The following is a 57671-nucleotide window of genomic DNA, read 5'->3' on the forward strand; positions in this document are numbered from 1 at the left end:
GTGGAGTGCACACCGAACAGGCCCATGGACCGGCTGTCAGTGGGGTGGGGCGACCCTGGGGGCCGCGAGGGGGCGGCGACACTTCGGGTCCGCACCACCGAGGACCGGGGGCGTGGGGCGCCCCGCCGGCCGCGAGGCGCCCTCCGGACCCCGCGAACCCGAAGACCTAGCGGTCGCCGTAGTTGTAGAGGGTTTCGTTCACCGGTTCCGCGGTCGCGGTCGACTCGGTGGCGAGGTTGGTGGCCACCACGGTGGCACCGCCCGCCAGAGCCGCGCCGATCACACAGGCGGCGATTACCTTGATCACTTGGGGATCTCCTTCCGCACGCCCCGGCCCGTTCTGGGTCGGGACGCTGGAACCCGAGACTAGAACCTGATCTAGCCATAGACCAGATGATTGCCCCAACTGTAACTAACCCTCCAGTAACTTCCAACCCCGCAATGCGCCCTTTGACCGCATTGATGTGCTGGTCAGCGCCGATCGAACCCCTGGGACCTCCTACTGGGACGAGGATCGGACACAAGATCAGAACCGGTTACAAAGTTCCGCCCGCAGGCGAGGCTCCCGGCCGCGCCACGCCCCCGCACGCGGGCCCGCCGCCGTTCCCGCAGGTCGGGACCCGCGTCGGGAGGCGACGCCGCACGGCCACGGCACGGGGCGGGGTACGACGCTCGCCCCCTCGGGCCCGGAGGGTGCCGGAAACGCCGGAGACGACGAGGGACGGGACCGTGAGGCACGCCGAACGGAAGGCGGGGTCGAACGGAGGCGGGAGCGACGCGCGCCGCCGGCACGCGGCGGGCACCGGAGCCACCGGAATCAGCGGCCCTGGTCGCGGTCGGGGCGAAGCACACCGCGGGCGCGGGCGATGACGGCCCAGACGAGTGTTCCGAGGGTGAGCGCACCACTGGCGACCACGACCCCGGCGACCCGCTCCGACTCCGCGTCGACGTGCCGGTCGTCGACCTCGAACAGCTCGATGTCGGCCCCCTCCACCACCGGGGACAGTTCGTCGACGTCGGAGAGGTCAAGGTCCACCGGCGCGGACACCACGACGTACCGCACACCGAGCGCCCCCAGCAGCCCGGGCAGCGCGTCCGGTGCGACGGTGGGCATCCCGGTGTCGGGATCAGGGTCGAGCAGCGCGGCGGCCTCACGCGCCCGCGTGTCCTCACCGGTCACCGACACGGTCTCGCCGTCGGGGGTCCCCACGCGCAGGTCGTCGTTCCACAGCGTGCGGCGGTCGAACAGTTTCGTCGCCGGATCCAGTACCACCACGGGCTCGCCGGACCAGTCCGGCCCGCGATACGCGCTCCACGGCAGCACCAGCACCGCGCCCGGACGCTCGTCGGCGGCGACCGCCGCCCGCGTCTCCCGCCAGTCCGGTGGGTAGGCGACCGGGGCCAGACCACCGCGCGCACCCCACAGCAACCCCGGCAGCACCACCACCGGCAGCAGTCCGAGGAACACCACCGCCCCCACACGACCCATCGCGGGGACCGCGGGCCTCGGTGGTCCCTCGGTGTCCACCGGGGCGTTCCGACCCCCGGTCGACCCACCACCGGAGGCGGGTGTCGGTGGAAGCGCGCCCAGCAACCACAGGACGGCCGCGCCGAGCCCCAGAGACTGGAGCAGAGCGAAGGGTGCCACGTAGAGCTGTCCGTCCCGCAGCGGACCGAAGCCGGGCCACAGGTCGATCAGGGCCACCAGGAACCCCGGGGCGACCACACCGGTCAGGGCCACCGCCAGACCCAGCAGCGCCGACACCGACAACCCCACGGCCACGGTGGAGCGCGCGCGCCACGACCACCACGCCCAGCCCGCGAGCGCCACCAGAACGAGCAGCACCCGTAGGGCGACGGTCACCGGCTCGCCGTACCCGGGCGGCACCGCCCCCGCGTTCCACACGCCGCCGAGCAACAGCAGGGAACCCACCGTGCCGGCGGGGGTGTCGGCACGGGCGGCGAAGGCCGCCACCCCCGCCGGGTCGGTGGTGGCGCCGCCGGTGAGCGAGGGCACCAGCCAGGGCAGTGACACGAGGACGAGCGCCGCGAGCACCCAACCCGCGTCCCGCCATCGGCGCAGCGCGGTCGGCCCCACCGTCAGAGCGCTCAGGATCACGGAGGAGAACCCGCCCACGGCGGCGGGCAACAAGGCGCACACCACCCCGGCGCGCCCCCGGCCGGTCGGGAGCGACGCCAGGCGGGCCACCGCCGCGAGCAGCCAGGGCGACCCGGCGTACCCCAGAAGGAGCGCCCACTGGCCCAGGAGCAGGCGCTCGGCCACGAACGGGTTCCACACATAGGCCAGCCCGGCGGCCGCGCCCGCGGCCAGGCCCGCCGCGGGGACGTCGCCCCACCCGTACAGCAGGCCGGTCGACAACCGGAACGCACCGGCCACGCCCAGGACGAACACGGTGCCCAGGGCCAGGCTCTGCACCACGTCCCCGGGCAACACCGCGGACAGCGCGGCCACCACCGCGTCGCTGGGGAGGGCGCGGGGAAACCCGTCCGCGCCGACCAGCACGGCCCGCAGGGACGGCTCGGGCACGAACACCATGTCGTACCGGAGCACGTAGCCGGAGCCCAGGGCGGGGCCCAGGGCCAGAACCGCGACGAGGACCCCGAGCGCCCAGGGCGCCCAGCGCACGGCCATCAGCTCTCCACCAGGGGAAGGCTCGCGGAGTGACCCCCCGCCACGTAGTCGCGGTAGGAGCGCACCACGACCTCGTAGGGCCCCGACACCGTGACCCGCCAACGCGGTCGGTCACCCGCGGAACCGAGCGTGTGCCACCCGTCGCCGTCCTCCGGACCACGGTCGTCGACCGGCGCACAGGTCGTGCCGGGTTCGGGCCGCGGGCTCTGCGGGGTCTCGGAGGGGCTCGGCCGCGGTTCCTCCGGCAGCGCTCCCCCACCGGGTGGATCGTCGTCGATGGTCGAGCCGGAGTCCCTGCCCGTGAACGCGGTGTCCCGAGGCCGCTGGAAACGGTCGCCCGGGGTGCACTCCAGGACACGGACCCACACCTCGTAGTGGCTCGCGTCGGCGACCTCGTCCCAGACGAGCCGGGCACCCTCCTCCTGGAGCCGCAGACCGGTCGGGGCCGACGGGGGATCGTCGGCCCACACCACCTGGAGCGGTGCGGACTCCTCCCCCTCGTCCCGTCCCTTGAACGGGTGGACGACGAACTCGTAGCGCGCACCGGCGAGCAGCGACTCGACGGTGACGGACCGTCGGGTGCCGTCGGCCTCCACCTCGCCGGGAAGCACGAAGGGCTCGTCCGGCTGCGGATCGACCCGGCGCTGCACCACCCGGTAGTCGGTCGCCCCGGGGACCTTCGGCCAGGACAGCAGCAGCCCGTCCTCGGTCTCCTCGTACTCGGGTTCGGGGGCGCCGAGCGGGCCGACGGGGAGTTCGGGATAGGGGCGGGGGAAGGCCTCCCCCACACCGAGGGGTGCGGCGAGCGCGTCCGCGAAGGCCGCCGCGATCTTGAGTTCGCCCCGCGTGTTGGGGTGGGTGGCGTCCCAGTTGTCGAAGGCGGGCGCGTAGTCCCGGGCGGTCCGGGCGACGATCATCGGGGAGGTGCCGGAGGTGAGCTGTTCGGCCAGGTCGACCAGGCCCATGTTGAACAGCCCGATCTCCCGGTTGACCCGGGCGTCGTCATCGGTGCCGTCCACCTCCGGCAGTTCACCGACCACGAAGCGGGCGTCGTCGACGACCACCCGGACGGTCGAGACGATCTCGGCGACGCCGTCCAGGGCGTGGTCGGCGCCGCCGCCGTTGAGGATGTCCTCGGTCCCGGCGAGCAGCATGAGGTACTGGGGGTCGTGCTCGGCCGCGATCCGGGCGATGTCGGTGGACAACTCCTGTGCCGTGGCTCCCGAGCGCGCCGCGTGGTCGGTGTCGAAGTCGGGTTCGGCGTAGTCGTGGTCCCCGGCGTCCTCGTCGTGCAGGGAGTGGAGGTCGTCGTGGGGACCGACGAAGTCGAACTCGACCTCCTGCTCGGTCAGGTGGGACCACAGGTGGTAGCGCCAGGTGTGGTCGCCGCTGCTGCCCTGCGTGGCGGCGTCGCCCACGGGCATGATCCGCAGTTCGCCGTCGGGGGGTCCGGGCACGGGGTCCGGTGGCTCGGTCGGGCCCGCGCCGTCGGCTCCGAGCCCGCCCGAACCGGACTGCAGGATCAGCAGAGTGATCGCCATCGCGGCGAGCATGACGCCGAGGAGCCCGAGCGGGCCGGGTTCGAAGCGCGAGCCCTCCCGTCCCCGGGGGACGCGGAACCATCCGCTCCAGGGACCGGGGCGCAGGAGGTCGCGCCAGGTGGACCCCTGCCGGAACCCGGCGCCGGTCCACGCCGGGAGTCGATCGCGCAGGGTACTGCGGCGTGGGGGCCCGGGACGGGGCACCGAAGCCCGCTCGGCTCCACGCTCGACCGCGGGGTCGGTCTCGTTCGCGGGGTCCGCCTCGGGGTCGGGACCCTCCACGGGTGCGCGGCCCTCGGGGGCCTCGGCCGTGTCGGGAACGTCCTCTGATCGGGGGGTGGCGTCCTCGCCCGGGTCCTGCACCGTGCCCCATCTCTCGCTGCGGCGCCTTGCGGTAGTTACACGTTCTCTTTGGGCAGTCGAGTGCTATCGCCCCTGTTGGATCCGGGTTGATACCTTCACTCGCCAGACCAGACTAGAACTGGTTATATGGAGGCCGTCAACCTCCGGTCCCGCCTGGGTCGCGGAGTGCCGACCCGAAAGGCCTCCCCCTCGTGATCGGACTCCTGATCGCGCTGTTCTCAGCGGTGGTCTACACGATCGGCCTGACCGTGGAGCAGCGCGCGTTGCACGGCTCGGAGTCGATCTCGATCAACCGTCCGCTTCACCTCGCCAGAGTACTGCTGGGTAACCCGCGATGGGTGCTCGGCTGCGTGTTCGCGGCCCTGGGGAGTGTCGGCCTCATCGTCTCCCTCGGGCTGGCCCCGGTGTCGGTGGCGCAGCCGGCCTTCGCCGCGGGCGTGGCCACGATGCTGTTGGTCATCACCCTGGTGCGCGGAGAGCGGATCACCCGCGGCGAGTACCTGGCGCTCGGCCTGATGCCGGTGGCCCTGGGACTGCTCGGCCTGTCCACGGTGGACGGTGGGGAGACGGGCACGACCGCGGACACCCCTCTGCTGGTCATGGTGAGCGTGGGCACCGTGCTGGGCTGTGTGGCCGTGATGAGCGTGGTCGGCGGGCGGGGCAAGTACGTGTCGGCCGCCGCCATGGGCGCCGCCGCCGGGCTCGCGCAGGGCAGTGCCGGACTCCAGGGCAAGGGGCTCGGCGGCCTTCTCGCCGACCACGGGCTGTGGGCCGCGATCGGCCCGGCGCTGCTCTCCCCCTACCCCTACCTGTACGCGCTGGGGTGGGCCGTGGGCATCGTGCTCTTCCAGACCTCACTGCAGCGCTCCCGCGCCTCCATCACCGCTCCGGTGGCCAACGTGGTCGGCAACGTGTTCACGGTCGTGGCGGGCACGCTGCTGTTCGGGGAGAGCCTGCCGGAGGACCCGTTCACCCTGGCGCTGCGCGTGGGGGGATTCGCCCTGACCCTGGTCGTGGTGGTGCTGGTGCGCGGCAACGTCGCCCAGGCCGAGGCCGACACGAGCCGGCTCCGCGGCGAACCGACCCGCGGCGAACGGGCGGCCGGCGGCTAGGTCGGGTTCCTCGGGCCCCGCCTGCGCGGAACCGTCCCGCGGCCACCACGGGCGTCCGGTCGGCCACCGTGCGGGTCCGGTCGGCACGCGCGGCCGAAGGGTCCGGGCCCGGCACCAGCAGCGCCTTCGGCGCCGGGCCTCGGTGGGAGCGTCGGCGCCATGGCGCACGGAGGCCGCCCTCGGCCGGAAGTGGGGACGGAACGGCCCTGTGCTCGTGTCAGGTCCGGTCGGAGCCGCCGGCACCCCCGGGGCGCGGCCCGCCCAGCGCTCCGATGAGGCTCGTGACCAGCAGCCGGACCCGCGCGCCCACATCCTCGGCCGGCGCGGTGTCGGCTCCGGACAACACGGGTGCGTGCGCGTCCAGTTCATGGACCTCGTGCAGGAGCGCGAGGTAGACCATGCGGCACCAGACCGGGTCGTCGACGGCGATCTCGCCGGCCGCGTACAGCCTGCCGAAGAGCCGTTCCAGCCCCTCACGGATCGTCGGGTCGGACGCCGGGGCGCCCTGACTCCGGGCGGTCGGCGTGAGGCCGATGACGAAGGGGTGGGCGGTCTTGAGTTCGAAGGCCCCCTCGGTGAGGCGGTACAGCGCGACCAACGGCGGCACCGACTCGACCCGCGCCTGCTGGAACGCCTCCCGGTAGCGCGCGTTGAGGTCGCTCACCAGCGCGTCGAGCAGCGCCCGGCGGGACGAGAAGTGGCGGTGCACGGTCGCCCGTCCCACTCCGGCGGCTTCGGCCACCTGCTCCAGCGAGGCCTGCGGATCGTCGGTGAACACCGCGTTCGCGGCGTCGAGGATCCGGGTGATGCTCTGTCGCGCGTCGGCGCGCACCTGTCGGCGCCTGGTGCCTTCGGTCATCGGAACCGCCTCATGCGCCCATCGTAGCCGGCTCGCGGGTGTCTCCGCATCGTCATCAAATGAGACATAAATGAATCACTTATTGACAGAAGCAAGACTTGGTTGTTTTATTTGAGCGGTCGGCACACGCTCTCACGACTGGAGGACCACGACATGGAACTCGACCTTGCAGGCAAGCGCGTCCTGGTGACCGGAGCGAGCAGAGGGATCGGGCTCGCCACGGTCCGGGCGTTCCTCGCGGAGGGCGCCGAGGTCACGGCCGTCTCCCGCACGAGCACGCCCGACCTGGACGCCACAGGAGCGGCCTTCCTGCCCGCGGACCTGTCCACGCCCGACGGCCCCGGGCGCATGATCGAGGCGGCGTTGGCCGACGATCCCCGCCTGGACGTGCTCGTCAACAACGCCGGTGGAGGCGTGGTGTCCGACGGGGTGCTCGCCGACCCCTTCGGGGGACGGGACGAGGACTGGGAGGAGGCGCTGGCACTGAACCTCTTCGCCGCGGTGCGCGCCACGCGTGCCGCGCTTCCCGCACTGACCCGGGCCCGGGGGGCGGTCGTCACCGTGGGGTCGGACTCCACCGTGAAACCGCACACGGTGCCGTTGTCCTACGCGGCGGCCAAGGCGGCGCTCAACGCCTTCTCCCGCGGCCTGGCCGAGCACGTCGGCGGCTCGGGCGTGCGGATCAACGTCGTCACCCCGTCCGCGACCCGCACGCCCCTCATCACGGGCGAGGACGGCATGGCCGCGAAGATGGCGGCCGCCACGGGGTCGGAACGGTCCGCCGTCGTGGAGGGCTTCGCGAGACAGGGCGGCCTGCTCACCGGACGGTTGATCGACCCCTCCGAGATCGCCCGGGCCATCGTGCTCCTGGCCTCCCCCGAGATGCCGAGCGCTGTGGGGTCGAACTGGGCCGTCCACGCCGGGGCCGTGAAGTCGCCCGCCTGACGACGGTCGCCCGTCCGGGCACCGCGGGACCGCGGAGCACGCCTCTGTCGACAGGGAGCCGGGAGCCCGGGGCGGCGGGTCTGGGGCCCCTCGGGCACACGGGCCGCGACCGCCGGCGCGTACGCGCCTCGGCGCACAGGCCCGGCGGACGACCGCGTGCGCGCCGCTCGGCCCCACCCCGGGGCCTCGCACTCACTCCGTCGAGGACCGACCACCCCGGACGCGCCGTGCTCGGGTGCGCGAGGCCGTCCGTGGGATCGCGACGGACGGCCTCGCGTGCCCGAGCACGCGGACAGGACCTCGGGGCCCGGTCGGATGGGTTCCTAGGCGGCGACGGAGACGGCCTGACGCAGACCCGGTGCGGCCACGTCGGCCCAGGCACGCAGGACGCGCTCGGGCTCGCCGATCTCGTCGGAGGACAGGATGAGGCCGGGCTCGGCGACCCAGGCGCCCAGGTCGGCCAGGAGGATACGCAGGTCCTCCTCGATGCCGTGGCTGTTGCGCAGGTCGTCGACGACGGCGAGCGGCACGGCGACGGTGTGGCCGAGTCCGAGTTCGGGCAGCCGGTCGAGGAAGACCTTGAGCAGACCGGTGTAGGTGCCGTGGGCCTGGGGCGAGGCCACCAACAGCACGTCGCTGTCCCGGACCTTGGCCAGCGCGTCGGTGACCGACGCGGCGGAGTCGTCGAGCAGGGCGGCGCCCAGGTCGGCGAGGTCGATGACGTCGGGCGTGGTGGTGACACCGGCGCGGGCGGCGAGCTCGGTGGCGGCGCGCTGGGCGGCCGAGCGCACGGCGGAACGGGACTGGGGAGCGGCGACGAGCACGGTGAAGCGAGTCATGCGGAGAACTCCTGGGTTCGGTCTGAGCGAGCCGGGATCGACCGGAGGGAACGCGGGGGGCGGTGATCGGGAAGCGGGACACCGGAGAAGAACCGTGTTCCTCGCGAGTCGGCGCTCGGCGCGGGACCTCGTCGTCCGGCGTCGGTGAACAGCGTCGCTTCGCGCGGGGGTGCTCATTCGGACCGAGAAGGTCCGTCGACCCTGGAGTGGGAGCTGAGCGTCCGGTGTCTGCGTAGGGGCACTGAGGACACGGGGTTCACCCGTGGCGCGGGGCACGGCCCCGCAAAGGCGCTAGCTACGACAGAGCGCGCTCGCCTGCTGTCTGAGGTCGACATGCAGGCGCTGGACAAGCAGCTCACCGGCGGACATGTCTCCATCATGAAGCGCCCCGGCCACTATCGTCAATGCGTGCCGACACCCCTCCTGAGGGGGTGTCGGACCCGCGGGGCCCGGTCCACCTCGCGGACAAGCGTCCCAGAGTTCGGAATCACCCTGTCTTCCCTGGGAATACGTGACCGGGAGGGGGCGCGCACGACCCCCGGCCGACCGCCCGGTCACACGTATGTAATTTACGACACACAAGGCCCGCCACCCCTGACACGGCGGACCCCACACGCGAGGAGAGGCCCGACCCATGGCCCACGTACCCCTGACCCTCACCGGCGCGCGCGTAGTGACGGCCGACGGCACCCACGACGGTTGGGTCCGCATCGAGAACGGCCGGGTGGCGGAGCTCGGCACCGGCGACCCCGGTCCGGGTGAGCGCCACGACGTCGGCGGACGTCTGGTCGCACCCGGCCTGGTCGACACGCACATCCACGGCGGTGCCGGTCGGTCCTTTCCCGAGGCCGACCCGGAGGGGGTCCGCGAGATCGTGGCGTTCAACCGCCGGTCGGGGGTGACCTCGCTCGTGGGCGGTCTGGTGGCGGCCTCGCCGGAGGACACGCTGCGGCAAGTGTCGGTGCTGGCCGAACTGTGCGAGGAGGGCGCGCTGTCCGGGATCTACCTGGAGGGTCCGTTCATCGCGACGTCGCGGTGCGGCGCGCACGACCCCGCGCTGTTGCGCGACCCCGACACCGCGGAGTTCGACGCCTGGCTGAGGGCGGGGCGCGGCCACGTCCGGATGGTCACGGTCGCCCCGGAGCTCCCCGGGGCCCTGGACCTGATCCGCGCGGCGGTGTCGTCGGGCGTGGTGGCGGCGGTGGGCCACACCGAGGCCACCTACGAGCAGACGCGGGCGGCGATCGACGCGGGCGCGACGGTGGCCACGCACGTCTACAACGCGATGCGGCCGCTCAACCACCGCGACCCGGGGCCGATCGCGGCCGTTCTGGGCGACGACCGGGTGACGGTGGAGCTGATCCTGGACAACGTGCACGTCCACCCGGGCGCCGCCCGACTGGTGTTCGACGCGGCCGGTCCGGGCCGGGTGTCCCTGGTGACGGACGCGATGTCGGCGACCGGGCTGGGCGACGGCGAGTACACCCTGGGCGATCTGCGAGTGCGGGTGCGGGACGGCCGCGCGCACGTGATCGAGACGGGGGCGATCGCCTCCAGCACCATCGTGCTGCCCCAGGCGGTGAGCAACACCGTGGCCCTGGGGGTATCGGTGGAGGACGCGGTGCGCTCGGCGTCCTCGGTGCCGGCCGCCGCCCTGGGGCTGACGGGGGTCGGCAGGATCGAGGTCGGTGGACACGCCGACCTCGCGGTGATCAATAAGGACCTTTCGGTCGCCGACGTGATGTATCAGGGCAGGTGGGTGGCCTAACGGCGTGTCGTGGGCACGGTACGGATCAGTAACATCTCTCTGCGCAACAATCGTGATCAGGGCATCGAGGAAAGCACCGTGCTCGTCACGAAAGGATCCGTCATGGCCCAGTCGAGACAGGCGAACGACCAGCCGCCGACCCACGTGCCCTCCGAGGAACAGGGGCACCTCGGCAAGCTCGCCGGCGAACTGTCCCGCTACGACGTCCGGGCGGAGGTGGTGGAGGAGCCTGGGCTGTGCCTGCGTGTCAGGAACCCGGACTCCGTCCACGCGGTCGAGGACGTGATCTGCGAGCGTCGCGAACACGACTACGCGTTCATCGCCTCGTTCGGGGTCCACTTGGGCAACAGCGGCAGCCTGTCACTCACGGCCCACAAGGTCGCGTGGCTGGTGGGAGCCACCGAGCAATAACGAACCCGCGTACGACGGGGGCGGCGCCGGCGGCACCGCCCCCGTCGGGTCGTCCACGGAGCCTTGGTACCTTCGCCGGAGGAACCCCGGACGAAGAAGGATGCCCCGTGAGCGCCTTGCGTTACGAGCTCGAACCCGTCGACGAGAGCTACTTCGACACCGCCCCGATGCACTGGCGGGTCGGACTGGAGCTGGCCGCGGGGCCCGACGAGGTCTGGGCCGAGCTCACCTCGCCGCGCCCTCTGTCCTGGTGTCGCGCCTTGGGAGACGTGCACTTCACCTCCGAGGCCCCCTACGGCGTGGGCGCCACCCGTGAGGCCCGCGTGCTCGGCGCGTACCGGATGCGCGCGCACTTCTTCCGTTGGGAGGAGGACGAGCGCCGCATGTCCTTCCACGTCACCGAGGGCACGCTTCCGCTCTTCAGCTCCTTCGCCGAGGACTACCACGTGCTCCCCTTCGCCGGCGGCAGCAAGCTCGTGTGGTCGTTCGCCTTCACCCCCTGGCAGGGGTTGGACAGCGCCCTGCAGTTGGGCCGCCCGCTCACCGAGAGCATGCTCGCCTCACTGGTCAAGGACACCCGCGCGCACTTCGGCCCGCTCACCGAGGTGCACTGAGCGGCCCTCACCCCTCGACCGTCCGTCACCCGAGGGGCTAGGGTCGGTCCCGGTCGGTCGACCCCTCGGCGAAGGCGGGACGCATGGAGTACGTGAAGCTGGGCCGGACCGGGCTGGACGTCTCGCGCGTCACCCTGGGATGCATGAGCTACGGCGCCCCGGACCGGGGACGCCACGACTGGACCCTGGACGAGGAGTCCGCCCGGCCGTTCATCCGCCAGGCGCTGGAGGCGGGCGTCACCTTCTTCGACACCGCCAACACGTACTCCGACGGGCACAGCGAGGAGATCATCGGCCGTGCCCTGGCCGACCACGCCGACCGCGACGCGATCGTGCTGGCCACCAAGGTCTTCTCCCCGATGCGCCCGGGGCCCAACGGCGGCGGGCTGTCCCGCAAGAACATCCTCGCCGAGATCGACCACAGTCTGCGGCGCCTGGGCACCGACTACGTCGACCTCTACCAGATCCACCGCTTCGACCCGCGCACCCCGTTGGAGGAGACGGTCGAGGCCCTGCACGACGTGGTCAAGGCGGGTAAGGCCCGCTACGTGGGCGCCTCCTCCATGTACGCCTGGCAGTTCGCCAAGGCACTGCGGGTCGCCGACGTCCACGGATGGACCCGGTTCACCACCATGCAGAACCACTACAACCTCCTCTACCGCGAGGAGGAACGGGAGATGCTCCCGCTGTGCGCCGACGAGGGCATCGGTGTGATCCCGTGGAGTCCGCTCGCCCGCGGCTTCCTGACCCGGGACTGGGGCACCGACACCGCCCGGTCGCGCGGCGACCGGGTCACCGGCGCCCTGTACCGGGAGGAGGACCGGGCGATCGTCGACGCGGTCGGCCGGGTCGCGGAGCGCCGCGGAGTGCCGCGCGCCCGCATCGCCCTCGCGTGGGTGTCCCGCCACCCGGCGGTGACCTCGCCCATCGTCGGCGCGACCAAGCCCCACCACCTGACGGACGCGGTGGCGTCGTTGGACATCGAGCTGACCGACGCGGAGGTCGACGAGCTGGAGCGGTACTACACGCCGCGCCCCGTCGTCGGATTGTGAGGCCCGCCGGAACGTCGCCCCCGAAGGACGACCTGGGGCATCCACTGCCGTCGGACGGGCTGCCCCGGCGGGTCGTGTCGCTGGTGCCGTCGCTCACCGAGGCCATCGCCCACACCGCCCCCGAGGTCCTGGTCGGCGCCACGGTGTGGTGCACCCACCCGGCCGACCTCACGGTGGAACGGCTGCGCGGCACCAAGAACCCGCACGTGCGGCGGATCATCGAGCTGGCCCCCGACCTCGTCGTGGCCAACCGGGAGGAGAACCGGGAACGGCACGTCCTCCGACTCCGGGAGGCGGGGATCCCGGTCTGGGTGACCGACATCCGTACCGTGTCCGGAGCCCTGGCCTCACTGCGCCGGCTGGTGGACCTGGTGGCCCCGGGCACCTCCCCCGCGTGGTTGGGTGAGGCGGAGTCGGTGTGGGCCGCTCCTCCCCCGGCGGAGCGTCTGCGGGTGGCGGTGCCGATCTGGCGGGACCCGTGGATGTTCGTGGGCGCCGACACCTTCGCCCACGACCTGCTCTCGCGGTCGGGCGCGGACAACGTGTGCGCCGACCGCCCGGGGCGCTACCCGGCCATCGGCCCGGAGGAGACCACCGGCGCGGACCTGGTCGTCCTGCCCGACGAGCCCTACGCGTTCGGCCCCGAGGACGGCCCGGAGGCCTTCGACGCCCCCACGGTGTGCGTGTCCGGCCGCGACCTGACCTGGTACGGACCCTCCCTGGTGGAGGCCCGCGCCCGCCTGTCCACGGCGCTGGACGCGCACCGACCGCGGCGATCCGGCGACCGGTAGGTCACCGGGCGCGCAGCCGAGCGACCACCCAGAACAGGCCCAAGACCACCCCCACGCTCAGGAGTCCTCCGACCACGGCGCCCGCCAGAGTGGACACCCGATCGGCGGCATCGCCCTCCCACAGCGTTCCCGCCAGGCTGTACAGAGCCATCGTCAGGACGACCAGGGAGACACCCATCAGCACCAGCCCCCGCAGGCTCCAGAAGTAGCGTCGCGGCCCGGGTTCACGCCGTTCTTCCCCCAACTCCGCGGCCGGACCGACCACGGCCGCCCGAGCGCGTTTGAAGTAGGCGAAGGTGAAGTAGTGGCCGCAGGGCTCCCAGCCCTCCGGCGCGATGCGGTCGGCCAGGCGTGCACGCTCGCGTCGGCCCGGGGCGATCTCCTGGCGGTACTCCCAGCTCTGCGGGTCCTCGGCGCGATGTCCGACGAAGCGGCCGAGACGGTCCACCCGGTCGATCTCCCACCCCTCGGCGCCCTTCTCGTTGAGCCGATCCGTCGCGACGAAGGAGTCCGCCGCCCAGACCAGGCTCTCCGGTTCGGGCTCGGGCCCCTCCTCGCCCACGAGCTCGTCGGCGAACCGGTCCACCGGGCCGAACTCCTCCTCCGGGTCGAGGTCGCCCTCCGCGAGGAAGGCCGCCAGATCATCGGTGGTACCGCGCACCCTCTCCTCGGGAACACCGTGCTCACGCAACAGCCCCGCCAAGGCGTCGAGATAGTTCATCGGACCCCTCCCTTCCTCAGTACCTCGCGTACCGACGCGTCGAATTCCAGCCAGGCGCCGCCCTGCTCGGCCAGGACCTCACGGCCCTGGTCGGTGAGGTGGTAGTAACGCCTCCCGGGCCCCTTGGCCGCCGCGCGGAACTCCGCCGCGACCAGACCCGCCTCCTCCAACCGGTTGAGCACCGGGTAGAGGGTGCCGCCCTTGATCCGCCCGAACCCGGCCTCGTCCAGGCGTGCGGCCAGGGCGTAGCCGTAGCTCTCGCCCTCGGTCAGTCCGGACAGGACCAGAAGGTCGAGGACCCCCTTCAACCAGCTCGATCGTCGATCCATCCGGCTCTCCTTCGGTCGATGGGGGTCGCGCGCCCCGTGGTGTCGGCGCCGGACCAGGGTGGCGACCGCGGGTCGGCGCCGCGGCGGAGGCCGCCCGGCGGCCCCTCGGCCGCGCGCGGGCACTGCGGGGATCCGGCCGGGTGTGGGCGCACGGCGATCGGCGCGCCGACCGCGGAGGGCGTGTCGAGCCGCGTCGGGACGGGGCACGTGGGGTGTCATACGTGTCACCTCACGAGGTCGGGCTTCTCGTTAGACCGTAATGCAACCTAGTTAGGAATACAACCTAGATCGCGAAGCGACTATCCCGCCACGAGGCGCCTCGCCGGTTGCGAACGGCAGCGGTGCGCCGGTTGTGGGCATGACGAAGGCCCCCGGTCCGCGCGGTGTACGCGGCCCGGGGGCCTGAGATGAGACAGGGTCCCTCCGTCGGGGACGACGGGGAGACAACGAAACGACCCCGCCCGTGAGCTGGGCTCACGCGCCGGGTCGTTTCGGAGAGGAGTGGAGGTGGCGGGAATCGAACCCGCGTCCTTCAGCAACGAGCCAGGGCTTCTCCGGGTGCAGTCCGTGGTGTCGTTCTACTCGGCCCCAGCGCTTGCACAGACACATCGCTGACGGGCCCAGCCACGAAAATGTCCCACTCAGGCCCCGTGGCCTGATCTGAGCGGTGAGTCATCTAGCTGGTGCCGGATCCCGAGCCGATGACGAGCCCGGGCCGACAGAGTCACTAACGCTTAAGCAGCGAGAGCGAACTCAGTGCGCTTAGAATTGGCACTTGAATTTATGCGAATGCAGGATTTACGAGGTCACAGACGCAACCCTCGACCCGCTTCCCCTGGAACGACTACCGAAGTCGAAACCGATCACCCCCTGTGAAATTGTCAAAGCCATCCGCACCCGTGGGTGCCGCGACGGCCGACAGGCGAGCGGCGCACCACTCGCGTGTTCGCCACTCTACCGGGTCAACGCCGAAGGAACCAAGCTGATTCCCGGCCGGGGCGAAGATGTGTCCGAACAGGGAGAAACCCCCGTGAGGCGGACTCAAGATCTGGTCGACGCGGCTCACGGGGGCGGTCGGCAGGGTCGGGCCGACCTGTGGAACCGGCAGGGTCTCCCCCGAGATGAGGTCCTGCCGTATCGAGCTGGTCCGCTACCCCCTGTGGCGGTCCCAGCTACCCATGAAGACGCCGCCGGAGCACCCTGGGGTTGCTCCGGCGGCGCCGGCGATTCGTGACCGGGATGCGACCGCCCGCACGGGGGCCACGGCCGCGCCCTAGTTGTTGTTGAGGTCGGCCTCGGCGTCCGGCACGGCCTCGGTGAGCGGCTGGTCGTCGACGAGCGGCTGCTCGGGCTGCTCGCCGGGGAACCCCTCCCCGAGCGGCTGCTGACCGTCCGCGGGGACGCCGTTGGCCACACCCGAGAGGAAGCTCGTCGCGGCGGTGACCGCGTACTGCTGCCACATGCTCATCTCGGGGTCGACCTCGGCGAGCACGGCGAAGGCGACGTCGCCCTGGTAACCGACGAACCAGTGCAGCGAGGTGTCGCCCTGCTCGGCACGGGCGGCCTGGCCGTGCACCGGCTCCTCACCACTGTCGACCTCGGGGAACCGGTTGACGACCGCTTCGCGCATGCCCTCGCGGATCGCCTCCAGGTGCGCCTCGTCGAGGTCACCGGAACCGGCCGGGTTCGGTCCCTCCTCCCGGACCAGGGTGGGAGGGTTCCACGTGCCGTCGGCGACCGCGGCGGCGGCGAGGGCCATGGAGAGCGGGCTCACCTCGACCCCGTGCTCACCGACCATGGCGGCGGCCAGGTCGCCCTCGTCCTCACCGATCTCGACGGTGCCGGAGGTGGCGGGCAGCGACAGCTGCCAGTCGGCCCCCAGACCCAGACGGGCCGCGGAGGCGGTGAGTTCGTCGGCGCCGACCTCCGACGCGATGTCGACGAAGCCGACGTTGCACAGGAAGGCCAGGTTGCGGGTCACGTCCGGTTCGCCGGCGAGGAAACCGCCACTGGGGTTGGTGAAGGTGCGGTCACCGATCTCGGACTGGTAGCCACAGGGCATCGGGCTACCGGGGCCGACCGCGCCGGACTCCATGGCCGCCAGGGACGACACCATCGTGAAGGCGCCACCGGGCGTGTAGGAACCGGTGAACGCGCCGTCGTCGGAGGCCTGCCCGGAGGCGTTGGCCGCGGCCAGGACCTCACCGCTGCCGGTGTCGACGGCCACGATGTAGCCGTCCCCCGGCAGGTTCTCCAGGGACGCCTCGGCGGCGTTCTGCACGTCCAGGTCCAGGGTGGTCTCGACGCCGCCGCTGCGCACGCCCTCCCAGGACTCCAGGACGGCGGTCTGCTGCCCGTCCGAGCCGAGCGTGACCACCTGCGTGGTGGCGCTCCCGGCGAGTTCGTTCTGGAAGATGTTCTGCAGCCCGCTCAGGCCCACGGTGTCACCGGCCTGGTAGGCGCCGGCGACCCGCGAGGAGACCCGGTGCTCGGCGGTTCCGGCGACCTCTCCCAGCAGGAACGGCGCCACCCGCGGCGACAGGTTGATCTCGACCTCTTCGGTCTGCACCCCGGAGATCCGTCCGGCCTCGCTCAGCAGAGCGCTGTCCACGCTGCCGTCGCGCATCAGCACCAGCGGCTGGAACTGCTCGGGCGGGGCGGAGCGCACCCGGTTGAGCAGGGGGTCGGGGTCCTCGTCGAGGAGTTCGGCGAGTTCGGTGACCCCGGCCTCCTTGTCGTCCATCTCGGCCGGCAGGACACCGAAGGCGGTGACGCTGTCCCCCGAGACCAGGGGCTCGCCCTCGCGGTCGAGGATCTGCCCCCGTTCCTGGATCTCGTAGCTGACGGCGAGCCGCTCGTCCTCTTCGAGTTCGGGGTGGATGACACCGGGAGACCAGTCGATCTGCCAACCCTGAGGGCCATCCGTGAGCGGCATGCGCCCGGTGTAGGTCCACACCGGGTCACCGATACCGAGGTCGGCGGAGGCCTCGAACTCGGCCACGGCCTGGTCACCGTCCTGGGAGATGGCCCCCAGGTTGAACCGGACCGAGGCCAGGTCGAGTTGGTCGTGCACGTCGGCGAGCGCCGCCTCCACCTCGGCCGGGTCACCGGTGGTGAACCTTGCGGCCTCGGCGTGGTTCCCGTCCTGCCACGAGAGCAGGAAGGATCTGACGGCCACCTCCGGGCTGGGGTGGGTCGTACACGCCGCGAGGGTCAGGGCGACGACCATGCCGCTACTGGCGGCCGCGATCCTGCGGCCCAGGGGACGGGGGGACACCTTGTGTGTTCCTTTCAGGCGCCTCAACGGAAAAGTCCGCTACCGCCGACGGCGAAGCGCGCGCTCCATGTCGCGCTTGGCCTCACGTTCGGCGATGGCGTGGCGCTTGTCGTACTCACGCTTACCGCGCGCCAGAGCGATCTCGACCTTGGCCCGACCGTCGCTGAAGTACAGGGACAGCGGGACCAGCGTGCGCCCGGGCTCCCGGGTCTTGCCGATCAGTCGGGAGATCTGCTCGCGGTGCAGGAGTAGCTTACGTGATCTGCGGGCAGAGTGGTTGGTCCAGGTCCCTTGGGAGTACTCCGGGATGTGCACGGCCTCGAGCCACACCTCGTTGTCGTGGATGTGCGCGAAGCCGTCCACGAGTGAGGCGCGCCCCTCACGGAGGGACTTGACCTCGGTCCCGGTGAGGACCAGACCCGCCTCGTAGGTCTCATCGATGTGGTAGTCGTGTCGCGCCCGACGGTTCTGGGCGATCATCTTCTGGCCGGTTTCCTTGGCCACGGATGTATCCCTTCATGAGTCCGGGGGGCCAGTGGCCCCCCGGTGTCCCGCGCCCGCCCGTCCGGCGGTGGAGCCGTCAGACCTTCAGGTAACGGCGCAGGGTGAGGAACGAGGTCACGGTGCACAAGAGCACACCGAGGATCATCGAGACTCCGATGACGTACAACAGTGAACCGGTACCCAGCGCCACGTCGAACTGGAACCATTCCTCGATCTGGGTGAGCAGCGTGAACCTGGTGGCCACGATGAACCCGGAGGCGATCACACCACCGATGAAACCGGCGATGGCGCCCTCCAAGAGGAACGGCAACTGAATGTAGAAGTTCGACGCACCGACCAGACGCATGATCCCGGTCTCCCGACGCCGGCTGTAGGCCGACAACCGGATCGTGTTACCGATCAGCAGCGCGGCCGCGGCCAACTGCACACCCGCGACGACCAGGGCCGCCCACTTGAGACCGTCGAGCAGCCCGAAGAACTGCTCGAGGACGCGCTGGTCGTTGGAGACGGAGTCGACGCCGTCGGCCCCGTCGACGGCCGCGCGCACCGTGTCGTAGTTGTCAGGGTTGGTCAGCTGCACCCGGTAGTTGTCCGGGATGTCACCTTCCTGGGCCGCCTCGGCGAGCGCCTCGTTGGAGGAGCCGATGCGTTCCTGGAAGTCCTGCCAGGCCTCCGCGGCGGTCAGGTACCGGAAGCTTTCCACCTCGGAGAGCGAGTCCAACTGCTGCTCCAGGGCTGCGCGGTCCTCCTCGGTCGCGGCGCCGTTCTCCTGACACGCCGTGGTCGGCGAGATGTCGTTGCACATGTAGATGGTCAGCGTGATCCGCTGGTCCCAGTAATTGCGCATCTCGGAGACCTGCTGGTTGACCAGCAGACCGGCACCGAACAAGGCGAGGGAGATGGCCACCGTCGTGATGACGGCGATGGTCATCGTCAGGTTGCGACGCAGGCCGATCCACGTCTCGGAGAGAACGAATTGTGCTCGCATGATCTGTTAAAGGTCCATCCTTCGGGGCTTCGCCGTGCCGGTGGTCTCGCGGTCGTCGACCGAGGCCCGGCGACGAACGTGCCAGGGGTCAGTACGCCTGGCCGTAGACGCCACTCATCTGGTCGCGCACTACCAAGCCCTCTTCAAGCTCGATCACACGCTTGCGCATCGAGTCGACGATGGCGGCGTCGTGCGTCGCCATGACGACGGTCGTGCCCGTGCGGTTGATTCGGTCCAGCACCTTCATGATGCCGATGGAGGTCGCCGGGTCGATGTTTCCGGTGGGCTCGTCGGCCAGCAGGATCTGCGGGCGGTTGACGAAGGCGCGGGCGATGGCCACACGCTGCTGCTCACCACCGGAGAGTTCACCGGGCATCCGGCCGGCCTTGCCCTCGAGGCCGACGAGCTCGACGACCTCCGGCACGACCTTCTTGATGAACCGCCGAGGCTTACCGATGACCTCCAGGGCGAAGGCGACGTTCTCGAAGACGTTCTTGTTCGGCAGCAGACGGAAGTCCTGGAAGACACAGCCGATACGGCGGCGCAGGTGCGGGACCTTCCAGTTGGACAGGCGGGCCAGGTCCTTGCCGGCCACGTGCACGCGCCCCTTGTCGGGCTTCTCTTCCTTGAGCACCAGGCGCAAGAACGTCGACTTACCCGAGCCGGAGGGCCCGACCAGGAAGACGAACTCGCTCTTGTCCACGTCGATGGAAACACCGTCGAGCGCGGGGCGCTTCTGAGTCGGGTACTGCTTGGTGACGTTATCGAAGTGGATCACAGGCGCATCACAAGGCTCTCGAAGGTATGGGCACCCGGCGGAGGTGCTCCGCGTGGGATCGTACCGGCCGCATGGCCAACCGACAGTTTAGAGGGGACAGGGGCCCGGATTGTCCAGGTCCCGTCACGCCCAGGAGATCTGTGGAGATCAGTGCACTATCGGACAACAGCCATGATCATATCGGAGGTGTCAACCGATGATAACGTTCACATATAGCAGTTTCGGTAAAACTGCGGAGACGTGGACATCACCTTTGGGATACAACACCCGGTCTCGCCCGCTTCGGCGACCCGCGGTGAGGGTTGCGCGACCGGGCGTGTCACCGGACAGTATGCGGCACCGCGGGGCGTGGATCCAGTCCGTGTGCTCCGGGGCCTCCACCGCGCTTCGGCCCGTCTCCGAGGGCCCGACCGCCGGGCGGGCGCCGTCGGCGCCTTCGGTGGGACGGCTCGTACGCCGCGGTCCCACCTCCGGCACCTCCCCGGGATCCGGCGGGCCGTGCCCGCCGGTGCCCGAACCGCGGACTCCCGCGGTTCGGTGACCGGGCTCTAGTCCTGCTTCTCCTGGCTGCGCATCCAGCGGATCTCCGCGTCGATGAACCCGTCGATCTCGCCGTCCAGCACGGCCGTGGGGTTACCGGTCTCCATGCCGGTGCGCACGTCCTTGACGTTCTGGTACGGGTGCAGGACGTAGTTGCGCATCTGGGTGCCCCAGCTGCTCACCGAGTCACCGCGGATCTCGTCCAGGGCCGCCTGCTCCTCCGCGCGCTTGCGGGCCAACAGCTTGGCCTGGAGCATCGACATCGCGGTCGCCTTGTTCTGGAGCTGCGAACGCTCGTTCTGACAGGAGACGACGATCCCGGACGGCATGTGGGTGATGCGCACCGCCGAGTCGGTGGTGTTGACGCCCTGACCGCCGGGGCCGCTGGAGCGGTACACGTCGATGCGCAGCTCGGTCTCGTCGATCTCGATGTGGTCGCTCTGCTCCACCATCGGGACCACGTCCACACCCGCGAACGACGTCTGTCGCCGGTTCTGGTTGTCGAACGGCGAGATCCGCACCAGACGGTGGGTGCCGTGCTCCCCGCGCAGCGTGCCGTAGGCGAAGGACGCCTTCACCGCGAACGAGGTGGACTTGATGCCGGCCTCCTCCGCGTAGGAGGTCTCGTAGACCTCCGTGGGGTAGCCGTGCCGCTCCGCCCAGCGCAGGTACATGCGCTGGAGCATCTGCGCCCAGTCGGCGGCGTCGACACCACCGGCCTGGGAGTTGATGGTGACGATGGCCTCGCTCTCGTCGTGCGGGCCGTTGAGGAGTGTGCGCACCTCCAGCTCACCGATCTCCTTGCGGAGCTGTTCGAGCTCACGGTCCGCCTCGGCTCGGGTGTCGACGTCGTCCTCGGCCTCGGCGAGCTCGTAGAGCACACCGACGTCGTCGAGACGCTGTCCGATGCCGTTGACCTTGTTGACCATGGACTCCAGGGTGGAGAGCCGACGCGTCACCTTCTGCGCGTTGTCCTGGTCCGACCACAACTCGGGGTCGGCGGACTGCTCGCGCAGTTCGGCGATCTGCGTCTGCATCGCCTCCAGGTCCAACACGGCGGTCACACTCGCCAGGGTCGCCGCGAGTTCCTTGATCTTCTCTGCTGGGTCCAGTTCTGCCACGCCCCCAGTGTAGGACCCCACAGAGTGCGGGCCCCACACCGGACGGTGCGGGGCCCGTCATCGACCGTTCGATCGCAGGGCGTGTTCCGTTCGTGGGACGGTGGCCCGCCGGGGCGCGGGCACCGCCCGCCCCGACCGGCGCTCGGAGCGCGGCCGGGGCCAGGACCACGAACACCGCTCGTGGTCCGACGCACGGGACCTAGTCGATCAGGGCCCGGATCGACCGCAGCGCGACGGACAACGTGGCGAGGTCGAAACGCTCGTTCTCCTGGATCTCGGACAACGTGATCCCGGCCCGTTGCACGGCGGCCTCGTTGTCCTCGGCCCACCCGGCGATGAGTTCGCTGTGCGAGTCGGAGTCGCCCGACTCCAGGACCCGACCGGTCAGGTCGGCGTGCGCGGCGTACAGGTCGTCGCGCAGGGCCGCACGGGCCATGGTCCCCCACCGGTCGTCCCGGGGAAGGTCGATGATCCGCTCACGCCACCAGCTGATGTTGAACCGGTCGGCCAGCTCGAAGTAGAGCGCGGCCACCTCCCCCACCGGACGACCGGTGCGGTGGGCGATCTCCACCAGGTCCAACGTGGAGTAGGCGGGCACCATGACCGCGATGCGCTCGGCGAGCGCGGCGGGCACCCCCAGGGAGACGTACCGGTCGCGGCGCTCCTCGAACGCCTCCCGGTCCCGGCCGCGCAGCAGGTCGACGAGCTGCGGCAGCACCTCTCCCACCCCCTGCGCGAAGAAGCCGATCTCGGTGCTGAGGTCGAACGGGAAGCTGCGGTTGCGCAGCAGCCACCGCGCGGAACGCTCGGCGAGCTTGCGGATCTCCAGCAACAGCACGAGCTGGCTGTCGACGGAGATCTTGTGGTCGAGCTCCTCGATCTCGCCCCACAGACCGCGCAACCCGAGGACCTCCTGGACCACCAGGTAGGCGCGGGCGATGTCGGCGGCGCTGGAACCCAGCTCCTCGTTGAGGCGGAACGCGAAGGTGATGCCGGACCGGTTGACCATCTGGTTGGTCACCTGGTTGACGACGACCTCACGACGCAGCGGGTGCGAGGCCACCTCGGAGGCGAAGCGGTCCGAGCGCAGCGGCGTCGGGAAGTAGTCGGTCAGGGTCGAGGCCAGGTAGGGGTCGTCGGCGAGGTCGGACAGGCCGATCTGGTCCTTGAGGCTGATCTTGGTGTAGGAGAGCAGCGTGGCGAACTCGGGGCCGGTGAGGCCCTTGCCCGCCGCCCGACGCTCGGCGATGGTCTTGTCGGAGGGCAGGTCCTCCTGCTTGCGCTTGAGGACCTTGGTGCGCTCCAGGTGGCGCATGTAGCGACCGTGGACGTGCAGCATCGAGTGGGACTGCCGACGGGCCGCGGCCAGCACCGTGTTCTGGGCGTAGTTGTTGTCCAGGACCAGCGAGGCGACCTCGTCGGTCATGTCGATGAACAGCTGGTCGCGGTCGTCCTGGTCGAGCTTGCCGGCGCGGACCTCGCGATCCAGCATGATCTTGATGTTGACCTCGTGGTCGGAGGTGTCCACACCGGCGGAGTTGTCGATGAAGTCACTGTTGACCCGGCCGCCCTCGCGGGCGAACTCGATCCGGGCGGGCTGGGTCAGACCCAGGTTGCCGCCCTCGCCCACGACCTGGACGCGCAGGTCGGTGGCGTCGACGCGCACCTGGTCGTTGGCCTTGTCCCCGACGTCGGCGTGCGTCTGGGAGCTCGCCTTGACGTAGGTGCCGATGCCGCCGTTCCAGAGCAGGTCCACCGGGGCGGTGAGCACGCGGCGGATGAGTTCGTCCGGCGTGAGCGCGGTGACCTCGGGGTCGATGCCCAGGGCCTCCCGGACCTGCGGGGTGATCGGGACCGACTTGGCCGAGCGCGGGTGGACGCCGCCGCCCTCCGAGATCAGGTCGGTGGAGTAGTCCTCCCAGGTGCTGCGCGGCAGCCGGAACACGCGCTCGCGCTCGACCCAGGAGGTGTGCGGGTCGGGGTCGGGGTCGAGGAACACGTGCCGGTGGTCGAAGGCGGCCACCAGCCTGGTCTGCTTCGACAACAGCATGCCGTTGCCGAACACGTCACCGGACATGTCGCCGACGCCGACGGCGGTGAACGGCTCCTCCTGGACGTTCACGCCCATCTCGCGGAAGTGGTACTTGACCGACTCCCAGGCGCCGCGGGCGGTGATGCCCATGGCCTTGTGGTCGTAGCCGACCGAGCCACCGCTGGCGAAGGCGTCGCCGAGCCAGAAGCCGCGCTCCTTGGAGATGCCGTTGGCGATGTCGGAGAAGGTCGCCGTGCCCTTGTCGGCCGCCACCACCAGGTAGTAGTCGTCGGCGTCGTGCAGAACGGTGCGCTCGGGGTGCACGACCCGTCCGTCGACGAGGTTGTCGGTGACGTCCAGCAGGGCGCTGATGAACTGCTTGTAGCAGGAGACGACCTCGGCCATCACCTCCTCGCGACCGCCGCCGGCGGGCAGGCGCTTGCAGACGAACCCGCCCTTGGCGCCGCTGGGCACGATGACGGAGTTCTTCACCATCTGCGCCTTGACCAGGCCGAGGATCTCGGTGCGGAAGTCCTCGAACCGGTCGGACCAGCGCAGGCCGCCGCGGGCCACGGAGCCGAAGCGCAGGTGGACGCCCTCCACGCGCGGCGAGTAGACGTACATCTCGAACCGGGGCCGCGGGTGGGGCAGGTCCGGGATCTCCTGCGGGTTGAGCTTGAGCGCCAGCCGACCGTCGGATTCGTGCTGGTAGTGGTTGGTGCGCAGGGTGGCGTTGATGACGGCCAGGAACGACCGCAGGATGCGGTCGTGGTCCAGGCTGGCCACGCCCTCCAGCTCGCCCTCGATCTTGCCGACGACGGTGGCGGCGCGCTCGTCGCGTCCCTCGTCGGGCAGGTCGGGGTCGAAGCGGGTCTCGAAGAGCTCCACCAGCAGGTTGGCGATGCCGACGTTGGCGACGAGGACGTCGGCGAAGTAGTCGGGTGTGAAGGTCGAGCCGGTCTGGCGCAGGTACTTGGCGTAGGCCCGCAGGACCGTGAGCTGGCGCCAGTCGAGGCCGGCGCGGACCACGAGCGCGTTGAACCGGTCGGACTCGGCCAGGTGACGCCAGGAGGCGTCGAAGGCCTCCTCGAAGAGCGCGCGCAGGCGGGGGGCCGGCAGTTCGGAGGCCGGGATCTCCCCGAGACCGAACTCGTACACCCAGACCCGTCCCACGTCCTCGGGGTCGAGGGAGTAGGGGCGTTCGTCGACGACCTCGACGCCCAGGTGCTCCAGCACCGGCAGGACCCGGGAGAGCGAGATGGGCTCGCCGATGCTGACCAGGCGGAACCGCCAGCCGGCGTCGTCACCGCCGACCTGACGGAGCGAGGCGGAGAACGCGCCGCCGCGTGCCTCGACCGGGGTGCGCTGGACGAGCTCCTCGATGCGGGCGATGTCCTTGGCGGCGGTGGCGGGGCTGTTGTCGACCTTGTAGGCCTCCGGCAGGCCGACGCCGTACCGCTCCTTGAGCGTGGTGGCCCGGGTCGGGCCGAACTCGTCGACGAGCGCGTCGTCGAAGTCGACGTCCCAGGAGCGGGCCGCCCGGCGGACCTTCTCCTCCAGGGCGACCTGGTCGATGTCGGCGAGGGTGTGCCCGTGTCGGGCGCGGGCGACCAGGTACAGACGGGCCAGCGGGGCGGCGCCGATCATCACGTTGTGGTCCATCGTGGCGCCCTGGAAGGCGTCGGCGAGGACGTCCTGGATGTCGAGACGCACCCGGGTGCTGTACTGGTCGCGCGGCATGTACACGAAGCAGGACATGTACCGGCCGCCGTAGGGGTCGCGGCGCATGAACAGCTTGGTGCCGCGGCGTTCCCGCAGGCGCAGGACGCCCCGCACGATGCTGTAGAGCTCACCGACGGGGATCTGCAGGAGCTCCTCGCGCGGGAAGGTCTCCAGGAGCTCGATGAGGTCCTTGCCGTCGTAGCTGTCGACTTCGAACCCGGCGTGGGCGAGCACCTCGGCCTGCTTGCGGCGCAGGATCGGGATCTGGCCGATGCTGGTGGTGTTGGCCTGGGAGGTGAACAGACCGAGGAAGCGGCGCTCGCCGACGATGTTGCCCTGGTCGTCGAACTTCTTGACGCCGATGTAGTCGAGGTACTTCGGGCGGTGCACGGTGGCCCGGGAGTTGGCCTTGGTGAGCACGAGGATGTACGGCTCGCGGGCCTTGGCGCGGATCTCCGGGGGCAGGGCCGAGAAGCTGGTGGAGGCCGGCGAGTCCATGCGCAGGATGCCCAGACCGGTGCCGGGGTCGGGGCGCAGGGAGTCGTCGCCGTTCTCGTCGGTGACCAGGCTGTACTCGCGGTACCCCATGAAGGTGAAGTGACGGCCGGCGATCCAGCGCAGGAAGTCGATGCTCTCCCCGACCTCGCGGGGGTCGACGCCGCCGGCGACCAGGCGGTCCGGGTGGGCGGAGAGTTCGTCGGCGATCCGGACGACCCGGTCGCTCATCTTGGCGGAGTCCTCGTCCACGTGGCGCACGTCGCCGAGGACGGACTCCAGGACGGTGGTGATCTCCTTGACCCGCTCGGGGTCGCTCTGCCGGTCGATCTCGATGTGCATCCAGGACTCGTCGATGGGCAGCAGGCCCTCGCCGCCGATCTCCGGGTCGATGGCGATCAGGCGGCCGGAGAGGTCACGGCCGACGGTCATCTGGGGGTGGATGATGACGCGCACGCCCGCGCCGAGCTCGGCCAGGGCCATGGTCACGGACGACACGAGGAAGGGCGCGTTGTCGGTGACGATCTCGACGACGCTGGTCTGCTGTTCCCATCCGTCGCGTTCGAGTTCGGGGGTGTGGACGCGGACCTTGGCCCGACCGGGGGCGCGCTCGGAACCGAAGGTCCGGTGGGACTCGGCGGCACCGCAGATCTGGTCGGGGCTGCGGCCGCTGATCTCCTCCGGGTCCGTGTGACGGTAGTAGAGGGGCAGGAAGCGCCGGACGGCGTCGGCGGCCTCGGGACCGAGTCGGTCCCCGGGGTTCCATCGCGAGGCCGCGCTGTCGAGAAGCTTGTGGAGAATGACGTCGGATTGCCCGGACATAGGGATCTCTCACTCCTTTGTGAGCAACGTCGTGCGTACACCGTGAAGAACACCCGGTCATATGACGTGTCCGCCGGACGGACGGCCGGCACGTCGCGGACGTGAACTTCCGTGCTGGGTTGTGACTTCTCGTGAACCCCTCGGACCGCAAGGGATCCACGATCGTGGGTGGTCGGATCGGTACCTGTGCGCACAGGCGAGGTGACGCGAGGCCAGGGAACTCCGTTGTTCCCACCTCAAGGGCACACCGCGGACGGGGCCCGGCCCCACCGTGGTGGGAACCCTGACCAGGCTACTGGTTTTCGTACCTGAGAACAGAACCGACACCGTTACACGGTGGTTACCGCTCATGTGGATCGTATTGCGGGGGTTCGTACCGGCACACGGACAGGGCAAGATCCTTCCGCAGACGGTACCCGCTGTCGTTATGGGGACGTGACACCGGGTCGGCCTCGGAGCGTTCCGAACACGGGCCGAAGCCGAGCGGAGGTTCGAAGAAGCACGGCGGAGCCCCCGAGCGAGCACTCCTAGCCCGTCGTCGCCCGGTGGACGGCGGTCATCACGGCGCGGGGGTCGCTCAGGTCGGGCAGGATGATCTGCGCGCCCGCGTCCCGCAGACGGCTCTCGGTGGCGGAGTCGTTGAGCACCGCGATGGGGGTCGCCCCACCGATCAGCGCGGCGCGCACGTCCGGTTCGGAGCCGGTGATGAACACCGTCTCCTCCTCCGTGTAGGCACGCCCGCCCTCGCCGGCGGCGTGCAGCCGGATGGACTGGATCAGGCTCGCCTTGGGGTAGTTCACCGAGCCGAACCCGCCGACGGCCAGGTTGAGGTAGGTGTCCAGACCGAAGGCCACCAGCTTGGCCGTGGCGTTGGCCCGGGTGCTGCCGCTGACCACCGACTGCACGGTGTCGGGCATGGAGGCCACCGCCGCCAGGGAGGCCGAGGCCCCCGGCATGACCCGCCCCTTGGCCAGCAACTGGTCGCCGCGCGCGGCGAACGTCGCCTCCAGGGTCGCCAGGAAGTCGGCGAGGGTCTCGTTGTCGGGGTCGAAGTCGACGTAGTTGCGGGCGCAGAACTCGAAGAACATCTCCGAGTCGGTGCGGCCCGCCGCCGACGTCAGGTAGACCAGCGGCTCACCGGTGACCTTCTCGAAGGCCTCCGCGTAGGCGGCCCGCATGACCTGACCGACGTCGAGGAGGGTGAGGTCGATGTTCCATAGCACCAGGCGGCTGATGGCTGACTCCTCGGCGTTCGGGGGTTCGGGACGCCTCTATTGTGCCGGATGCGCCGTTCGCGGTGGAAACCGCCGTCCACGGGACCGGCCGGTGCCCGGCGCGCCACCGTGCGGGGGTCGGCCGGGGCCGGGACGGCCGCGACGCCCCCGTGGCCGGCCCTCCTCCCGTCCCGACGGGAGGACGGCACCGCCGGGCCCCGCCCTCACGGGCGGGCGTCCTCGATCAGGTAGCGGATCTCCTGGACGGCGAACCACAGCAGTTCGTGGTCCCCGGCGGCCTCGGACGCGGGGTCGTCCGCCGCCTCGGCGATGTCGGCCGCGGCCCCCTCGTCGTCCACGTGCGCCGACTTCAGCTTCTTGTACGGGATGGCCGCCCGAACGCTCACCCGGGCCACACCGTCACCCTGACGGGCCTCGTGGTCGACGACGTGATCGGGCATCTCCGCGGTCAGGACCACACGCCGACGCGGGGCCCCGGGGTCGGTCCTCAACAGACGCAGGGACTCCTCCGCGGCCGCGTACATGGCGTCGTACTCGGCCTCCTCGGCGTCGTCGCCGGGCCCCGGGTCGGCCGTGAACGCGATCAGGGGTTCGCCCTCCAGGCGCCCCTCGTCGAGGAGGGTCGCGAGTGCGGGGACGGTACTGGGCAGGAAGACGTACATCGAGGCTCCAGGGCGCGGTCGGTTTCCCTACGAGTCTGGCAAAGAACCCGAGGTGACCGGACCCGCGCCCCGTCGGGGTCAGACCGGCTGGCGTTCCTGGTCGGTCTCCGGGGCCCCCAGGAAGTGCGCGAGCGCCGCGCGGGTGCTCGCCACGTCCCGGTGCAGGATGCCCGTCATACCCAGGGATTCCGCCGTGGTGACGTTGTGTTCGAGGTCGTCGATGAAGACGCACTCCTCGGGGGCCAGCCCGAGTCGTTCACAGGTGTGCAGGTAGATGCGTTCCTCGGGTTTGCGCATCCCCACCTCGCCGGAGATGACCACGGTGTCGAAGGTGGCCGCGAAGCGCTCGCGCGGGTAGCCGTTGCCCCAGGAGTTGGACAGAAGCGCGGTGGCGTGCCCGCCCGCGCGCGCGGAGCCGAGCGCGTCGTACATGTCGTGGATCGGCTCGAAACGGGAGAACATCCGCTGGATCAGTCCGACGGCCTCGATCGGTCCACCGTGTGTGGAGCGCAACAGGGCGGCCAGGTCGCGTTCGAACTCGGCCGTGTCGAGTTCGCCGCGTTCCAGGGCGTGCACCGGGTTGTCGACCAGGCGCCCGTCGAAGAAGCCGCTCATGACCTCGTAATAGTGGTCGACGTCGATCCTGTCGTGGCGGAGCCACGCCTGGATGCCGTCGACGAGGGGCGGCGTGAGCACACCGCCCCAGTCGGAGATGACCCCTCGTCGGGTGCCGTTCATCCGATCGCCTCCTCAGGTGAGCCATGGGGTGCACACCCACCCGGTTCCTCGGCGGCCCGAGAGGTCGGGCGGGGAACGGTTCTTCCCGTTCCCCGCCCGCTTCAATCCCGGGCCGGGGAGGAATCACCCGACCGCGTCGCACCGTGGACTCAGTAGCCCAGACCCGTTCCCGATCGGACGTCGGCACCGGGGATGTCCACCGGAAGCTCACCCGACGGGGAGACCTCGCCGGCGATGACCCTGGCCGCGGCCGTACGGGAGACCTCCACGGCCGAGTACAGGGCGAGGTAACCCTCGACCTCGGGGAAGGCCTCCAGGTCGTAGGGGCCGCCCTGGGCCACCACCACGACCGGGGTGCCGGCGCTCTCCCCCGCGTCGACCAGCCCCTGCTGTTCGGTGGAGCCACGGGCCCCCTCGGTGCCCACGACGAGGACCTCCTCGCCGTCGTCCACGACCTCCAGGCCCGCGTCCGTGAGGGCCGGGGCCAGGCCGTCGGCGCCCACCCCCACGACCCGCACCCGGGTGCCCTCGGCGAGCGGCAGGAGTTCGCCCACGTTCTGCACGAGGGTCACCGACGCCTCGGCCACCCTCCGGGCGGCCTCGGCGTGCTCGGGGTCGTCCATGACCGCCGCGGCCGCCGTCGAGTCGACCGGTTCGGCCTCCAGGACACCGCGCTTCTCCTTGAGCGTCAGCACCCGGAGCACCGACGCGTCGATGCGCTCCTCACTGATGCGCCCGTCCTCGACCGCCGCGCGGATCGCGGAGACCGCCGCGCCCGGGTCCGGGGGCATGAGCAACTGGTCGACGCCCGCCTCGATCACGCGGACCGCGATCTCCCCGTCGTCGTGGCGCTGGCGCACGCCCTCCATGTTGAGGGCGTCGGTGGTGACCACACCGTCGTAGCCGAGCTCGTCCCGCAGGATCCCGTCGATGATCACCGGGGAGAGCGTGGCCGGGTCCTCGGAGTCGTCCAGCTGCGGCATGAGCACGTGAGCGGTCATGATCGCGTCGACCCCGGCCTCCACCGCCGCGCGGAACGGCGGCAGGTGCTCGGCCTCCCAGCGGTCCCGCGGCAGGTCGATGACGGGCAGCCCGGTGTGGCTGTCCACGTCGGTGTCGCCGTGTCCGGGGAAGTGTTTGGCCACCGGCACGACACCGTTCTCGGCGTAGGCCGCGGCCTCGGCCAGCACCATGTCCGACACACGGTCCGGATCGGATCCGAAGGAGCGGATACCGATCACCGGGTTGTTCGGATCGGTGTTGACGTCGGCGTCGGGCGCGTAGTTCAGGTTGACGCCCACGGCGGCCAGTTCCGTGGCGGTGGTGGCCGCGCGCAGGGCCGCGAGGTCGGTGTCACCGGTGGCTCCGACCGCCATCGCGTCGGGGAAGTGCGTGCCCACCGGCATGCGCACGACCCGGCCCTGCTCCTGGTCGATACCGAGGAACAGCGGCACCCCCTGGGCCTGTTCGCCCGCCAGTTCCTGGACACCCGCCGACAGCTCGGCGATCTGTTCGGCGTCCTCCAGGTTCGCGTCGAAGTAGATGAGCCCGCCGGGGTGGTAGGCCTCGATCTGGGCGGCGTTGTCCGCCGCCGTGGTGCCCTGGGCCGTGAGCACCATGAGCTGACCGATCTTGTCGTCCAGGTCCATCCCGGCCAGGAGCTCGGGTGCCAGGACGGGCTCGAAGGGCTCGGCCGAGGCGTCCGGTCGCTGTTCGTTCTCTCCGGGCGAGGTACCCACCTCCTCGGGGTTCGTGGTGCATGCGGTGATCACCAGGGCGAGGCCTACGCAGACCGGGGCCAGGGCGTGCGGTTTCATGTGGGGCCTCATCTCCGGCCGATCGCTGGGTGCGGCCGGAGAATACCCTGTCCCGGGGGGTGAGCGTCCTCACCCCACCGTGCGGTGGGCGGGATCGGGCACCGTCGGAACGCGAGGCGAGGTCAGGAACCGACCGGGGCCCAGACGAAGAGCTCGTCCCCGACGGTGACCGCACCGGCGGCGCGGGTGCCCAGGTCGCCGGCGGCCGCGTCGAGCGCCACGACCGGCACCACGGAGGGTTTGCCGAGGGCGGCGACCGACCCCGGCGACCAGTCGATCACCGGGGTGCCCGCCGTGACCTCGGACCCCTCCGCGACGAGGAGGACGAACCCCTCCCCCGCGAGCTGCACGGTGTCGATGCCCAGGTGGACCAGGACACCGCGCCGCTCGTCCGGGGCCATGACCACGAAGGCGTGGGGGTGCAGCTTCACCAGGGTCCCGTCGATGGGGGCGACCGCCTCCTGCCGGGACTCCTGGCCGCCCTCCTGACCGGGCTCGGGGTGCACGGCGACCCCGGGGCCGACCATGCTCTGGGAGAAGACCGGATCGGGCACGGTCTCCAGAGACATCGCCGTTCCGGGGACGGGGGAGAGCACGCGCAGCGCACTGGTGAGGACTGACATGCAGGAGATCTTCCCTGAGGGCGGCACTTAATCCGGAATCACGCCGACCAAAAGGGCCGAAGGGCCCGACTTTCTCGCCGGTCCTCTCGGATCCGCCCTACTCCAGGAGATCCTGGATGTCGTCGGTGAGACTGTCGGCCTCGGGTCCGACCACGACCTGCACGACACGGCCCGAGACCAGTACCCCGTGCGCGCCGGCCGCCTTGAGCGCGTCCTCCCGGACGAGCCCCGGGTCGGCCACCTCCGTGCGCAACCGGGTGATGCACGCCTCGATGTCCTCGATGTTGGCCGCGCCGCCCAATCCGGCGACGATCGCCTCTGCCTTGTCGGCCATGTGCCCTCCGCGCTCTGTTCTCGCGTGCCTCACTGGCACGTCCACGAATCTCAGCCGAGCTTAGAAGGTGGCGCACCGCACACGCCAGGGTCGGAGCCGGGCCGGTGTCTCCGGATGATCCGGGGCACCGGCCCGCGTGGGTCAGTCCGCCGGGTCACGGTCCCTCACGGTGGTCCCGTCGCCCCTGCCCACACCGTCGGAGCGGTCCTCCGCCCCCGCGGCGGCGGGTTCGGCGGCGGGGACGTTCTCCTCGGGATCGCTCTCGCGGCCCGGCGTGGGGAGGTTCAGCCTCGTGATGAGCAGGTAGAAGATCGCGAAGTAGACCACGAAGTACATCAGGCCGAACAACAGCAGGATTCCCAGACCCTGGGTGTTGTCCTTGGTGGCGTTGAGCAACAGGTCGATGAGGCCCGCGGAGAATCCGAAGCCCAATTGCACGTCCAGCGCGTTCAACACCGCCATGGACACACCCGTGAGCACGATGTGCACACCGAACAGCAGCGGGGCCACGAAGATGAACGCGAACTCCACCGGTTCGGTGATACCCGTGACGAACGCGGTCAGCGCCGCCGGGATCATGATGGAACCGATCTGCGCGCGGCGCGCCGGGGAGGCGGCCAGCCACATGGCCAGGGCGGCGCCGGGGAGGCCGAACATCAGCACGGGGAAGAAGCCGGACAGCATGCCCCCGGCGTCGGGGTCCCCGGCGAAGTAGCGGGTGATCTCACCGTTCGAGACGGTACCGTCGTCCGCGGTGTAACCGCCGGAGACGAACCAGATGAACGAGTTGACCACGTGGTGCAGACCCAGCGGCAGCAGGATGCGGTTGATGAGCCCGTAGAGTCCGGCCCCGAGCGCACCGGCACCGATGATGGCCTCGCCGAGGTTCTGGATCCACATGCCGACGATCGGCCAGATCAGACCGAGGGCCACACCCATGACCAGGCCGGCCAGCGCGGTGACGATCGGCACGAAACGACGCCCGCCGAAGAAGCCGAGCCAGGTGGGCAGCTTGATCCGGTGGTAGCGCTGCCACAGCAACGCCGCGATCAGACCCATGGCGATGCCGCCGAGGACGTCGGTGGGGTTCTTGATCGCGTGGTCGATGGCCGGGGCCACCGCGTTGACCGTCGCGGGGTCGGTGAGGGGCTCCCGGGTCACCGGATCGACCGCGAGCGGATAGGACGTGATCTGCGATCCCAGATCGCCCTGGGGGCCGTCGAACGTGAACATCGTCCACGTGGCGACCCGGTCGAAGACCAGGTAGCCGACGACCGCCGCCAGCGCGGTGGAACCGTCGGCGCGTTTGGCGAAGCCGATCGCCACACCGATCGCGAAGAGCAACGGCAGTGCCTGGAAGATCGCGTCGCCAGCGGTGCCCACGGCCCCGGAGACGGGATCCATCCAGGCCATGCCCGGCAACCCGGCCAGACCGTCGGCGCCGAGCAGGTCCGGCTGTCCCAGACGGAGCAGGATCGCGGCGGCCGGCAGGACCGCGATCGGCATCATCAGACTGCGGCCGAGTCGCTGCAGCACGGCCAGCGTGGCGGAACCGCGACCACCCCCGCCGGCGCTGCCGCCGGACGGTGTCGGTGTGGTGCGGGCGGCTGTGGGGTCCGACATGGCGGGGGGCCTTCCTTTACGGACGCGCGCCGAGCGGGCGCGGGACGTCAGTCGCCGTGCCGGCGCGGATCCAACCGGGAGTGCAGCTGGTAGCGGTCGGCACGGTAGGTGGACAGCGCCAGTTCCACGCACTGTCCCTTGGCGAAGCTGCGGCGCTGCATCACCAGCACCGGGCTCCCGGCGGGCAGACCGAGGAGACGGGAGTCGGCCGAGTCGCAGATCCCGGCCTCGATGGTCTGCTCCCCGGAATCCAACAGGATGTCGTACTCGTTTTCCAGGACCTCATAGAGAGATCTCTCGGCGAGGTCGTAGTCCTCCAGGCCCGGCACCATCGCGGCCGGGATGTTGGACCGCTCCACCGCCATCGGTTCGTCGTCGGCGGTGCGCATGCGTTCGATGTGGTGGACGAGGGTGCCGGGGGCGATGTCGAGCATGCGCGCGGTGTGGCCACTGGCCGGGATGACCTGACGGATGAGCTCGCGGGCGCCCGGTTCGAACCCGCGGGCGCGCATGTCCTCGCTGTAGGAGGCCAGGACCAGGGACATCTCGATCTTGGGGCGCGCCACGAAGGTGCCCTTGCCGGGCACACGATAGAGCTTGCCCTCGGCCACCAGCAGATCGATGGTCTGCCGCACCGTCATCCGGGACAACCCGTAGTCGGTGCTGAGCTCACGCTCGGAGGCGATCATGTCGTCCACACTCAGCCCGGTCGAGGTGATCCGGTCCAGCAGCAGGTCACGGAGTTGGACGTACTTGGGGAGCGGGTTGGTGGGGTCGATCGACATGGACGGCCTTCTGTTGGGCGGACGGATCGGCGTGGGAAGACCCTAGCGCGCGGCCGGCCTCGCCATTCGGATTTCTCCTGGCATATCGGATTCCAACTGGTATAGTCCGGACTAGACCACAGCATCGATCCCCTGTCAACGCCCCGCCGGCGATGTCGTGACCGGCGCGGAACCACCGTTTCCCCGGTCTTCGGCGCGGCGCCCGGTGCCCGTTCGGGGCCGCCCGTGCACACCCTGGGAAGGTTGCCCATGACCACCACGACGAGCGTGATGCGAGCGGAGATCGCCGAGCAGCCCGAGGCTCTGCGCCGCACCTTCGCCGAACTCCTCCCCCTGCGCGGGGAGATCGAGGCGCTGGGCCGCAGCACCAGACACGTCCTGTTCATCGCGCGCGGATCCTCCGACAACGCGGCCGTCTACGGCTCCTACCTGCTCCAGGCGCACGCGGGTCGCCTGGCCACCCTCGGTTCGCCGTCCATCGCGACCGCCTACGGCGCCAGGATGGACCTGTCCGACGTGCTGGCGGTGGCCATCTCCCAGTCCGGCAGGACCGAGGAGATCGTCGAGACGATGCGCTGGGCGGCCGACTGCGGGGCCCGGACCGTGGCCGTCACCAACGGCGCCGACTCCCCCCTGGCCACGGAGGCGGACGTCGCCCTGGTGACCCGGGCCGGGAACGAGGTGGCGGTGCCCGCCACCAAGACCTACAACACCCAGTTGGCCGCGCTCGCGGTGCTGGCTCTGGGGCTGGGCGCGAACCTGGACGCCGGGGAGTTGGACTTGGTGCCCCAGGGCATCGAGGAGACCCTCGCCGCGCCCGGTGACGCGCTGGAGGAGATCGTCGAACGGATGGTCGCGGTGCAGGGCGCCGTGATCTCCGGCCGCGGGATGGCCTTCTCCACCGCGTTGGAGACCGCCCTGAAGCTCAAGGAGGCCTGCTACCTGCACGCCATGGGGCTGTCCTACGCCGACCTGCTGCACGGCCCCATCGCCGTCGTGGACCCGCGCACCCCGGCTCTGCTGGTGGCCTCCCCCACCGGCCCGACGGTGCAGGGCACCGTCGCCCTCGCCGAACGCGCCCGGTCCGCCGGCGCCCCGGTGTTCGGGTTCGGCGGTGGTGCGGCCCTGGCCGAGGCGAGCGACCTGTCGGTGCCGGCCCCGAACGTGCCCGAGTGGGTCTCTCCGATGAACCTCATCGTCCCGGCGCAGCTGCTCACCGAGCGCCTCGCCCGCCGTCTGGGCTACGACCCCGACGTCCCACGGGGCCTCAACAAGGTCACACAGACCTCCTGACCCGACCCGGCGGGCTCGCCCCCACGGAACGGCCCGGTGCGCGCCCGTCGCCACCGGGCCGCCGCGTGTTCGGGAACCCACCGCGCAGGGTCCTCGCCCACCGACGGGGCGACGCACATCCATGGACGCGCGTGGGCGCGGCCCCCTCGGGAGCCGCGCCCACGCGCGTCGGTGTCACTCGGACCGTACGGCTACTTGGCCGAGGGGTCCCCGTGGCACTTCTTGAACTTCTTCCCGGAGCCGCACGGGCAGGGCGCGTTGCGCGCGGTGCCGGCGAACTCGTCGTTGGCCTCGCTGTGCCGCTCGACCGTGCCGTCCTCGCTGGGCGCCGAGTACTGGAGCCGGCTCGGCCGGTCCTCGCCGAAGCCCGGCACCACGACGTCCTCGGCCGGGGCCTCGGTGTCGGGGGCCGCCGCGTCGGCGGCGTCCTCGTCCTCCTCGACCGCGGTCGCGACGGCGGTCGCGCCCGTGGCGCCGCCGACCGTCGCGGCGGTCTGCGCGGCGGCGGTGGCGGTGAGGCTCGGCTCGGCCTTCTTCTGCACCTGGACCTCGACGTTGAAGAGGAAGCCGACCGACTCCTCCTTGATGGCCTCCAGCATCTGCTGGAACATGTCGAAGCCCTCGCGCTGGAACTCGATCAGCGGGTTGCGCTGAGCCATCGCGCGCAGGCCGATGCCCTCCTGGAGATAGTCCATCTCGTAGAGGTGCTCACGCCACTTGCGGTCCATCACCTGGAGGATGACCCGGCGCTCGACCTCGCGCATGGCCTCCTCGCCCAGCTCCGCCTCGCGGGTCTCGTAGGCGCTCTTGGCGTCCTCCACGATGCTGTCGGCGATGAGTTCGGAGGTCAGCGTGTGGACGTCGCCGTTCTGCTCGATGAACTCGTCGACGGTGAAGCTGATCGGGTAGACCTGCTTGGACGCCCGCCAGAGCTTGTCGAGGTCCCAGTCGTCGGCCTCGCCGCGGGCGGTCTCCTCGGTGACGTAGCCGCGGAGCACCTCCTCCAGCATCTCGATGACCTGCTCGCGCAGGTCCTGGCCCTCCAGGACCTTGCGGCGCTCGGAGTAGATCACCTTGCGCTGGCGGTTGAGGACCTCGTCGTACTTGAGGACGTTCTTACGGATCTCGAAGTTCTGCGTCTCGACCTGGCCCTGGGCGGAGGCGATCGCCTTGCTCACCATGCCGGACTCGATCGGCTGGTCGTCCGGGATGTTCAGCTGGTTCATGAACACCTCCAGACGGCTGGAGTTGAACAGACGCAGCAGGTCGTCCTGGAGCGACAGGTAGAAGCGGGACACACCCGGGTCACCCTGACGGCCGGAACGACCGCGGAGCTGGTTGTCGATCCGGCGCGACTCGTGGCGCTCGGTACCGAGCACGTACAGACCGCCGGCCTCGACGACCTTCTCGTGCTCGGCCTCGAACTCGGCCTTGGCCTTCTCCAGCGCGTCGGGCCAGGCGGCCTCGTACTCCTCCGGGGTCTCCAGCGGGCTCAGGCCGCGGTTCTGGAGCTCCTCGTCGGCGAGGAAGTCGGGGTTGCCGCCGAGCATGATGTCGGTACCGCGACCGGCCATGTTGGTGGCGACGGTGACGCCGGCGAGCTTGCCGGCCCGAGCGATGATCGACGCCTCACGCGCGTGGTTCTTGGCGTTGAGGACCTCGTGCGGGACACCCTCGCGCTTGAGCATCCGGGACAGCAGCTCGGACTTCTCGACGCTGGTCGTACCGACCAGGACGGGCTGACCGGCCTCGTGACGCTCGGCGATGTCCTCGGCCAGGGCCTGGAACTTGGCGTCCTCGTGCTTGTAGACGACGTCCTTGACGTCCTCGCGGACCATCGGCTTGTTGGTGGGGATGGGCACCACACCGACGTTGTAGGTCTGGGTGAACTCCGCCGCCTCGGTCTGGGCGGTACCGGTCATGCCGGCGAGCTTCTCGTAGAGGCGGAAGTAGTTCTGGAGCGTGACCTTGGCGAGAGTCTGGTTCTCGTCCTTGATCTTGACGCGCTCCTTGGCCTCGATGGCCTGGTGCATGCCCTCGTTGTAGCGGCGACCGGCGAGGACGCGTCCGGTGAACTCGTCGACGATGAGGACCTCACCGTCCTTGACGATGTACTCCTTGTCCTTGCGGTACAGCTCCTTGGCCTTGAGGGAGTTGTTGAGGAAGCTGATCAGCGGGGTGTTGACGGCCTCGTAGAGGTTGTCGATCCCCAGCCAGTCCTCGACCTTGGCCACACCGGACTCGGTGATGCCGACGGTGCGCTTCTTCTCGTCGACCTCGTAGTCCTCGTCCTTCTTCAGACGAGGGGCGATCTTCGCGAACTCGGCGTACCACCGGGAGTTCTGCTCGGAGGGTCCGCTGATGATGAGCGGGGTGCGCGCCTCGTCGATGAGGATGGAGTCGACCTCGTCGACCAGGGCGAAGTAGTGCTCCCGCTGGACGGTGTCCTTGAGGGACAGCGCCATGTTGTCGCGCAGGTAGTCGAAACCGAACTCGTTGTTGGTCCCGTAGGTGATGTCGGCCTGGTAGGCCTGACGCCGCGCGGCGGCGCTCATGTTGGGACCCACCACGTCGACCTCGAGGCCGAGGAACTGGTAGACGCGGCCCATGTTCTGGGCGTCGCGTCGGGCCAGGTAGTCGTTGGTGGTGATGACGTGCACGCCCTTGCCCGCGAGGGCGTTGAGGTACACCGCGAGGGTCCCGGTCAGGGTCTTGCCCTCACCGGTCTTCATCTCGGCGATGTTGCCCAGGTGCAGTGCCGCACCACCCATGAGCTGTACGTCGAAGTGGCGCTGTCCCAGGGTGCGCTTGGCCGCCTCGCGGACGGTCGCGAAGGCCTCCGGGAGGAGGTCGTCCAGGGATTCGCCGTCTTGGTGGCGTTCCTTGTACTCCTGGGTCAGGGCGCGCAGCTCATCGTCGGTCAGATCGACGAAGTCGTCCTCGAGAAGGTTGACCTGTTCCTTGTACTTCTTGAGCCGGCGCAGGATCTTACCTTCACCCGCGCGCAGGAGCTTGTCGAGTATGCCTGGCACTTCCTATGCGCTCCTCGCAGATCGCGGTCGGCTCCACCCGCGGTGGAGAGTCAGATCTAGGCCCGCTGACCGCACGTGTTCGTGTCTGAGGTCAGGGGGAGAATCCTGGGTCCTCGGGCCTACATCCTAGAGGACCACGGCCGACTTCCCGTCCTCCCGACAAACGCACGGCACGGGGGTGAATGTTCCCGCCCTTTTCATACTGTTCGTGAAGACTTGCGCATTTCTTCGGGTAGTGCAATGGGTGAGGGACGTTTCCGACGGTGATCGGCGCGAACGCGAACTCCGCGGCGGCGTCCGTATCCGGCGCAACACGACCAGGGGGCCACCATGGGTTGGCACAGAGGACGTGACCGGGCCTCGACCGAGGCGACCGACGAGGAGAGCCGCCCGCTGTCACCGCACACACCCGCAGAGGTGATCGAGTCGGCGGTGGAAAGGGTGCACAGGACGTTCCCCCGTCCCGCCGAGGAGATGGACCCGGCGTTGGCCTGGGAACGGCATCATCCGAGTTCCGAAGAACAGAATCGCCTCGGGCGTATTCGGGGATTCCAACGCCAGGGCGGCACCCTGGCGCCCAGCAAAGGCCACCGGGGCAGCGCGGCCTCCTGGGTGAGCGTCGCCCTGGCCGTCGCGGGGTTCGCCCTGGGCGGCCTGGGGATCGCCCTGGGCGGGGCCCTGTGGCCGCTGGTGGTCGGCGGGGTCCTGATGCTCGCGGCCGTCGTCGTGGGGGTGTACTGCGACATCCTCAGCGACGTGGTGCTCGACCCGCCGCGGACCGAGCCCGAGGAACCGCACCAGACACCGTTGCACCGCATCAAGCAGGCGCGTGAGGCCGGGGAGACCTGACCGAAGCCGCGGGCCCGCCCGGGAGCGGCGTCGGGCGGGCCGGGAACACGGCGGTCGGGGCGGACCCGATCGCCGCCGGGAACAGCGAGACGGCGGGCCCGGTCGGGTGTGACTCTCTCCCGACGCCCCGACCCGGGGCGTCGGGATGGGGAACCTCTAGTCGACCAGCCTGAGGACGCCGTAGTCGAAGCCCTTACGGCGGTAGACGACGCTCGGGGTGTCCTTGACCTCGTCGTGGAAGAGGTAGAAGTCGTGGCCGACGAGTTCCATCTCCATCAGCGCCTGGTCGATGCTCATCGGCTTGGCCCGGTGGAACTTCTCCCGCACGATGACGGGAACCTCCCCCTGGGTGTCGAGTTCGACGAACTCGTCGGAGAAACGACCGTCGAGCTCGACGCCGTCGATCTCCTCGTCCCCACTGCGTTGCGCGGGGGGTGCCGCGTTGTCGGTCGGGGTGGGTGAGGGCAGGTCTCCGGGGAGGTCGGCGGTGGCTGCCGCCACGGAGACGGGAGTGCGGTTGCCGCGGTGCACCTTGCGTCGGTCCGCGGACTTGCGGAGACGCGCTTCGATCTTGTCGATGGCCAGGTCGAGGGCGCCGTGCCGGTCCACCGACGCGGCCTCGCTCCTGATCACCGGTCCGTCCGAGTGGATGGTCAGTTCAACCCGCTCGCGGACGTCGGCGAGCTTGGGGTTGCGCTCCTGGGACACCTCCACATCGACGCTCATGCCCTTGCGCTCCCACTTGGAGAGCCGGTCGAGCTTCGTCTCGACGTGTTCCCGGAACTTCTCACTCACACCGGTGCGTCGACCCTTGACGATGATGTCCATAGGACCCCCTTCATCGCGTGGCCGTCGTGAAGGCGACGGCCAGGCTGGCTCTGCTCCCTCCCTGGGCGGGGAGGGGTGTGGCGCGTTCGCCCCCTTCCGTCGGTGGCGCGAACCGGAGTCCGGCCCGCTTGGAAGTGCGTATACCCATCCGGGAGGGTGTCATCACCCGACCCGTACACATGATTGCCCAGGGCAGGTGAACTGCGAATAAGGGCTTTCTCCCGATTTGGGACAAGTCAGGGCAAGATCGCCGAGAGCGGGCAGGAAGACCCGCCGGGAGCAGGGGGGCGCGACGTTCGCGAAGGTGGTCTCGTGGGGACGACGGGCGCGGGCACGGGCGAGAACGCCATGGCGGGCGGCGCCGTGAGCGTCGGGGTCGTGGCAGGGTGCGGGCGCGGCGCCGTGGAGGTGGGCACCCGGCCCGGGAAGGGAACGGCGAGGGATCCGCGTCCACGGGGTGTCCACCCCGGAAACGTCGGACCCCCGCGCGTCGGCATGCCACCCGTCCGGCCGACCTGGTCTTCGTCCCCACATCCGCCTGCTGAGAGTGTCGCCGCTCTTGAACGCGACTACTGCTCTTCTCCCTGTCATGAGGGACATCGGGACCCTCCGCGGGGCAGGACTTACCTCTAAGGCGCACCGTGATCGGTCGACGAAAAGTCGCCTTACGTGGGCCGTTTCGCCTGCGCCTGGCATCGGCTTGCCGGTGGAGCTCTCCGGTGTTCCCGGAGGCTTCGATGTTCCGGCGCAACCACGGACCCGGACGGGTGCCATACCTGGACCGTAACCTGTCCGGGGCCGTATGTCAGGTGGGGAACCGGCCCACGAGCCGCCGAACGATCCCGCAAAGCCTTACAGAAAGGCATCTTTCGCCTGTTCAGGGGCGTTTGTAAAACCTTCTCCGCGGGGTGACACCGATGCCCGAAGTCGTCGTCGGCCGACCCCGTTCCGCCACCACCACCGCGCCGACGACCCGGGCCCCCTCCGCGCGCAGCGCACGGGCGGCCTCGGCGAGTGTCGCCCCGGTCGTGAGCACGTCGTCCACGATCACCACCGGACGTCCGGCCGGGTCGACGGGCCCGGCGTGGCCGGCGTGGCTCCGGGGCCACGCCAGGAACACCCCCGCCCGATTGTCCAGACGCGACGCCCGGTCCAGCCCCACCTGGCGCGCGGCCGGGCGCCGGTAGCGCAGGACCGGTGCCGTGCCGGCCGTGCCCGCGGGGCCCAGGTACCGGGCGCACTCACGCGCCAGCCGCGCCACCCGCCCCCGTCCCGGCGCGGTGCCCCACCGTCCGGGGACCGGCACCAACAGGACGTCGTGTCCGGCCCGCCCCGACGCGCGCACGGTTCTCGCCAACCGCTCGCCCAGGGCGGCGGCCAGCCGACCGTCCCCGTGTTCCTTGTAGGCGAGCAGGACCCGACGTTCGCGGCCGGCGTGTCCACCCGCCGCCCAGGTCGGTGGGCAGCCCCTCCGTGGCGCGCAGGGGCGCGGACCACGGTCCAGGAGCGTCCGGCAGGCGGCGCAGAGCGGCCCGTGAGGGCCCTCGCAGCCCGCGCAGCGCTGCGGCAGCAGGAGGTCGAGGACGGCGGTGAGAAGGGCCGACAGAGCACGTGCGAGCACGAGTGTCCGCCCCTGGAGCCGCCGCCCCGGCGAGGGCGTGGTGCTCTGGTCCATCTCCCCAGGATCCGGGAGCGGAGGCGGGCCCGCCAGAGCCGATCGCGCGCCTGTGGACGGCCGACGCGGGCCCCGCACCCGCGACCGGTCGGGCGACCGGAGGGCGCGGGGCCGATGCGTCCGTGTCAGCCCGGGAAGGCCGGCGCTCCGCCCTCCACCACGTTCTGCCAGTTCAACGGGTCGTTGGAGGCCCAGATGTTGCCGTCGTCGGAACCCGCGAGCAGAGGCTGGCCCGGCGCACCGGAGATGGTGACCATGCCCGCCGCGGGGGTGCCCGCGCTGGCCGCCGGAGTGCCGCCGTCCAGGGCCACGAGCAGCGCCTGGTGGGTGCCACCGTCCCGGCTGCCGAGCACGACCAGTTGGTCGCTGGAGCGCCACGCGACCGCGGTGACCTCCTCCACCCCCTGGGCGAGGGTGATGAAGTCGCCGACCGCGACCTGGCCGTCCTCGTCCTCGACCACCCGGCCGACCTTGAGCTCGCGCTCCCCGTCCTGCTCGGTGATGACCGCGGCGCGCGTGCCGTCCCGGGAGATCCGGAAACTCACCAGGGAGTGGTCGCGCAACCCGCCGACCTGGGCGCGGACCACCGCGTCACCGTCGCGGAGCAGCCACAGGGTGCTGTCCCCGGGGTCGGGCGGATCCTCGTCGCCCGACCCGCTGAGGTTGGGGTCGCCCTCGGCCTCGCGGCCGTCGTCCTCGTCGTCGTCCCCGTTCTCGTCGTCCTCGTCCCGGGTCTCCTCCACCACCCACAGGTTGTTGTCGATGTCCCAGGACAGGTCGGTGAACAGACCGTCGTCGAGGACCTCCCGGGTGTGCGCACCCGCGGCCATCAGGCTGGTGACGACCTCGCCCCCGCCGAGCGTGATGCCGGCGATGGTGGTCTGGTCGAGTGAGACCGCGAACCGGTCCAGGGGCACGTCGCCGCGGCCGAGCGGTCCGGGGACCGGTTCGGCGTCGCCGAAGCTCTCGGCGCTCCAGTCGGAGGCGGCCCACAACTGGCCCTCGTGGGTGTAGTACCCGCGGATGTCGGCGGAGGTGGCTCCGGGGCTGACCCGCGACCAGAGGTCGCTGCCGGGGCGGGGCCGGTCGGCGCTCTCCCCGTCGGAGTCGGGGAAGGCGACCTCCTCACCGTTGATCTTGAGGGTGAACTCCTGGACCTCGGGCAGCTGACGGAGCGTCCAGGCGATCTGCGCCGCGATGTCGTACTCGTCGGCCTCGGCGACCCCACCGACATTGATCACGGCGTGCTGGGAGTCGACTTCCAGGTTGGTGGCGGCGTTCCGGGGGAACGCGGAGTTCACGGCGGGCGCGAGCCAGTCGGTGGGCCCGGCGATGAGCTTGCGGAGCAGGCGTTCGGCCAGCTGGTCCGGGCTCACGGGCAGGTAGACCGGGTCGGGGACCAGGGCGGTGCGCTCCTGGTTGAAGTAGTAGAGGTTGAACGGGCGGTGGGTGCGCTCGATGTCGAGTGTGCTCAGGAGCAGCTCGTCGGGCAGGTCCTCGATCCGCCACTCGCCCTCGGGATCGCCGTCCTCCCTCGCCAGGGTGAACGTCTCCTCCAGGAGGGTGGCCGCGGACTGCGTGGGGACGTACTTGCCGCTCTCGTCGATGTCGGCCACGAGGTTGCTGCGGACCAGGACGGTGGCGGTGAGCCCGTCGTTGCTGATCTCGGCGTCGAAGTCGGCGGCGTCGAGGTCGTCGATCACGCGCACGCCGGCGTCGGGGGACCACGCGTCGGCGGTCTCGGGCAGCATGTAGCTGCGGGCCGCCTTGTGGTCCTCCTCGAAACTGCCCATGTCCTTGAGAAAGCCGTCGACCAGCCCCTCGGGGGCCACCCCGGGTTGCGGGCCCGCGGGCAGGAGCCGCACGTAGCCGTCGTAGGGGTCACCGGAGACGTCCCCGCCCTCGCCGGGGACGACCGGTCCGGTCATGGGAACGGTGGCGCAGGCCGCGAGGGACACGCAGGCGAGCGCGGCCGCGGCGACGGTCCGCGCGCCCCGGGCCCAGGTGCGCGGCGAGCGCGTGGACCGCGGCGCCGCGACCGACCATGGCTTCTGGATCACGAGGCCTCCTCGTCATCGGTACCACCGCGCGCCTTGACGGTCGGCTCGCCCAGGGAGGTGAAGTTACGCCCCAGGGCGATCTCCGGCGGAACCAGCGGCAGCGGTGAACCGCGCAGCTCGGCTCCGGCGCGTCGGGGCAGGGACAACCGGAACTGGGAGCCCTGACCGGGCAGGCCCCACGCCTGGAGCCAACCACCGTGCAGGGTGGCGTCCTCCTTGGCGATGGACAGCCCGAGGCCGGTGCCCCCGGTGGTGCGCACCCTGGAGTAGTCGGCCCGCCAGAAGCGGTCGAAGCACAGGTGCTCCTCCCCCTCCTTGAGGCCCACCCCGTAGTCGCGCACGGCCACGGCGATGGCGTCGCGGTCGCCGGCGGCGGCGACCACGACGTCCCGTCCCTCGCTGTGCTCGATGGCGTTGACCACCAGGTTGCGCAGGATGCGGTTGATGCGTCGGGTGTCGAACTCGGCCATGCAGGGTTCGGCGGGCAGCCGCAGGACCACCTTGATGCCGCGCCGTTCGGCGATCTGTTCGGCGTCGCCGACCGCCTTCATCACCGAGTCCCGGATGTCGGCGGACTCGGTGCCGAGCGTGGCCGCCCCCGCGTCGTGGCGGCTGATCTCCAGCAGGTCGGCGAGCAGTTCCTCGAAGCGTTCCACCTGGCTCTGGAGCAGCTCCACGGAGCGCCGGTGCGAGGCGTCGAGTTCCTCACGGTCGTCGAAGAGCAGGTCTCCGGCCATGCGGATGGTGGTGAGCGGGGTGCGCAGCTCGTGGGAGACGTCGGAGACGAACTGGCGCTGGAGTTTGGACAGCTCCTCCAGCTCCTGGATCTTCTCCTGGAGGTTGCCCGCCATGTCGTTGAAGGACACCGCGAGCCGGGCCAGGTCGTCCTCACCCTGCACGGTCATGCGTTCGGCGAGGTCGCCGGAGGCCAGCCGTTCCGCGGACTGGGCGGCGGAGCGGACCGGGGTGACCACCATGCGGGTGATCATGAACGCGATGAGTCCGAGGAGGATCACCAACAGCACGGCGACGAGCGCGACGGTGTTCTGGACCAGGTCCAGGATCTCCTGCTCGTGCTGGAGCGGGAACACGTAGTAGAGCTCGTAGGCGTGGGTCAGTTGGGCGCCCACGACCAGGGCGGGCTCGACGGTCCCGTCCTCGGTCTCGATCCGGGTGTAGGTGTGGTACTGCTGGTCGGGCGCCTCGGTGTGGCGGACCTGTTCCACCAGTCGCTCGGGCACGCTCTCGTTGACGGTGTCCTCGTCGACGGTCGCCCAACCGCGCTCGTCGCTGACCGAGGGCAGCACGACCACGCCGTACAGCCCGGTCTCGCCGCTGCGGCTGGTCAGCTCCCGCGCGATGTTGTTGAGCAGTCGGTCCCGGTCGCTGGACTCGTTCTCCTGGAGCTCCGCGAGGGCGTAGCTGAGCCCCGCCCTGTGGTCGTTGACCGCGGCGTTGACCTTGGCCTCCAGCAGACCGCCCCGCACCTCGGAGATGAGCACGTAGCCCAGTCCGGCCATCACCAGCAACGACAGGACCAGGGTCGTGCTGATGACGCGCAGGTACAGCGAACGACGCCAGTTGGTGTGCACACCGCGCACCAGGGCGCGCGCGGCGCGCTGGGCGAGGAGGTAGGCACGGCTCAGACCGGTGTTGTGGTCGGGTCGACCGTCGTCGGAGGCGGGCAGCCCTGAGGAGGGGACCGACCGCTCCCCTTCGGGCTCGATCCGCCGTCCCTCCTCGGGTTCGGACAGGGTCATGAGGATCCTGGACGGATCAGGCGGTACCGGCCTTGTAGCCGACACCGCGAACGGTCACGACGACCTCGGGGTGCTCCGGGTCCTTCTCGATCTTGGCGCGCAGCCGCTGCACGTGCACGTTGACCAGGCGCGTGTCGGCGGCGTGGCGGTAGCCCCAGACCTGCTCCAGCAGCACCTCGCGGGTGAACACCTGGCGCGGCTTGCGGGCCAGGGCGACCAGCAGGTCGAACTCCAGCGGGGTGAGGCTGATCTGCTCGCCGTCACGCCGGACGGCGTGGCCGGCGACGTCGATGGTGATGTCGCCGATCTGCAGGACCTCGGGGGCCGGCTCCTCGGTGCGACGCAGGCGGACCCGCACGCGGGCCACCAACTCCTTGGGCTTGAAGGGCTTGACGATGTAGTCGTCGGCCCCCGACTCCAGCCCCAGGACGACGTCGACGGTGTCGCTCTTGGCGGTGAGCATGACGATGGGAACCCCGGACTCGGTCCGGATCTGACGGCACACGTCGATGCCGTCGGCCCCGGGAAGCATCAGGTCGAGGAGGACCAGGTCGGGCTTGGTCTCGCGGAAGGCCTCCAGGGCCTTGTCCCCGTCGTGGACGAACGAGGGCTCGAACCCCTCACCCCGCAGCACGATACCCAGCATCTCGGCGAGGGCGAGGTCATCGTCGACAACCAGTACACGTCCCTTCATCGGTGTGTCCGGCACCGGTAGGCCGTCCCCGCCGTGTGGGCGGTGAAGCGGTCCGGCACCTACTCCTCTCTCCTGGAACACTCAAGCGGCGTCAGTGATTCGGTGCCCGTGGTCCCCGATCCTGGGATCCGGGGAACCGCGATTCGATCTTCTCCAACCTTGCCGGCTCCGGGCCCGGCGGGAAGAGCGGTCAACGGTGTTGGGCCCTTTTGGACCATTTTCGGCCACCGGCGATGTCGTCCCTGGCCAGGCGGACCTGGAAAGCCACGTGACTTGGCCGGTTGGTAACAGAAAGCATACAAAAGGAATGAAGTGCGTGGGTTGTACTGCGACACAGGACAACACCACTGAGGAGCGGTGGAACCGGCCGGTAGGTTGGTTTCCGACAGTTCAGTATTGGCGCGAATACGCTCGCGCAGAGTAACCGAACCTCACGGAGGGCGGGGCGGATGAGCCAGGAGGACGACCACCGGGACACGTCCGGGGCGGACCCGAACGGCACCGAGGAGGAACGGTCGCCCGACTCTGGGAACCCCGGTGGGCCCGCCGGCCCACCCCCCGGGCCCGCGGATCCGTACTCCGGCTGGGCGGCGCCCGGCCAGGGTGCGCCGCATCCCCCGCAGAGCACGCCCTCTCCGGCCGAGGGGCCCACCGGGCACCCCGGCTTCGCCCCTCCCGAGCAGCCCGGACACGGCGCGCAGGGATACGGGCCCCCCGGGCAGCAGGGGTACGCGCCTGCGGGCCAGGGACACCAGGGATACGAGCAGCAGGGGTACGGACACCAGGGGTACGGGCAGCAGCCACAGGCCTACCCCGGATCCGCCTACGGGCCCGCCCCGGGAGGTGCGCCCACCGGTGCGCCGGGGTACGGCGCTCCCCCCGGAGGCCCGCCCGGCCACGGCACCCAGGGATGGTCCGGGTACGGCCCCGGACGGCCCCAGGCGCCCAAGCCCGGGGTGGTGGCGCTCCGGCCCATGACCCTCGGCGACGTCTTCAACGGAGCGTTCAGCTACGTCCGCAACAACCCGAAGACCACCATGGGTCTGGCCCTCGTCGTCATGGCGCTGGCCTCCGTCCTCAGCAGCGTCGCGTCGACGCTGTTCCTGGACGACTACACGACGTTCATGGACGAGGTGTTCGCCGACCCCACCGCGCTCGACCCCGAGGCTCCCCTCTTCCCGTTCTCACCGCTGGTCATGGGGCTGATGTACCTGGGTGAGCTCATCGTCTACCTGGGCGGCGCGATCCTCCTGGGGCTGCTGGCGGCGGTCGCGGGCATGGCCGTCCTCGGACACCGGCTCACCGCCGGGCAGGCCTGGGCGGCCGCACGCGGACGGATCGGCGCGATCCTCGGGCTGGCCGTGCTGAAGCTGGTCATCGGCTTCGTCATCGGCGTCGTGTTCGCCCTCGCCCTGATCCTCGCGGTCTTCGTCGGCGTCATGGTCGGCTACGCCTCCGGAGGCGGGGCCGGCATCGCGATCGGCCTGCTGATCGCCCTGGTGGGCGCCCTGGCGGTCGCCGCCCCCGCGCTCTGGATCTGGATTCGCCTGTACTACGCCATGCCGCTGGTGGTCCTGGAGCGGGTGGGCCCCTTCCAGGCCATGGCCCGCTCCTGGCGCCTGTCCCAGGGCAGCTGGTGGCGCACCCTGGGCTACTGGCTGTTGGCCCTCGTCATCGTCTTCGCGGTGCAGATGATCCTCAGCACCCCCGTGAGCATGATCGCCGCGTTCATCGGTCTGGCCGCGCCCGGCGCCCTCTGGGCCACAGTGGCCGCCGGGGCGATCACCTACGTGCTCACCGTGCTGATCTACGCGATCACCCAGCCGTTCGTGGCCGGGGTCAACACCCTGCTCTACGTCGACCTGCGGATGCGCCGTGAGGGTCTGGACCTGAAGCTGCACCAGGTCGCGCAGCGCGGCGACACGGTCGGTCCGGAGATCTACCTGCCGGAGCGGCCCGCGTGAGACCCCCGACGACCCTGCCCGCGGAGGTGACCCGCGACGAGGGGCGCCGCCGTGCCATCGAGGAGCTCTCCGACCCCCTGTACGGAGAGCACGAGCCCTCGATCATCGACCGTTTCCTCGACTGGTTGGACTCCTGGCTGGGCTCCCTGCTGTCGGCCGGTGAGGGGTTCCTTCCGGGCGAGGTGTGGGCGGCCGGTCTCCTCCTGATCCTGGCGATCGGGGCGGTCGTGCTGATCGTGTACCTGCGCCCGTCGCGCAACCGCCGGTCCGGCGCCCTCGTCCATGAGGGGACCGTGCGCTCGGCGGCCGAACACCGTGCGGCGGCCGACCGTCACGAGGCCGACGGCGAGTACGCCGCGGCCGTCACCGAACGTCTGCGCGCCATCAGCGTGGACCTGGAGGACCGGACCATCATCACCCCCCGGGCCGGACGCACCGCCACCGAACTGTCCACCGAGGCCGCCGCCGTGCTGCCCGGTGAGGCGGAGGGCCTGCGCGAGGGTGCCCGCATCTTCAACGACGTGGCCTACGGCGACCGCGCGGCCACCGCCGACGCCGCGCGCACCCTGCGGGAACTGGACACGCGTCTTCGCGCCGCGCGTCCGGCGGTCGACGGGACCGCGACCGGGCGGGAGGGTGTCCGATGACGACGGCCCCCGCTGACACCGTCGTTCGGGACGACCCCCGACCGGCGTCGGAACCCACGTCCGAGGCCCGGCGTCTGTGGCGCGCGGTCCGTGTCCCCGTCGCACTGTTCTCCGCCCTGCTCCTGGTGGGGGTTCTGCTGTCCCTGGGCGGTGAACGGTTCCCGTCCGGCCATCTGGAGCCGGAGAACCCCGAACCCACGGGTGCGCGGGCCTTCGCCCGACTGCTCCAGGAGGACGCCGACGTCACCGTCGCGCGCGACTCCGCGTCGGCGGTCGAGGCCGTCGAACGCGCGGGCGAGGACACCGTGCTGCTGGTCTTCCTCGACCACCGGCTGTTGCCCGAAGAGTTGGACGCCCTGGCCGAGCTCGGCACCGACACCGTGCTCGTACAACCGTCGCTGCGCGCGTTGCGGACCTTCGCGCCGGGCACCGACATGACCGGACGCGTCGAGGACGAGGGCGCGCTCGACCCCGAGTGCACCCTGTCCGCGGCCACCGCCGCCGGTTCGGCCGACGTCGCCGGCGAGCTGTACACGGCCGACGACGACGTGACCGCGCGCTCCTGCTACCCGGCCGACGGCGGCGCCGCCCTGATCGGTGTCGACTCGCCTCAGGGCGCCACCACCACGGTGGTCGGCACCGGGACGTTCCTGAGCAACCGCGACCTGGCCTCCGACGGCAACGCCGCGCTGGCGCTCAACCTGGCGTCGGCGGAGCACGTGGTGTGGCTGCGCCCGGACGCTCCCGAGGAGGTGGGCGGATCCGAGATCTGGGAGCTGCTCCCCACCGGGATGCTCTGGGCCGTGGGGCCTCTGGCCCTGACCTTGCTGCTGCTCGCCCTCTGGCGCGGACGCCGGATGGGCGCCCTGGTCCACGAGTCGCTGCCCGTCGTGGTGCGCGCCGCGGAGACGACCGAGGGACGCGCCCGGTTGTACCGGTCGCGCAACGCCCGGGACCGCGTGGCCGCGTCGTTGCGGGCCGGATTCCTGGAGCGGTCGGTGCCCCGGCTGGGGCTGAACACCGACACCGCTCCGGAGACCGTGGTGGCCACGATGGCCGCGCGCACCGGCGACGACCCGCACCACCTGGGGCGCCTGCTGTACCCGGAGGCGGACGACTCCTACGCCGCCGACGACGACGCCATGCTCCGACTCGGTGAGGAACTGGACGAACTCGCCCGGAGGCTGCGATGAACCCGAACGGACGGACCTCGTCCTCCTCCCCCACAGACCAGAACCGACAAGGGATCGAAAGAGGTACACGGCACGTGAGCGCCTTCACACCCGAGGCACTGCCCTCCGCCGACGAGGCGCGGGCGTCCCTGACCGCTCTGCGCCGAGAGGTGGCCAAGGCGGTCGTGGGCCAGGACGAGACGGTGACCGGACTGGTGGTGGCACTGCTGTGCCGTGGCCACGTTCTGTTGGAGGGTGTGCCCGGTGTCGCCAAGACACTGCTGGTGCGCACGGTCTCGGCGGCCCTGTCCCTGGACCACAAGCGGGTCCAGTTCACCCCCGACCTGATGCCCGGCGACGTGACCGGGTCGCTCGTCTACGACCAGCACACGGCGAAGTTCGAGTTCATGAAGGGCCCGGTCTTCACCAACCTCCTGCTGGCCGACGAGATCAACCGGACCCCGCCGAAGACCCAGGCCTCCCTGCTGGAGGCCATGGAGGAGCGGCAGGTCACCGTCGAGGGCGCCCCGGTGGCGCTGCCCGACCCCTTCATGGTGGCGGCCACCCAGAACCCGGTCGAGTACGAGGGCACCTACCCGCTGCCCGAGGCCCAGTTGGACCGGTTCCTGCTCAAGGTGACGATCCCACTGCCCGAGCGCGACTCGGAGATCGACATGCTGGGCCGGCACGCCGCCGGTTTCGACCCGGGCGACCTGGCCGCGGCCGGTGTGACCGCCGTGGCGGGCGCGGCCGAGCTACAGGCCGCCCGCAACGCCGTGGCCGGGGTGCGTGTGGCGCCGGAGGTCCTCGGCTACATCGTGGACCTGTGCCGGGCCACCCGTCTCTCGCCGTCCCTGCAGCTCGGCGCGTCCCCCCGAGGCGCCACGGCGCTGCTGCGCACCAGCCGGGCGTGGGCGTGGCTGTCCGGCCGTGACTACGTGACCCCGGACGACGTGAAGGCGCTGGCCAAGGGCACGCTGCGCCACCGGATCGGGCTGCGGCCGGAGGCCGAGCTGGAGGGTGCCACCACGGACGGGATCCTCGACGGCGTCCTGGCCTCCGTCCCGGTGCCGCGCTGATGGTGGTCACCGGCCGGGCCGCGCTCCTGGCGCTGCTCGCGACGGGCGCCGTGGCGATCTCCGGGCAGATCGGGGGGACCGTCACCGGTATCGCCGTGGGTCTGGTCGTGCTGCTCGTCGTGGTGGACGTGGCCTTGGCGGCCTCGCCACGGCGGCTCGTGCTGTCCCGTGAGGGCGAGACCTCGTTGCGGTTGGGCGGCTCCGCGTCGGTGTCGGTGTTGGTGGCCAACCCGACCGGGCGTCGCCTGCAGGGTTCGGTGCGGGACGCCTGGCCGCCGAGTTCGCACGGCGCGCCCAAGGCGCACCGGGTGCGCGTGGAGGCGGGTGAGCGCCGTCGGGTCACGACCACGCTCACCCCGACCCGTCGGGGGGACGCGCGTTCCGCCGGGGTCACCGTGCGCAGTATCGGCCCGTTGGGCATCGCCGGTCGCCAGCGCACCCTCCAGACGCCCTGGACCGTGCGGACGCTGCCCCCGTTCCACAGCCGCAGGCACCTGCCCGGCAAGTTGTCCCGCCTGCGGGAGCTGGAGGGTCGGCACACCGCGATGGTGCGCGGCCAGGGAAGCGAGTTCGACTCCCTGCGCGACTACGTGCCCGGCGACGACGTCCGGTCGATCGACTGGCGCGCCACCGCCCGCAACGACAGCGTGGTGGTGCGGACCTGGCGTCCCGAACGCGACCGGCGCATCCTCATCGTGCTGGACACCGGCCGCACCTCGGCCGGACGGGTGGGCGACACCCCGCGCCTGGACCACGCCATGGACGCCGCCCTGCTGCTGACCGCCTTGGCGGGGAAGGCCGGCGACCGGGTGGACTTCATGGCCTATGACCGGACCGTCCGCGCCCAGGTGAAGGCCTCCGGCAAGGGCAGTCAGGTGCATCGGGTCGTGGAGGCCATGGCGCCGTTGGAGGCCACCCTGGTGGAGTCCGACCCCGCCGGGATGGTGGGCACGGTGCTCGCCCAGGGCCGTAGCCGCAAGTTGGTCGTGCTGCTGACCGACCTCAACGCGACCGCCCTGGAGGAGGGGTTGCTGCCGCGACTGCCGCTGTTGTCCTCGCACCACCTGTTGCTCGTGGCGGGCATCAAGGACCCGAAGGTGGAGGAGATGGCGGCCGAGCGCGGCAGCGCCGACGCCCTGTACCGGGCGGCCTCGGCCGAACGCACCCTCAGCGAGCGGCACCGGATCAGCGCCGAGTTGCGCCGGATGGGCGCCGAGGTGGTCGACGCCGGGCCGGAGCACATCGCCCCGGCCCTGGCCGACGCCTACATCAACCTCAAGGCGCAGGGGCGGCTGTAGCGCCCCGGGACCGCAGGGGCGGGACGGGCCGAACGGTGCTCCGTCCCGCCCCTTCCTTCGACCCTGAGTCGGTCGGCGCGGGCGGGACCACGTCACCGCCTCCGAGGGCGGAGGTGTCCCCTCGACGGATCGAGACCGTACGCCCGTCCCTCGTGCCGGCCACGCGCACGCGGCAGGTGACGATACGGCTCGGTGCCTAGCCGGCCACCGGGACCGCGGCGGGGGCGTCCTCGATGTCACCGGTCTCGCCCGCCTCGTGGGCGCGCTTGCCGACCGTGTACACGTACACGAAGAACAGGACCTCGGCGACCACACCGATACCGATGGCCACCCACGTGTTGGTGATCCAGCCGGTCACCAGACCCTCGATGAGCCCCGAGATGAACAGCACCAGCACCAGGCCCAGCGCCACACCGATGGCGGCGCGCCCCTCCTCGCCCAGGGCACGCAACCGGGTCCTGTCCCCGGGGGAGATCAGCGACCACCCGAGTTTGAGTCCCACGCCGCCGGCGACGAACACCGCCGTGAGTTCCAGGAGGCCGTGCGGGAGGATCAACGCGAAGAACACGTCGCCGCGCCCGTAGGCGAACATCATGCCGCCGGCCATGCCCACGTTGACCGCGTTGAACAACAGCACCGCGATGGTCGGGAGGCCGAAGGCCACACCGAAGATGATCGCCTGCGCGGCCACCCACGCGTTGTTGGTCCACACCTGGGCGGCGAACGATCCCGCCGGGTTCTCGGTGTAATAGTTGGCGAAGTCGTACTCGACGTAGCGGGCGATGGACTCGGGGGTGCCGAGCGACGCGAGCACCGCGGGGTCGTTGGCGACCCACCACCCCGTGACGGTGGCGATGGCCAGGGTGCCGGCGGTGACGCCCAGCCACCACCAACGCAGCCGGTACAGGGTCGCCGGGAACACGCGGGTGAAGAACCCGCCGAGGTCGGCCCACCCGGAGGAGTGCGCGCCCGTCACCGCCGAGCGAGCCCGCGCCACCAGGGACGAGAGCCGTCCCGAGAGCGCCGGGTCCTGCCCCGAGCTGCGCACCACCGACAAGTGGGTGGAGACCCGTTGGTAGAGCTCGACGAGTTCGTCGATCTCCTCACCCGTGAGCGAACGGCGCCTGCGCACCAGTTCGTTCAACCGTTCCCACTCCTGGGCGTGCACAGCCGCGAACACGTCGATATCCACGCATGGGACACTACTGGATCGTGACCCGACCACCGTGCTCGGTGCGACCATGGCGGGCCCGATCCGGGTAGTGTCGGTGGGACGGCTCAGAACATCCGGTGAGGGAGCGTGTACAGGTGTCCTACCCCGGCGGCGAGACCCGCGGCGACGTCTACGGCGTGACGCCGTTGGTCACGGGGGACGCGGTCGTGCTGGAACTACGCCCCGCGGGGTTCGCGACGCGCGCCGCCGCCCTGGCCATCGACGTCATCCTCCAGGTCGTCGCGCTGCTCGCGCTGGCCGTCGTGGTGATGTGGATCGGCGTCACCGTGGATCCCGCAGCGACCTCGGCCCTCTACCTGGGACTGTCGATCCTCATCCTGGTCGGTTACCCGACCGTGTTCGAGTCGCTCTCACGCGGGCGTTCGCTGGGCAAGATGGCCTTGGGCCTGCGGGTGGTCGGCACCGACGGTTCGCCGGAACGGTTTCGTCAGGCCCTGGCCCGCGCGCTCGCCGCGGTCGTGGAGATCTGGATGACCTCCGGCGTGGTCGCGCTGATCACCTCGATGATCAACCGTGAGGGCCGCCGCGTCGGCGACTTCGTGGCCGGGACCATGGTGGTCGAGGAGCGGGCCGGCGGACGCCGTCAGCAGGAGATCCCGATGCCGCCGCAGCTGGCCGGCTGGGCCGCCCAGGCCGAACTGTCCCGGCTCTCCCCGGAGTCCGCGGACGCCGCCCGCCAGTACGTGCTCCGCTACGGCGAGCTGGCCGAGCACACCCGGCACGAGATGGGCACGCAGTTGGCCGACACGGTCGCCGCCCAGGTCAGCCCGCCCCCGCCGCCCGGCACCACGCCCCCGGTCTTCCTCGCCGCCGTCCTGGCCGAGCGCCGTCGCCGCAGCATGCGGACGATGACCGGCACGGACCCCGACGCGGCCCACGGGCAGCAGTCGGCCCAGCCGCACGCGGGGCCCCGGTGGCCCGAACCCCCGCGCTGACTCAGGGGCGCCAGGAACTGAGGTAGGCCTCCTGTTCGGGGGTGAGGACGTCGATGCCCACCCCGAGCGCGGCCAGTTCCAGACGGGCGACCTCGTGGTCGATCTCCTCGGGGACCTCCACGACACCCGGTGCCGTGTCCTCGTGGGCGCCGGCCAGCCACGCGGTGGTCAGGGCCTGCACGGCGAAGGACATGTCCATCACCGCGGCCGGATGCCCCTCGGCGGCTCCGAGGTTGACCAGACGGCCCTCGGACAGCAGCAGGATCGCCCGACCGTCCTCGAACACGTACTCGTCGGCCTGTTCCCGCACTCCGCGGTCGATCCGCGCCGCCAGCGACTCCAGGGCCGGCAGGTCGATCTCCAGGTCGAAGTGGCCCGAGTTGGCCAGGATCGCGCCGTCGCGCATCACCGCGAGGTGTTCGCGGCGGATCACGTCCCGGTTGCCGGTGGCGGTGACGAACACGTCGCCGACCGGGGCCGCGACCTCCATGGAGGCGACCGTGTACCCCTGCATGACGGCGTCCAGGGCCTTGACCGGGTCCACCTCGGTGACGACCACGTTCGCGCCCATGCCACGGAAGCGTTCGGCCAGGCCACTGCCGCAGTAGCCGTATCCGGCGACCACCACGGTCCGGCCGGCCAACAGGGTGTTGGTGGCCCGCAGGATCCCGTCCACGGTGGACTGCCCGGTGCCGTAGCGGTTGTCGAACATCCGCTTGGTCCGGGTGTCGTTGACCGCCACCATGGGCAGGCGCAGCTCACCGGCGGCGCTCATCCGACGCAGTCGGATCACACCGGTGGTGGTCTGCTCACAACCGCCGAGCACGCCCTCGAGCAGGTCGGGGCGGTACGTGTGCGCGGTGTTGACCAGGTCGCAGCCGTCGTCCAGGAGCAGGTGCGGTCGGGACTCCAGGACGGTGACCAGGTTGCGGTCGTAGGCGGCGGTGTCCATCCCCGCCCAGGCGTGCACGGCCACCCCGTACTCGGCGACCAGCGCCGCCGCGGTGTCGTCCTGGGTGGACAACGGGTTGGAGGCGGCCAGCCAGACCTCGGCGCCGCCGGCCCGCAGGGCGCGCAGGAGGTTGGCGGTCTCCGCCGTCACGTGCAGGCACGCCGCCACCCGGAGCCCGTCGAGGGGACGTTCGGCGGCGAAGTTCTCGCGCACGCTGCGCAGCACGGGCATGGAGCGTTCGGCCCACGCCACACGGCGGACCCCGGCCTCGGCGAGGCCGAGGTCCGCCACCTCGTGTGAGGGAGACGTCATCAGTAGCGGTAGTGGTCCGGCTTGAACGGCCCGGCCACGTCCACGCCGATGTAGGCGGCCTGCTCCTTGGTGAGCTCGGTCAGCTTGACACCGAGCGCGTCCAGGTGGAGGCGGGCGACCTTCTCGTCGAGGATCTTCGGCAGGGTGTACACGCCCGTCGGGTACTGGTCGGTCTTGGCGAACAGCTCGATCTGCGCGATGACCTGGTTGGTGAAGCTGTTGGACATCACGAAGCTCGGGTGACCGGTGGCGTTGCCCAGGTTGAGCAGACGGCCCTCGGAGAGCACCAGGACGGACTTGCCGCTCTCCAGGGTCCACTCGTGGACCTGGGGCTTGATCTCCTTCTTGCGGATGCCGGGGATCTTCGCCAGACCGGCCATGTCGATCTCGTTGTCGAAGTGACCGACGTTGCCGACGATCGCCTGGTGCTTCATGCGGGTGATCTGGTCGGCCATGATCACGTTGAAGTTGCCGGTGGTGGTGATGAAGATGTCACCGGTCTCCAGCACGTCCTCCAGGGTGCTCACCTGGAACCCGTCCATGGCGGCCTGAAGGGCGTTGATCGGGTCGATCTCGGTGACGATGACGCGGGCGCCCTGGCCGCGCAGCGCCTCGGCCGAACCCTTACCGACGTCGCCGTAGCCACAGACCACGGCCACCTTGCCGCCGATGAGGACGTCGGTGGCGCGCATGATGCCGTCCGGCAGCGAGTGGCGGATGCCGTACTTGTTGTCGAACTTGCTCTTGGTGACGGAGTCGTTGACGTTGATCGCCGGGAAGGACAGAACGCCGTCACGCTGCATCTCGTACAGACGCAGGACACCGGTGGTGGTCTCCTCGGTGACGCCCTTGATGCCCTCGGCGATGGTCGTCCACTTGCCGGCGTCCTTCTTCAGGCTCTCGCCCAGGAGACCCAGGACGACCGCGAACTCCTCGCTGTCGGCGGTGGAGGGGTCCGGGGCGACACCGGCCTTCTCGAACTCGGCGCCCTTGTGGACGAGCATGGTGGCGTCGCCGCCGTCGTCCAGGATCATGTTGGGGCCCTCGGCGCCCGGCCAGGTGAGCGCCTGCTCGGTGCACCACCAGTACTCCTCCAGGGTCTCGCCCTTCCAGGCGAAGACCGGGACACCCTTGGGGTCGTCGACGGTGCCGTCGGGGCCGACGACGACGGCCGCGGCCGCGTGGTCCTGGGTCGAGAAGATGTTGCAGCTGACCCAACGGACCTCGGCGCCCAGGGCGACGAGGGTCTCGATGAGCACCGCGGTCTGGACGGTCATGTGCAGCGAGCCCATGATGCGGGCGCCCTGGAGGGGCTTGCTGTCCCCGTACTCGGCGCGGGTCGCCATGAGGCCGGGCATCTCGTGCTCGGCGAGACGGATCTCGTCGCGGCCGAACTCGGCCAGGGAGAGATCGGCGACCTTGAAGTCGAATGCCATGCGTTCCTCACTCGTCAAGTCGTGGTGGCGACCTCGATTCTAGGCCCGCCTTCCACCCCTGGTCACAAAGCTGACTTTGGATTGTCAGATTTGCTCCGTACACAGGTCGCTGTGGGTTACAGTCGCGTGCATGGCCGCCCGTCACGACCTTCCCACCGAGCCCAGCGATCCCATCGATCCCGTCCCGGTGCCGATCTCGGTGGCCGCCGAACGGGTCGGCGGCACGGCCCGCATGCTCCGCTATCGGGAGGCGCTCGGGCTGCTTCCCCGTACCCAGGACCCGCCGACCGGGCGCGGGCACCGCCATCGCCGGTTCACCGAGGAGGACCTGCGCACCATTCGCGCGGGTCTGGAGCT

General features: G+C 70.7%; 46 protein-coding genes and 1 other RNA gene (1 of these 47 running past the window's edge). 16 read left to right on the plus strand and 31 right to left on the minus strand.

Annotated features, from left to right (window positions below; all coding sequences use genetic code 11):
• Positions 1-166: 166 nt before the first annotated feature.
• The 3 genes from DSY14_RS05965 to DSY14_RS05975 form a co-directional block, all read right to left on the minus strand.
• Entirely contained in the window at positions 167-307 is a 141-nt protein-coding gene (locus DSY14_RS05965; protein ID WP_017542507.1) for a hypothetical protein, read from the minus strand.
• Positions 308-817: 510 nt separating this feature from the next.
• Positions 818-2653 carry a hypothetical protein gene (locus DSY14_RS05970; protein ID WP_211715449.1) on the minus strand — a complete coding sequence of 612 codons (1836 nt, stop codon included), beginning with the start codon at positions 2651-2653 and terminating at the stop codon, positions 818-820.
• Entirely contained in the window at positions 2653-4557 is a 1905-nt protein-coding gene (locus DSY14_RS05975) for a fibronectin type III domain-containing protein (protein WP_211715450.1), read from the minus strand. Before DSY14_RS05975 ends, DSY14_RS05970 begins: the two co-directional genes overlap by 1 nt.
• Before the next feature lie 191 nt (positions 4558-4748).
• Between DSY14_RS05975 and DSY14_RS05980 the strand changes: the two genes are divergently transcribed.
• Positions 4749-5669: a hypothetical protein gene (locus DSY14_RS05980; protein WP_211715451.1), complete on the plus strand. Its 921-nt coding sequence runs from the start codon at positions 4749-4751 to the stop codon at positions 5667-5669.
• A 217-nt stretch (positions 5670-5886) separates the two neighbouring features.
• On the opposite strand, the gene DSY14_RS05985 is transcribed toward DSY14_RS05980, so the two are convergent.
• Complete coding sequence (locus DSY14_RS05985; RefSeq protein ID WP_211715452.1) at positions 5887-6528, minus strand: TetR/AcrR family transcriptional regulator; 642 nt, start codon at positions 6526-6528, stop codon at positions 5887-5889.
• A gap of 153 nt (positions 6529-6681) precedes the next feature.
• On the opposite strand from DSY14_RS05985, the gene DSY14_RS05990 reads away from it, so the two are divergent.
• Positions 6682-7473: an SDR family NAD(P)-dependent oxidoreductase gene (locus DSY14_RS05990; protein ID WP_211715453.1), complete on the plus strand. Its 792-nt coding sequence runs from the start codon at positions 6682-6684 to the stop codon at positions 7471-7473.
• Between the two features lie 323 nt (positions 7474-7796).
• On the opposite strand, the gene DSY14_RS05995 is transcribed toward DSY14_RS05990, so the two are convergent.
• Positions 7797-8312: an NADPH-dependent FMN reductase gene (locus DSY14_RS05995; RefSeq protein WP_211715454.1), complete on the minus strand. Its 516-nt coding sequence runs from the start codon at positions 8310-8312 to the stop codon at positions 7797-7799.
• Between the two features lie 634 nt (positions 8313-8946).
• Between DSY14_RS05995 and nagA the strand changes: the two genes are divergently transcribed.
• From nagA to DSY14_RS06020, 5 genes are all read left to right on the plus strand, one after another.
• Positions 8947-10080 (plus strand): N-acetylglucosamine-6-phosphate deacetylase, encoded by a 1134-nt coding sequence (gene nagA, locus DSY14_RS06000; protein WP_211715455.1) that lies wholly within the window; start codon positions 8947-8949, stop codon positions 10078-10080.
• A 102-nt stretch (positions 10081-10182) separates the two neighbouring features.
• Positions 10183-10491 carry a hypothetical protein gene (locus tag DSY14_RS06005; RefSeq protein WP_211715456.1) on the plus strand — a complete coding sequence of 103 codons (309 nt, stop codon included), beginning with the start codon at positions 10183-10185 and terminating at the stop codon, positions 10489-10491.
• A 107-nt stretch (positions 10492-10598) separates the two neighbouring features.
• Complete coding sequence (locus DSY14_RS06010) at positions 10599-11105, plus strand: SRPBCC family protein (RefSeq protein ID WP_211715457.1); 507 nt, start codon at positions 10599-10601, stop codon at positions 11103-11105.
• 83 nt (positions 11106-11188) lie between these two features.
• Complete coding sequence (locus DSY14_RS06015) at positions 11189-12157, plus strand: aldo/keto reductase (RefSeq protein ID WP_211715458.1); 969 nt, start codon at positions 11189-11191, stop codon at positions 12155-12157.
• Complete coding sequence (locus DSY14_RS06020) at positions 12151-12948, plus strand: helical backbone metal receptor (protein WP_211715541.1); 798 nt, start codon at positions 12151-12153, stop codon at positions 12946-12948. The genes DSY14_RS06015 and DSY14_RS06020 overlap by 7 nt, the downstream gene beginning before the upstream one ends.
• A gap of 1 nt (position 12949) precedes the next feature.
• Here the strand turns inward: DSY14_RS06020 and DSY14_RS06025 are convergent, their stop codons facing one another.
• From DSY14_RS06025 to DSY14_RS06105, 17 genes are all read right to left on the minus strand, one after another.
• The gene (locus tag DSY14_RS06025; protein ID WP_211715459.1) at positions 12950-13669 is read right to left on the minus strand and encodes a DUF2812 domain-containing protein; all 720 of its coding nucleotides are present in this window, start codon (positions 13667-13669) and stop codon (positions 12950-12952) included.
• Positions 13666-13998, minus strand: coding sequence for a PadR family transcriptional regulator (locus DSY14_RS06030; protein ID WP_211715460.1), 333 nt, complete (start codon positions 13996-13998; stop codon positions 13666-13668). The genes DSY14_RS06025 and DSY14_RS06030 overlap by 4 nt, the downstream gene beginning before the upstream one ends.
• 499 nt (positions 13999-14497) lie before the next feature.
• Positions 14498-14869: a transfer-messenger RNA gene (gene ssrA, locus DSY14_RS06035) on the minus strand.
• Between the two features lie 402 nt (positions 14870-15271).
• Positions 15272-17275, minus strand: a complete 2004-nt coding sequence (locus tag DSY14_RS06040; protein ID WP_211715461.1) for a penicillin-binding transpeptidase domain-containing protein — start codon at positions 17273-17275, stop codon at positions 15272-15274.
• Between the two features lie 39 nt (positions 17276-17314).
• On the minus strand, positions 17315-17779 hold the full coding sequence (smpB, locus tag DSY14_RS06045) for an SsrA-binding protein SmpB (RefSeq protein ID WP_211715462.1): 465 nt from the start codon (positions 17777-17779) through the stop codon (positions 17315-17317).
• 76 nt (positions 17780-17855) lie between these two features.
• Complete coding sequence (ftsX, locus tag DSY14_RS06050) at positions 17856-18767, minus strand: permease-like cell division protein FtsX (RefSeq protein WP_211715463.1); 912 nt, start codon at positions 18765-18767, stop codon at positions 17856-17858.
• An 88-nt stretch (positions 18768-18855) separates the two neighbouring features.
• A complete protein-coding gene (gene ftsE / locus DSY14_RS06055) occupies positions 18856-19545 on the minus strand; it encodes a cell division ATP-binding protein FtsE (protein ID WP_211715464.1) in 690 nt (229 codons plus the stop codon).
• Positions 19546-20093: 548 nt separating this feature from the next.
• Complete coding sequence (gene prfB, locus DSY14_RS06060; protein WP_211715465.1) at positions 20094-21206, minus strand: peptide chain release factor 2; 1113 nt, start codon at positions 21204-21206, stop codon at positions 20094-20096.
• A gap of 199 nt (positions 21207-21405) precedes the next feature.
• Positions 21406-26277 carry an NAD-glutamate dehydrogenase gene (locus tag DSY14_RS06065; RefSeq protein ID WP_211715466.1) on the minus strand — a complete coding sequence of 1624 codons (4872 nt, stop codon included), beginning with the start codon at positions 26275-26277 and terminating at the stop codon, positions 21406-21408.
• A gap of 527 nt (positions 26278-26804) precedes the next feature.
• Complete coding sequence (locus DSY14_RS06070; protein WP_211715467.1) at positions 26805-27500, minus strand: HAD family hydrolase; 696 nt, start codon at positions 27498-27500, stop codon at positions 26805-26807.
• A 215-nt stretch (positions 27501-27715) separates the two neighbouring features.
• Entirely contained in the window at positions 27716-28174 is a 459-nt protein-coding gene (locus tag DSY14_RS06075; RefSeq protein WP_211715468.1) for a hypothetical protein, read from the minus strand.
• Between the two features lie 78 nt (positions 28175-28252).
• Positions 28253-28912, minus strand: a complete 660-nt coding sequence (locus DSY14_RS06080; protein WP_211715469.1) for an HAD family phosphatase — start codon at positions 28910-28912, stop codon at positions 28253-28255.
• A 149-nt stretch (positions 28913-29061) separates the two neighbouring features.
• A complete protein-coding gene (locus DSY14_RS06085) occupies positions 29062-30729 on the minus strand; it encodes a glycoside hydrolase family 3 protein (protein ID WP_211715470.1) in 1668 nt (555 codons plus the stop codon).
• Between the two features lie 122 nt (positions 30730-30851).
• Positions 30852-31352 (minus strand): PTS glucose transporter subunit IIA, encoded by a 501-nt coding sequence (locus DSY14_RS06090; protein WP_211715471.1) that lies wholly within the window; start codon positions 31350-31352, stop codon positions 30852-30854.
• Positions 31353-31449: 97 nt separating this feature from the next.
• The gene (locus tag DSY14_RS06095) at positions 31450-31686 is read right to left on the minus strand and encodes a glucose PTS transporter subunit EIIB (RefSeq protein WP_211715472.1); all 237 of its coding nucleotides are present in this window, start codon (positions 31684-31686) and stop codon (positions 31450-31452) included.
• Between the two features lie 141 nt (positions 31687-31827).
• Positions 31828-33309, minus strand: a complete 1482-nt coding sequence (locus tag DSY14_RS06100) for a PTS transporter subunit EIIC (protein WP_211715473.1) — start codon at positions 33307-33309, stop codon at positions 31828-31830.
• Between the two features lie 47 nt (positions 33310-33356).
• A complete protein-coding gene (locus DSY14_RS06105) occupies positions 33357-34094 on the minus strand; it encodes a GntR family transcriptional regulator (RefSeq protein WP_211715474.1) in 738 nt (245 codons plus the stop codon).
• Positions 34095-34343: 249 nt separating this feature from the next.
• On the opposite strand from DSY14_RS06105, the gene DSY14_RS06110 reads away from it, so the two are divergent.
• Entirely contained in the window at positions 34344-35387 is a 1044-nt protein-coding gene (locus DSY14_RS06110; RefSeq protein WP_211715475.1) for an SIS domain-containing protein, read from the plus strand.
• Positions 35388-35578: 191 nt separating this feature from the next.
• On the opposite strand, the gene secA is transcribed toward DSY14_RS06110, so the two are convergent.
• On the minus strand, positions 35579-38419 hold the full coding sequence (gene secA, locus DSY14_RS06115) for a preprotein translocase subunit SecA (protein ID WP_211715476.1): 2841 nt from the start codon (positions 38417-38419) through the stop codon (positions 35579-35581).
• Positions 38420-38749: 330 nt separating this feature from the next.
• On the opposite strand from secA, the gene DSY14_RS06120 reads away from it, so the two are divergent.
• Positions 38750-39268: a hypothetical protein gene (locus DSY14_RS06120; RefSeq protein WP_211715477.1), complete on the plus strand. Its 519-nt coding sequence runs from the start codon at positions 38750-38752 to the stop codon at positions 39266-39268.
• 156 nt (positions 39269-39424) lie between these two features.
• Here DSY14_RS06120 and hpf read toward each other — a convergent pair whose 3' ends face one another.
• From hpf to mtrA, 5 genes are all read right to left on the minus strand, one after another.
• Positions 39425-40096: a ribosome hibernation-promoting factor, HPF/YfiA family gene (gene hpf / locus DSY14_RS06125; protein WP_211715478.1), complete on the minus strand. Its 672-nt coding sequence runs from the start codon at positions 40094-40096 to the stop codon at positions 39425-39427.
• A gap of 877 nt (positions 40097-40973) precedes the next feature.
• Positions 40974-41771 (minus strand): ComF family protein, encoded by a 798-nt coding sequence (locus tag DSY14_RS06130; protein ID WP_211715479.1) that lies wholly within the window; start codon positions 41769-41771, stop codon positions 40974-40976.
• A gap of 125 nt (positions 41772-41896) precedes the next feature.
• Positions 41897-43729: an LpqB family beta-propeller domain-containing protein gene (locus tag DSY14_RS06135; protein WP_307851139.1), complete on the minus strand. Its 1833-nt coding sequence runs from the start codon at positions 43727-43729 to the stop codon at positions 41897-41899.
• Between the two features lie 98 nt (positions 43730-43827).
• The gene (mtrB, locus tag DSY14_RS06140; protein ID WP_211715480.1) at positions 43828-45591 is read right to left on the minus strand and encodes an MtrAB system histidine kinase MtrB; all 1764 of its coding nucleotides are present in this window, start codon (positions 45589-45591) and stop codon (positions 43828-43830) included.
• Between the two features lie 16 nt (positions 45592-45607).
• Complete coding sequence (mtrA, locus tag DSY14_RS06145; RefSeq protein ID WP_211715481.1) at positions 45608-46285, minus strand: MtrAB system response regulator MtrA; 678 nt, start codon at positions 46283-46285, stop codon at positions 45608-45610.
• Positions 46286-46734: 449 nt separating this feature from the next.
• Between mtrA and DSY14_RS06150 the strand changes: the two genes are divergently transcribed.
• The 5 genes from DSY14_RS06150 to DSY14_RS06170 all read left to right on the plus strand — a co-directional run bounded on the left by DSY14_RS06150 (position 46735) and on the right by DSY14_RS06170 (position 52445).
• Entirely contained in the window at positions 46735-48249 is a 1515-nt protein-coding gene (locus tag DSY14_RS06150; protein ID WP_211715482.1) for a glycerophosphoryl diester phosphodiesterase membrane domain-containing protein, read from the plus strand.
• On the plus strand, positions 48246-48896 hold the full coding sequence (locus DSY14_RS06155; protein ID WP_211715483.1) for a DUF4129 domain-containing protein: 651 nt from the start codon (positions 48246-48248) through the stop codon (positions 48894-48896). Before DSY14_RS06150 ends, DSY14_RS06155 begins: the two co-directional genes overlap by 4 nt.
• Positions 48893-50089 carry a DUF4350 domain-containing protein gene (locus DSY14_RS06160; RefSeq protein ID WP_249187392.1) on the plus strand — a complete coding sequence of 399 codons (1197 nt, stop codon included), beginning with the start codon at positions 48893-48895 and terminating at the stop codon, positions 50087-50089. The genes DSY14_RS06155 and DSY14_RS06160 overlap by 4 nt, the downstream gene beginning before the upstream one ends.
• A 74-nt stretch (positions 50090-50163) precedes the next feature.
• Positions 50164-51147 (plus strand): MoxR family ATPase, encoded by a 984-nt coding sequence (locus tag DSY14_RS06165; RefSeq protein ID WP_211715484.1) that lies wholly within the window; start codon positions 50164-50166, stop codon positions 51145-51147.
• Complete coding sequence (locus DSY14_RS06170) at positions 51147-52445, plus strand: DUF58 domain-containing protein (protein WP_211715485.1); 1299 nt, start codon at positions 51147-51149, stop codon at positions 52443-52445. Before DSY14_RS06165 ends, DSY14_RS06170 begins: the two co-directional genes overlap by 1 nt.
• A gap of 196 nt (positions 52446-52641) precedes the next feature.
• On the opposite strand, the gene DSY14_RS06175 is transcribed toward DSY14_RS06170, so the two are convergent.
• Complete coding sequence (locus DSY14_RS06175) at positions 52642-53637, minus strand: stage II sporulation protein M (protein WP_211715486.1); 996 nt, start codon at positions 53635-53637, stop codon at positions 52642-52644.
• A gap of 116 nt (positions 53638-53753) precedes the next feature.
• Here DSY14_RS06175 and DSY14_RS06180 point away from each other — a divergent pair, with 116 nt between their 5' ends.
• Positions 53754-54614 carry an RDD family protein gene (locus tag DSY14_RS06180; protein ID WP_211715544.1) on the plus strand — a complete coding sequence of 287 codons (861 nt, stop codon included), beginning with the start codon at positions 53754-53756 and terminating at the stop codon, positions 54612-54614.
• Between the two features lies 1 nt (position 54615).
• On the opposite strand, the gene ahcY (DSY14_RS06185) is transcribed toward DSY14_RS06180, so the two are convergent.
• Together ahcY (DSY14_RS06185) and ahcY (DSY14_RS06190) are read right to left on the minus strand one after the other, a co-directional pair.
• Positions 54616-55878 carry an adenosylhomocysteinase gene (ahcY, locus tag DSY14_RS06185; protein WP_211715487.1) on the minus strand — a complete coding sequence of 421 codons (1263 nt, stop codon included), beginning with the start codon at positions 55876-55878 and terminating at the stop codon, positions 54616-54618.
• The gene (gene ahcY, locus DSY14_RS06190; RefSeq protein ID WP_211715488.1) at positions 55878-57314 is read right to left on the minus strand and encodes an adenosylhomocysteinase; all 1437 of its coding nucleotides are present in this window, start codon (positions 57312-57314) and stop codon (positions 55878-55880) included. The genes ahcY (DSY14_RS06185) and ahcY (DSY14_RS06190) overlap by 1 nt, the downstream gene beginning before the upstream one ends.
• Positions 57315-57444: 130 nt before the next feature.
• On the opposite strand from ahcY (DSY14_RS06190), the gene DSY14_RS06195 reads away from it, so the two are divergent.
• Positions 57445-57671: the 5' portion of a MerR family transcriptional regulator gene (locus DSY14_RS06195; RefSeq protein ID WP_211715489.1), read on the plus strand. 238 nt of this gene lie beyond the right edge of the window; 227 of the gene's 465 nt are visible here — the first part of the coding sequence; it begins with the start codon at positions 57445-57447; the stop codon falls past the right edge of the window.

Source organism: Nocardiopsis sp. MG754419 (assembly GCF_018207095.1).
Classification (GTDB): domain Bacteria; phylum Actinomycetota; class Actinomycetes; order Streptosporangiales; family Streptosporangiaceae; genus Nocardiopsis.

What these genes read in the sequence shown, in the direction of transcription:
- DSY14_RS05970 (WP_211715449.1), bottom strand. Translation starts at nt 2,653, where the DNA reads ATGGCCGTGCGCTGGGCGCCCTGGGCGCTCGGGGTCCTCGTCGCGGTT.
- DSY14_RS05985 (WP_211715452.1), bottom strand. Translation starts at nt 6,528, where the DNA reads ATGACCGAAGGCACCAGGCGCCGACAGGTGCGCGCCGACGCGCGACAG.
- DSY14_RS05990 (WP_211715453.1), top strand. Translation starts at nt 6,682, where the DNA reads ATGGAACTCGACCTTGCAGGCAAGCGCGTCCTGGTGACCGGAGCGAGC.
- DSY14_RS05995 (WP_211715454.1), bottom strand. Translation starts at nt 8,312, where the DNA reads ATGACTCGCTTCACCGTGCTCGTCGCCGCTCCCCAGTCCCGTTCCGCC.
- nagA (WP_211715455.1), top strand. Translation starts at nt 8,947, where the DNA reads ATGGCCCACGTACCCCTGACCCTCACCGGCGCGCGCGTAGTGACGGCC.
- DSY14_RS06005 (WP_211715456.1), top strand. Translation starts at nt 10,183, where the DNA reads ATGGCCCAGTCGAGACAGGCGAACGACCAGCCGCCGACCCACGTGCCC.
- DSY14_RS06015 (WP_211715458.1), top strand. Translation starts at nt 11,189, where the DNA reads ATGGAGTACGTGAAGCTGGGCCGGACCGGGCTGGACGTCTCGCGCGTC.
- DSY14_RS06025 (WP_211715459.1), bottom strand. Translation starts at nt 13,669, where the DNA reads ATGAACTATCTCGACGCCTTGGCGGGGCTGTTGCGTGAGCACGGTGTT.
- DSY14_RS06030 (WP_211715460.1), bottom strand. Translation starts at nt 13,998, where the DNA reads ATGGATCGACGATCGAGCTGGTTGAAGGGGGTCCTCGACCTTCTGGTC.
- ftsX (WP_211715463.1), bottom strand. Translation starts at nt 18,767, where the DNA reads ATGCGAGCACAATTCGTTCTCTCCGAGACGTGGATCGGCCTGCGTCGC.
- DSY14_RS06065 (WP_211715466.1), bottom strand. Translation starts at nt 26,277, where the DNA reads ATGTCCGGGCAATCCGACGTCATTCTCCACAAGCTTCTCGACAGCGCG.
- DSY14_RS06075 (WP_211715468.1), bottom strand. Translation starts at nt 28,174, where the DNA reads ATGTACGTCTTCCTGCCCAGTACCGTCCCCGCACTCGCGACCCTCCTC.
- DSY14_RS06080 (WP_211715469.1), bottom strand. Translation starts at nt 28,912, where the DNA reads ATGAACGGCACCCGACGAGGGGTCATCTCCGACTGGGGCGGTGTGCTC.
- DSY14_RS06085 (WP_211715470.1), bottom strand. Translation starts at nt 30,729, where the DNA reads ATGAAACCGCACGCCCTGGCCCCGGTCTGCGTAGGCCTCGCCCTGGTG.
- DSY14_RS06090 (WP_211715471.1), bottom strand. Translation starts at nt 31,352, where the DNA reads ATGTCAGTCCTCACCAGTGCGCTGCGCGTGCTCTCCCCCGTCCCCGGA.
- DSY14_RS06095 (WP_211715472.1), bottom strand. Translation starts at nt 31,686, where the DNA reads ATGGCCGACAAGGCAGAGGCGATCGTCGCCGGATTGGGCGGCGCGGCC.
- DSY14_RS06100 (WP_211715473.1), bottom strand. Translation starts at nt 33,309, where the DNA reads ATGTCGGACCCCACAGCCGCCCGCACCACACCGACACCGTCCGGCGGC.
- DSY14_RS06105 (WP_211715474.1), bottom strand. Translation starts at nt 34,094, where the DNA reads ATGTCGATCGACCCCACCAACCCGCTCCCCAAGTACGTCCAACTCCGT.
- DSY14_RS06110 (WP_211715475.1), top strand. Translation starts at nt 34,344, where the DNA reads ATGACCACCACGACGAGCGTGATGCGAGCGGAGATCGCCGAGCAGCCC.
- DSY14_RS06120 (WP_211715477.1), top strand. Translation starts at nt 38,750, where the DNA reads ATGGGTTGGCACAGAGGACGTGACCGGGCCTCGACCGAGGCGACCGAC.
- hpf (WP_211715478.1), bottom strand. Translation starts at nt 40,096, where the DNA reads ATGGACATCATCGTCAAGGGTCGACGCACCGGTGTGAGTGAGAAGTTC.
- DSY14_RS06130 (WP_211715479.1), bottom strand. Translation starts at nt 41,771, where the DNA reads ATGGACCAGAGCACCACGCCCTCGCCGGGGCGGCGGCTCCAGGGGCGG.
- mtrB (WP_211715480.1), bottom strand. Translation starts at nt 45,591, where the DNA reads ATGACCCTGTCCGAACCCGAGGAGGGACGGCGGATCGAGCCCGAAGGG.
- mtrA (WP_211715481.1), bottom strand. Translation starts at nt 46,285, where the DNA reads ATGAAGGGACGTGTACTGGTTGTCGACGATGACCTCGCCCTCGCCGAG.
- DSY14_RS06150 (WP_211715482.1), top strand. Translation starts at nt 46,735, where the DNA reads ATGAGCCAGGAGGACGACCACCGGGACACGTCCGGGGCGGACCCGAAC.
- DSY14_RS06160 (WP_249187392.1), top strand. Translation starts at nt 48,893, where the DNA reads ATGACGACGGCCCCCGCTGACACCGTCGTTCGGGACGACCCCCGACCG.
- DSY14_RS06170 (WP_211715485.1), top strand. Translation starts at nt 51,147, where the DNA reads ATGGTGGTCACCGGCCGGGCCGCGCTCCTGGCGCTGCTCGCGACGGGC.
- ahcY (WP_211715487.1), bottom strand. Translation starts at nt 55,878, where the DNA reads ATGACGTCTCCCTCACACGAGGTGGCGGACCTCGGCCTCGCCGAGGCC.
- ahcY (WP_211715488.1), bottom strand. Translation starts at nt 57,314, where the DNA reads ATGGCATTCGACTTCAAGGTCGCCGATCTCTCCCTGGCCGAGTTCGGC.